Consider the following 57,671-nt stretch of genomic DNA (forward strand, 5'->3'; position numbering starts at 1 on the left):
TTGCATTGACATAGAGCGTGCTACTCGTTGATCTTTTGTCTACGTTACTTTTGCTTACATCGAATTTCGTAGTATTACTCGATGATGTAAATGTAATGATGAACGTTCCGCTGGTAGGCGTATTATTGTTCTTGTCCTTGATGATAACTGATGCGCTGTCTTGTGCGATACCATCGGCTGCAGCGCCATCGTCGATTTTTTTCATGGTGAGATTGTAAGTCACTTCACCATCAGGCCCGAAGTGATATGGCTTAGAATCGGAGCTGCCATTGGTAATGGGCTGGTTCATATCATTAGTGGTCTCAATGACAGTAATTGTTCCACTTTCGATCACGTCATCGTTAAATTCGGCGTAGGCAATGCCATTAGCCGTTTTCGTATCAAATGTATTTTTTCCATTCGAGAATATGGCGCTTCCCCCAGATATCGAGAAACGAATACCCCAATTATTCAATGCCAAGCCATTCTGAGTAACTGTTACCTTCGCCTTATTGCTTGTTTTTCCGTCAGCGGCGGAGTGGTCTATTTTGAGGTCCAGTTTAATTTGCGCTCCACTTTTAACATCTTCGATATTATCCATCTTTTCCACCATCGATTAAATTTGTTTCTAATGAAAATTTAAAGCGAAATCTGCTTCATCATTTCCGTCGTCGGTTGATATATTTACAAAAACATCTTCTTTTGTAGTATTATATATTCTGACGGTCGCCATTCCGTCTTTTCCTAGTGTTATATTGTGGGATGATGGATAAGCACCGTTGATAAGCGCGTGCCCGGTAACAGTAATTGTCAACGTCTTAACATCATCCGGGTTTACAGTTAGCGTAATGATAGAAGGGACCAGCCCGTCAGCCGGAATATTATCAGTATAATTATAAGTAATGATTCCATTCTTGCTTAAAAATGAGTGTGGAAAGTAGGTTGCATTTGTCGTTGCAGAAATGCTGGGATCGTCAATAATTCTCGCAGTGATACTAACAAGGGATACGGAGCTCCTAACACGAAATCGTGCTAGGCCATTTTCATTAAGGATAGCGGAATAAGGTGTGTTTTGTGTTTCCAAAAACTCTGCGCCAAAGGAAATGTCAGCTTGGAAGCTTGTGCCCGGTGGCCCGGTAACTGTTGCCTCAACCCATGAACTCCACTTTGGTTGCTTCAGGTCGTCTGTCGGTGCACCTTGTGTTGCATCGATGTAAAATGGCACGCGGATCTGCTCTAATACATGCACTTCGCTGGCATGAGAAATGCCTTGTAAATCTGACTTTGAATTATACACCCTGTAGATCGCGAACCCGGTGCCGTTTGCTTTGATGGGAGCGATGAAATCCAATGGTATAAGTGCCGAGACTGAACCCGCTTTCGCATCGCTCGCGGTGACTGGCATTTTTGTGCTGTAAAGCGTCTCTGCGACAGGAATTTTTGCAGCGTCGCAGCCAAACCAATCAACAACAACCGTCTGGCCCGCGCTTATTGAAGGGTATTGAACATTGATGATTGCGCCTTTCGTCGCTTCAAGATTTTCGTAATCAAGCGTCGTAAGACCATTCACCAAAACGGACTGTGGAAATGTTAGTGGCGGATATTCCGAATATTTAGAATATTTCGAATTTATGACGTAAAATTTTAATATGGAGGAGTATGAAATATTATCATATATGTCTTTAACCTTATACCAAGCAATATGAAACCCATTTGATATATTGTTTATTGATATTTTTAGGAGGTACTTGGGTTTAACATTGCTAGCAACTTGTGATGTATAGTGGTCTATATCGATATATGCCGTCATTAAATCGTCATACAAGACTACGTCCCATGCCGGGATATAGATATCAATGTAAGGGTCATCCTTAGGAATGGTATCAATGTCTATGACAAGCTTCCCCTCAATTAGCTTGGCTTGGGGAACCTCTGGCGCACGTAGAGGTCGGAAGTAGTCGTTATTTTCAACAGAGTTCCTTTGCATCCATCCACCCTCAAACCTTTTGTGGAAGATGGGAGAATGTAATGGGTGGAATTGGACCCTTGCCAAATATCAGCGCATCGCCATTAGTTGAATTTGGGAAGAAGACCCTCGCTACGTTTTGGCCGGGTACTTTACTCAAAAGCTCAAATCGTATTTCGCTTTTGGTGAGTGTGACGGTCTTGCGCTTGTCTCCCGAATTGGGATCTGCCCCCACTATGCTAGCTGCGCTTTCCGGATCTATACTCATGCAAATTGTTTGAATACTGTCATTTGGAGCATCATCGCTAACAAATATGGTGACGGCGCAAGGTGTGTAATCATCGGCCGGGGCGCCATATATGAGATTATAGCCATCGATGTATTGGACGTCGGAAATATGGATTCCGGACTCAAACGAAGGTGATTGGGTGGCTATGTCTTCTGGGTCAGACATGTCATATGCAGAAACTTCCACGGTCGTTAACTGCATGGTTTGGCTTGCTTGTTTCGGTGGTTTAAAGCGCACCTGAAAACGGCTCGAAGCTAACCCCGTTTTTTCGTCAAGTTTCAGTACGGTGTTATAGGGAGAAGGCTGGTAGAAACCGTTCTGATATATACTGGCATAGTATGACACATCGCAAATTATCGATGCTCCCGGCTTCCCATAGACGTTGACTTCGTTTTGATACACAAGGTCATCATCTTCGTTACCAGTAGCTAATGCTCCAGTTGTCGTAATTATTGAAATATTGCTGCTCATTTAAAAAATCCTCGAAATAAATACTTGGCAACATCAGCCGTGTTGCCAAATGGATCAGAGCGTATCACGAGAAATGTAAAACCGTTTTCTGATCAATATCCGCGTGAAACAGACGGTTGGAACTGCAATGCAATCAAGTCAAAATGCTCTTTAGCGCGGCCCCCAAGTATCGATGTTCACCTTAAGTCTATAAGATTTAAGTGTCACGGTAGGGGCTTCGGCTGCGATCACTGTATAAGTAAAGTAAGCATACGATTCTGTGCCGTTGCTTGCCCGGCCTACGCCATTAAATAAATCTGCATCAAAAAATACGTTGACATAAGGTGACTTGAGATCATCATCAGATAGAGTAATCGTCGGCAAAGTTTTAGATGAATTTGCTGATATCATTGTGCGAGCTACATAACCAGTAATAATTACAGATGCGGTGAGCTGATCACCTTTTTTCGCCGTCCACTTGGTACTGGTTGGATAGGACTCTAGCGGCAAGAGTATTGGCACTGGTCTGTTGCGTGATACCGTATTCTCATTTATGATAGATGATCCAAGCGGAGGATCAAGATCTGCTACCGTATTGTCTGGTGGCTGATTTTTATTACCTTTCGCTGTAAACTGCAGATGCTGACTACTACGAATGATTCCCGTAGAAACGTTGCAAACTGCATAATACATATCATTGACGAAACCATCGTCGACATTAATGAAACTTTTAGTTATATCGGTCTCGACGGTGGGAGAAGTAGTTGTCGGAGTGTTCATCACTTCGGCTCCATTCAGTATAACGTATACTGTGTCACCTTGTGGCGTCTCCCTAGGTATTGTTGAAATTACTGGGAACGGATTTGGATTCAAATCCAGATCAAGTTCATCATTCTTGCCGATGCCACCTATGATGGGAGTATGGTGGATAGAAGGAACGGCATCGGGATCAATTACGCAAATTTTGTCTACTTCACTTTGATGGCTATAGTCCAAGCTGGCAAATAATTGGGCGATGCCCATAGCTCTAGAAGCATTCATATAAATGCTTGCTACGCCATTTACGTCAGTGAACGTGCGTATAATGATTGTGCCGTCATCGAGTACAGAGATAGCCCCCGTGGGATCGAGATCGGCTTCCGTCAAGGGCGTGTCACCTTTCTTATTAGAAAGGAATGTATTGACTGATTTTAAGAAAAAGCCCTGGTCCGGGGAATTAGATGTCTGCCATTGTACGATGTAGTCTTTAACCGCTACACCGCCCACAGTTATAACTGCGCTAGCTTTGATTGTCTTTGAAGTATCACTAGGATCCCCTACAGTTTCCGTAGCAAATAATGCTGTGCCAGTAGATTCAGTGACTCCTTTAACTTCCGTTGTAATTGCCTTCGTGTACAGAATGAATGGATCGGTATTTCGCACTCCGTTCCAAGTTAGTGTTATTTTCAAGTCATCGCCGGATAAATCGTTAGCTGATTTGTTCACGTATAAGCTGAATGCAACTTCATACTTACCATCCTTTACAATTACAGGCTTAGTAAGCTTAACGTTTTCGGCGCCGATAAATGCCCTGCCTAAGCCAAGACTAAGGTTCGCAGTTGGGGAAGTCACATCAGCAGCAACACCAGTTGCTTTGAAAATTAAGTATTGACCCTTATATAGTTGAGTATCTAAACTTGGAACATAAGCCATTTTATTACCTTATGAATTAGTAATTGAACATGTTTTAATTTGCTTGAGATTTAACGTATTTACAATATTGATATATAAAGAAATTTGATCTATTAATACTGTTATTAATGACAGTTAGGCTCGTTCAATGAAAAATATATCAGCAACTTATTTTTTAGTTATAACAATTTTACTGTCTACTTTCGGACATGTGTTTGCCGCATCTGCTCCGTCCTTCGATGAAATTGTACCTATTTGTGTTGGTACTTCAGAATCGGGTGGGTGCTCTGACTACCTAAAAGGAGCGCAAGGCGGCAACAGCGGAACAACTGAGGGTAATTATCACAGTCCAAGTGATGGTACGGGAGGCCGGGGTGCTGATGCGAGTCCAACGGTGAAGGGTGGTGCTGGCGGTGTCGCACCAGTTAGCGACGTGCATGGTACGGGCGGGCAGGACGGGCAGGGTGGTGCAAACGGCGGAGATTACGGTGCGGGAGGCGGTGGCGGCAGTATGGGTCTTTATTCCGTGTCCGGAGACCCGAGTACTCTATCTAATAAAGCGGGTGGTAATGGAGGCAAGGGCGGCGATGGAACAGTTGCGGGTGGCGGAGGTGGGGCCGGTGGAAACGCTGTATTATACATTCCAAAGCTTGGTGCGCATAATAGTCTGACGCTCGACGGTAATTTTGTAGGTGGCCAAGGTGGTGCGGGAGGCTCCGGGGAGACGCCCGGTCAAGCTGGCGCATCCGGCTCTGGAATAATAGTCGGAGGTTCTGATATTCATTTGACTGCTACCGTAACAAACCAGCTTTATGATTTCAACGTGCAAGGGGGGAAAGCTGCATCAGGGGGTGGAAAAGGAGGTGATGGCATTGTTATGCTGGGCAATGTAACCCTGCTTTATCCGGCAGGAGTGCGCTTTGGCTTTGTTCAGGGTGGCCGTGCGGAAGGTACACTGAACGGTGGAAGAGCTGTTTACATGCATGGCGACAATAATAAGGTCATCGCAGAAAAGAAAGGAAACACGGACTATATGAGGCTCGGTTATTATTCAGATGATGGCACGCTGGCTGTTCTGATTGAAGGAAATGGTAATTATCTTGATGTGCAATCTATCATTCTGTCAAAACAAGATAAGCTTCATGTCAAGGGAAATAATAATACTATTAACCTGATGGATGATTACACGAATAGTCTATATGATTCCGGCGACTATTATAATTTCCTTGCCGATGGTAGCAACAACACAATTCAGCTTGGCGGAGATGATAATAGTTTCGATCTGAAATACACAGCACCAAATCTTATGAAGGGTTTTGCAACCTTTAATAAAGTTGGCAAGACTACGACCTGGACTGTGACGGGTAAACAGCAAAATGATATGGCATGGCAGGTTCAGGAAGGGATATTAAAACTTTCAGGCGATGCAGATGTCGCGATGTCAACATCCATGACTGTCGCATGTGCGACACCCGATAAACCCGATACATGTGCGACACTCGATATGAGTGGCGTTACTGCAAATGGATTGACATTGCAGCAGTTATTCGGCGCTGGAAATATTACTGCCGGAAGCAAAGAAATTACCATATCCAAAGGTGGTAATTTCTCCGGTGTAATTCAATCGGTGGCTGGTCTTACTCTTACCGGCGGGAAGCTGACGCTCAGTGGTGATAATGCATACACGGGTGACACTCATTTGAATGGTGGTGTGTTGTCTATTGCAAACGCGAGATATATCGGCATTGCCACCAATAAGCTCATTTTTGATGGCGGTATATTACAGGTCACCGGCACGACGTTCACGGACACTACAAAACAAATCGTCTGGAATGCTGGCGGGGGCGGCTTTGACATTGCGGATGCGAGCAACACGTTCACCGTTGGTCAGGCGCTTGATGCTGGGGGTTCATTAACAAAGCTTGGCGCTGGAACATTGGTTCTTTCTGGAACCAATCTTTACAAGGGCGGCACAAACCTTAACGGCGGCACACTTCAGGTTGCGTCTGATACCAATCTGGGTGATGCATCGGGTGCGCTGAACTTTAGTGGCGGTACGTTGCATGTTACCGATACATTGAGTGCAGACCGCTCGGTGACGTTGGCATCGGATGGCGGTACGGTTTTGGTCGATGCGAACAAGACGGCTACATTTGGCGGTGTGTTCCAAAATGTGGGTGACGCCAAAGGCAGCTTCACCAAATCGGGTGACGGCACGCTCGTCATGACAGCAACCAATACATATACCGGCAATACGACGGTTGCAGGCGGCACCCTGCAATTAGGCGATGGTACGAGTGGTCATGATGGCTCGATCCTTGGCAAGATCGCTCTGACTGGTGGGAACCTGGTGGTCGAGAATATCCCGGACAATATTCCTCCGACTACGCTTTCTGGTGTGATCAGCGGCACAGGCAGTGTCACGCAGAGCGGTAGCGGCACGCTCGTACTTTCTGGCAAGAACACTTATAGCGGCGGGACATATCTCAATGCTGGTGTGGTTTCAGTTAAACAGGAAGATAATCTGGGAACAGGCACCCTTACTTTTGACGGCGGGACATTACAGGTCACAGGCACGCATTTCAAAGACACCACAAAGACGATCAATTGGGGTGCGAACGGCGGCGCTTTCGACATTGACGATGCGGACAATACGTTCACACTGTCGAATGTCTTTACCGGTTCGGGCAGCCTGACCAAATATGGCGCTGGCATACTGGCTTTAAAGGGTGACAGCAGCAGCTACAAGGGTAATACCACTGTCAGTGAAGGAACGCTGCGCCTTGATGACGCCAAACTCGGTGATGGAACAAGCACTGTTCAGGTTGCATCCGGTGCAGCATTGGGTGGTTACGGCAGCATTGGTGGCAACACCGATATTGCAACAGGCGCGACTTTATTGGGCCAAAGCGGCCAAAAGCTTACATTCGATAAAGACTTAACGCTCAATGTGGGTAGTAAGGTCGATGTCACTCTGGGCGCGCCAAGCATCAATGGCCTGTTTGATGTGAAGGGCAATCTGACGGTTGCTGGCACATTGAATATCACCGATGCAGGTGGCTTCGGCCCCGGCCTCTATCGTATTTTCGACTATACCGGGACATTGACCAACAATGGACTGGCTATTGGCACTGTGCAGGGTGGTGACGCTTCGCAAGTATCGCTTCAGACATCCGTCGATCATCAGATCAATTTGGTCAATACCGCTGGCGTTACGCTGAACTTCTGGGATGGCGATGATCTTACCAAGCACGATAATAATCACATTGATGGTGGGAATGGCACCTGGAATACAACCAACGACAACTGGACGGATAAAGACGGGCAATTAAACGGCAAATGGGCAACCGGCCAGTTTGCAATTTTCACAGGCACGGCGGGTACGGTTATCGTGGATGATAGCGGCGGTGCCGTATCCGTGAGTGGCATGCAGTTCTTCGTTAATGGTTATACCATTGAAGGAGGCCAGATCACTCTTGGAGGGCAAGACAACCAGATCAATGTTGGTGACGGTACGATCAATAGCGCCAGCGATATCGCAACCATTGCCTCTGTGCTTTATGGCCAGAATGGCTTCACAAAAACGGATTATGGCACGCTCAATCTGACGGGTGCGAACACCTATACCGGCACAACCACTGTGACAGCGGGCACGTTGGAATTGAGCGGAAATGGCAGCATCGCCAATAGTGGCGAGATTGCCCTTACAAGCACCCAGTTTGACCATGGCCGTCTGCTAATCAACAAGGATAATGATTTTACGCTTGCAAATAAGGTGAGCGGTATTGGCGCAGTTACAAAAGAAGGCGCAGGCACAACAACATTCTCCGGCAATAATACGTTTAGCGGTGGGCTGACGGTCAAGGGAGGGACAGTGAAGGCTGGTATTGCCGAGCACGCGTTTGGTTCCGGCAATATCATGGTCAATGGCGGTGCGGCGCTTGACCTTGCCAACTTCAATGAAAGCGTTGGCAGCCTTTTAGGTACGAAATCGGGTGATGGGGCAATCAATCTTGGCTCTGGAACGCTAACGCTTGATCAGAACCTGCATGGTGACTTCTCAGGAGTAATCTCTGGCACAGGTGGGATCACCAAGAATAACGATGGAGATCTGGTTCTTTATGGTGCCAACAATTATTCGGGTCTGACAGCTGTTAATGAAGGTTCTCTCATTCAGGGCGCAGCTGGTGGCCTCTCTGCTGCTTCCACATATAATGTGGCCAGCGATGCTTCCCTTAAACTGGGTGGCTTCTCCACTTCTATAGCAGGCCTGACCAATGCCGGAAATGTCTTCTTCGGTAGCACAGGCGGCGGCACTGTTCTCAATGTCTCAGGCAATTACATCGGCAATGGTGGCACGCTGCATATGGAGGCGGTGTTTGGTGATGACAATTCGCTCACAGATCGAATGAATGTCAGTGGTAACACATCCGGCACTTCCAAAGTCGATATTACCAATCGCAATGGTTTTGGTGCGCCAACGAATAATGGCATTGAGATCATTACGGTTGGCGGCAATTCAGACGGTATTTTTGCACTTCAGGGTGATTACGTCACGAAGGATGGCCAGCAAGCCATCATGACAGATTCTGCCTATGCCTATACTTTACAACATGGCGGAACAAATACGCCCAATGACGGCAATTGGTATCTGGTCAGCAAGAAAGGCAATACCGATCCGGTTCCCCCGGTTAATCCGGATTGTCAGAAGACAAATACCTGCCCGACACCTCCAGATCCTACTCCGGGGCGTTTCAGTCCGGCAGCGCCTGTCTATGAGTCCTATACGTCAACACTGCAGGCTCTGAATGCTCTGCCAACATTGCAACAGCGCGTGGGTCAGCGTTATCTGGGTGGTGCTGATCAGGCCAGTTCAGATGAAAGCTCGGGTGAAAGCGACAGCAAGGCCATCTGGGGTCGCATCGAAGGCGCGCATAATCGTCTGGAAAACGCGTCTACAGCGGGAGATCTGCATCAGGACATCAATACCTTCATCATGCAAGCCGGTGTCGATGGTCAGTTTTATGAGAATGAGAACGGCAAACTGCTTGCTGGCATCACCGGGCAATATGGCAATGCACGCTCGAATATCGATAACCGCACTGGCGATGGATCGGGCAGCATTACCACACAGGGTTGGGGGCTTGGTGCGAACGCCACCTGGTATGGCACCTCCGGCTTCTATCTCGACACACAGGCACAAGCCAACTGGTATGACAGTGACCTTGGTGTCGATGCAACCAACCCAACGCTTGCCAATGGCAACAAAGGCTTTGGCTATGCACTCAGCCTTGAAGCAGGGCAGCGCTTTGATCTCGACCCGTATTGGTCGTTGACACCGCAAGCACAGCTTACATGGTCATCCGTTGATTTCGATACATTTACCGATACCTATGGTGCGCGTATCTCCAATCGAAACGGTGACAGTCTGAATGCCCGTATCGGCCTTGCTGCCAACTATGCCAATAGCTGGAAAGGCAAGGACGGCTTGATGGTCAATACCTCACTCTATGGCATTGCCAATCTCTATCAGGAACTCATGGGTGACGCCCGTATGAATTACGCAGGAACCCATATGGCAACCAACAGTGATGACACATGGGGTGGTATCGGTGCAGGTGGCACCTATGCATGGGCAAACAACAAATATGCTCTGTATGGCGAAGGCTCAATCAACACATCGCTCAACCATTTCTCTGACAGCTATGCAATCAAAGGCAACATCGGCTTCAAAGTGAACTGGTGAGGAACAACGCATAAACCAAACAAACAATGCTCCTGGATCAAATCCGGGAGCATTTCCGTATTTATTGCAGCCATTTCTCGATGCAGTGAGCTATCAGCAGATTGCAACAAATCATGCCATATGAACCCATCCGCCATTTTTATTGGATGATCGAACACAGGCATCGATGAACGATACACCTCTTACCCCGTCATCAACGGTTGGATAGATAACCGCACTATCAACCTTCGCATTGTCACGTCGCGCCTGAATTGCATTTGCAGCTTCTGTATAGATCGTTGCAAAAGCTTCAAGATAGCCTTCAGGATGACCACCCGGAATACGGGTTACACGCGTCGCAGCCTCTCCAGCACCTGCACCGCCACGCGTGATCAGGCGCTTTGGCTCACCAAATGGTGTAAACCACAGACGGTTAGGATCTTCCTGCGCCCATTCAATGCCGCCTTTTGTGCCATAGACCCGCAAGCGGAGGGTGTTTTCATTACCCGGCGCAACCTGACTGCACCAAAGCATACCCTTGGCGCCACCCGCAAATCGCAGCATGACATGCGCATTGTCATCAAGACGACGCCCCGGAACAAAGCTGTCGAGATCGGCTGCTAAGCTTTCAAGCGTCAAACCAGTCACAAAGGATGCAAGGTTGAAGGCATGCGTGCCAATATCACCCGTTGCCCCACCAAGCCCAGACTGTGCCGGATCTGTACGCCAGACTGCACCTTTAGCTCCGGTTTCTTCAACCGCTTCGGTCAGCCAGTCTTGCGCATATTCCACCTGCACCACACGCAGATCACCAAGCTCGCCATTGGCGATCATTTCGCGCGCCTGCCGCACCATGGGATAGCCGGTGTAATTGTGGGTTAGCACAAACAATGCGCCACTCTCATCAGCGACTTTCTTAAGCTTCTTTGCATCAGCCAAAGTCGAGGTCAGCGGCTTATCGCAGATCACATGAATGCCACGGCGCAAAAACTCTTTCGCAGCATCATAATGCACATGATTTGGCGTGACGATTGCCACGGCTTCAATGCCATTCTTAAGGCGGGCCTCGCGGATCGCCATGTCCTTATAGCTTGAATAGATGCGATCTTCCGCAAGTCCTAGTTCACGGCCTGATGCCTGCGCCTTTTCGGCTGAGGACGAGAGAGCGCCCGCAACAAGCTCAAAGCGGTTATCAAGACGCGACGCCATGCGATGCACACCGCCAATAAAAGCACCCGCACCGCCACCAACCATGCCAAGCCGGATGCGCGGATTGGCTGTTTCCTTGGTCTTTGCTTCAATGGTCATAGCTATTCCTCCGAGCGCACTCGATCTGACTTCATCAGATCGGCGCTCTTACTTAATATTTTTTCGCGTATCTTGGCCGAAAACCGCTACGCACTTTTCGGGATACGCTTTACAATCCCAGCATACGGCGATTGGCGGCATCGTCGGTCCCGCCTGCGGCAAAGTCATCGAATGCCTTTTCCGTCACACGAATAATGTGGTGTTTGACAAACTCAGCACCTTCACGCGCACCATCTTCAGGATGCTTGAGTGCGCATTCCCACTCGACAACCGCCCAGCCGTCAAAGTCATTCGCTGCCATTTTCGAGAATACAGCACCAAAATCGACCTGACCATCGCCGAGCGAGCGGAAGCGACCGGCGCGATTGACCCAGCCCTGATAGCCACCATAAACGCCCTGACGTCCGGTCGGATTAAACTCGGCATCCTTGACGTGGAACATCCTGATCCGGTCTTTGTAAATATCGATATTGTCGAGGTAATCCAGACATTGCAGCACATAATGCGATGGATCATAAAGCATGTTCGCGCGCGAATGGTTCTTCACACGCTCAAGGAACATCTCAAACGTCACACCATCATGCAGGTCTTCGCCGGGATGGATTTCATAGCAAATATCAACACCATGCTCATCCGCATGATCAAGGATCGGCAGCCAGCGACGCGCCAGTTCATCAAAAGCCGTCTCAACCAGACCAGCCGGACGCTGTGGCCACGGATAGACAAACGGCCAAGCCAAAGCACCTGAGAAGGTAGCATGTGCGCCGATGCCAAGATTACGCGAAGCGCGGATCGCCATCTTCACCTGCTCAACAGCCCATGCCTGCCGCGCTTTCGGATTGCCGCGCACTTCCGGCACAGCAAAACCATCAAAAGCCTCATCATAAGCCGGGTGAACTGCAACAAGCTGTCCCTGCAAATGCGTCGAAAGTTCGGTGACTTCAACGCCGTTCTCACGCGCAACACCGGCAAACTCATCGCAATAGTCTTTGGATTCAGAAGCCTTTTTGAGATCGATCAATTGGCCTGCCCATGTCGGCACCTGCACACCGGCATAGCCTTTTTCAGCCGCCCATTTGGTAATGCTGTCCCAACTATTAAATGGCGCTGCATCGCCCGCAAACTGCCCGAGAAAAATCCCAGGCCCTTTGATCGTCTTCATCAAAAATCCTCCAAAGATAACGCAAATTTTATGGCCATAATGCAAATACGCGCCCGGCAAAGCGGGCGCGTACTTCAATATTAGAAAGGAGAATCCGGGAAGTAGAACTGCTCGGCATTGTCCTTGGTGATCAGCGTTGCATCGAGAATATACTCGCCGCTGACTGGTACCTGATCATAGAAATGACCAGCAGCCAGTTCCATCGCAGTTGAAACCATTGCTGGTGGATAAAGCACATCGACCGGCATTAGCTTGTCGCCATCCATGACCTTCTTGATCATGTCTTTTGAACCAGCACCGCCGATAACATACTGAATGTCTTCACGATTTGCCTGCTTGATGGCTTCGAGCACACCAACAGCCATGTCGTCATCCTGACACCAGACAACATCAATCTTTGGATACTTGGTCAGGAAGTCCTGCATCACGCGGAAGGCATCATCGCGGTTCCAGTTGCCATACTGACGATCAAGAACCTTAACGTTGGAGCCTGCAATGCCCTTGTCAAAACCGTCCTGACGCTGCTGATCAATTGGAATTGGCATGCCGCGAATGACAACGACCTGCGCATCTGGCGTGGTCTTGGCAATATACTCACCAGCGACCTGACCGAGAGCCGGATTGTTACCCGCAATATAAAGATCGCGGATAGAATTATCGTTGTTGCTCGGCGCGCGATCAACAAGCGCAACAAATGTGCCCTTGTCCTTGATTTCCTTGATTGCATTTACAAGCGGATCAGGATCGGTCGGCAGAACCACCAGACCATCGAGACCTTGCACAGCGAGATCCTGCAATGCATTGGCCTGGCTGGCCGCATCTGGGGACGTCTTAACGATAACGTTGAGGCCCGGATGCTCCTGCATCAATAGCTTGGCAACGCGTTCTGCATGATAGACAACACCCGCTGTCCAGCCGTGATCAGCAGCAGGGATCGATACACCGATCGTCACCTTTTTGTCCTGTGCGCTTGCAACACCAGTGAAGGCTAACGCCCCAGCTGCTAGAGCAGCAAAAGCAACGCCTAAAAGTTTTCCTCGCATTATTTCCTCCCAAGTGTTCGGGGGCTTTATTCCTGTGTGACCGGACCGCCCCATCAATCCCGTCAAACCTGCTATTCCAAGCCGTTAGTCAGCCCTCATTATCTTCGTGAGAGCGAGCGCTGTACCAGCATGGCAATGATAATAATGGCACCCTGGATAGCGCCGATCAGATATTCGCTGATGAAGTTGGAAAGCAGCATGATGTTGCCGACGATTTCGAGAATGAACGCGCCGCAGATCGTACCCCAGACACGCCCCACGCCACCGCGCAACGCCGTGCCGCCAACCACAACCGCTGTAATTGCCTGCAACTCCCACAACATGCCGGTTGTTGCCGAAGTCGAGCCAAGCCGCGGCACATAAAGCAGAACTGCAACAGCCACGCAAAGCCCCTGCACGACATAGGCAATCGTGCGAACGCGCTTGACCGAGATGCCCGAATAACGCGCGACGTCTTCGCTGGAGCCAACCGCAATCACATGGCGTCCATAACGTGTTCGATAGAGCACGAAAGCCGCAATCGCTGCCGTGACCAAAATCGCAATTACTGGAATCGGCACACCAAACACGTCGCCAAAATAGACAGGACGATAAAGCGCCTGAATTTCAGGGTTGCGTAGGGTAATTGCACCGCCCTGCGATAGCCATGTGGTCAGACCACGATAAATCCCCATCGTTCCGAGTGTCGCAATGAAGGGCTCTATCCCGCCCATGGTCGTGATCAACCCGTTGGTCAAGCCGCAAAGCGCACCCACGACAACGGCAAGCAACACCGCCGCAATCAGCATCATTACCGGATCGGCAATGACACCGCTGTTCATAAACATAATCATGATGCTGCCGACAAAAGCAGCCATCGCACCAACGGACAGATCAAGCCCACCAGACGAGATCACATAGGTCGCGCCTAGCGCGATAATCGCAATAAACGCACTGCGTGTTGCGACATTGAGCAGATTATCGATACTGATGAAATTCGGATTGGCAATTGTTCCAAGAACAAGCAGCAAAAGCAGCGCAATAAAAGGGGCAATCGCCCTCAAATCCCAGTCTTTAGACGTCTTCGGCGCTTTGCTCTTGTCATTCACTACGTCAGTCATTGACACCCCTATTTATAATTATGCCGCTTCTGTGCTGACGCCCGTTGCAAGAACAACAATGTCGTGCTCCGTCATGCGATCAGCTGTCACCTCACCCGCAATACGGCCTTCCCGCATGACAACGATGCGGTCGCATATCCCGATAAGTTCTGGCATCTCTGACGACACAACGATGATTGATTTTCCTTCATCGGCAAGATTGGCGATAAACTGATAAATCTGTTCTTTCGTACCCACATCGATGCCGCGTGTCGGCTCGTCTATGATGACGATAGACGGGTTCAGCAGCATCATTTTTGCCAGCAGCAGCTTTTGCTGATTGCCACCTGAGAGTTGCCCTGCAAGAATATCTTTGCGGCCGGTGCGAATATCAAATTCCTTGATCGCATCATCGAGCGCAACGCGCTCTTTACTTCGGTCAATCTGCAAGCCGCGAACAAATTTGCTGATTGATGCAAGGGTCAGATTGATGCCAAGGTCTTTACCAAGCAACAGACCTTTGCCTTTGCGATCCTCACTGAGATAAGCGATCCCGGCAGACAAGCTTTCATGCGCATTATGGAAATTGACGGGCTTGCCATTATGGCGAACCTGTCCCTTACCGGGACGAAGGCCAACAACGCCCTCCATAAGCTCTGTACGCCCAGCCCCCACCAGGCCAGCAAAACCAAGGATTTCGCCTCGGCGCAATGCAAAGCTCGCTGTTTTAACATAGCCGGGCACTGTAAAGTCTTGCACTTCAAGCACCATCGCATCCGACCGTTCAGATGCACGATCCGGATAAAGCTTGGCCACATCGCGTCCTACCATCAACCGGGCCATATCATTGGGCTGAAGCTCAGAAGTCATATGTGCTGCAACAAGCGTTCCATCACGCAAAACCGTGATGCGATCCGAAATCTCTTTCACTTCCGGCAGACGATGCGAGATATAGAGAACCGCCACGCCCTTGGCGCGAATATCACAGATCACTTTCAACAGCGCTTCGGTTTCAACCGGCGTGAGCGACGCTGTGGGTTCGTCGAAAATGACAACGCGGTGCGGCACCAACAGAACGCGTGCAATCTGTACAAGCTGGCGCTGCGCTATTGAAAGGCTGCCTACAATCGCGTCAGGATTGATGTCGGCGCCAAGATCGCGAACTGCCTTACGCGCACCTTCGCGCATCGACTTATCATCGACCACGAGCCCATTTGAAAGCTCGCGACCAAGATAAATGTTCTGCGCGACCGTCAGATCGGGTGCCAGCAAAATTTCCTGATGTACAAGCACAATGCCCTGTGCTTCAGCCTCAACCGGCCCTGAGAACGCGATTGGCTTGCCATCAATGTGAATTTCTCCGCTTGTCGGGCGTTCATTGCCGGCAAGCAGTTTCATCAATGTCGATTTGCCGGCACCATTCTCACCGATAATCGCATGAACTTCGCCGCCATAGATGCTGAGATTGATGCCTTTGAGCACCTGAACGGGACCGAAAGACTTTGACAGCGAAATAGCTTGAAGAAGCGGAATACGCGTTTCTTTTGGCGATGCAGTCATGCGCAAACGCCAAAGACAACGTTGTCGTAAGATATTACACAACGAAATTCTGATACATGAATATCAGCGTAAATATTCAAAAGCACGTAAACTCCTCCCAAAGTTTCATGCAAGACATTACCCGCCGATTTGAGGTACGTAAAGCAGCAATTATAAAAAGTATGCTTCCATTTAGCCGCTTTATCACGGCCATCGTTGTCCGTCTGAGATTATCAAGGAAGCAGAGTGGTCGTATTCCCACTTTCCGTTAAGCATTCGCATAGTTGGCGACATGCTGGCCTAAAGAGAGAACATCAATACCCCTAAAACAATCCGTTTACGGACCAGGAAATTCGGTCGTGATTATGACAACATAATTTGACGCCGAAAGCCTTGTTTCGACGGCGCGTTTTGAAGGCTGCAAGCGGAGGATTGTCGGCACGCAATACGGTTGTACGGTTCGGGGTGTCAGCATCGACAGCGCGACAGACAAAGAGTATATCCGAGTTTACCTTGGGTCATACCACGATTAACCGGCTTGGCTGTTCGCCATTAGGTGTTGTTTAGCATTCGCGCCGTTAATGCTGCAACGGAGGTGATGGCACTCATTGGATATTGAGAGCGAGTTGAAGTCAGTGCGGTCGGCTTCTTAGAGTTATTTTAGCCCCAGCCATGTGCTGACAGCCCATAAACCCATGGCTTGTTCGCCTGTCTGTTCAAAAACAGTTTGCCCTTCGACATGGTTGTTACCGTGCTGTACACACCGAGACGGCATAGCTCTAAGTAGTCCGCAAATGCCCCAGTTTTCTCACGCGTATCGACACGAGCAAACTTGCCTTTGAGATTTTTCAAGTGAATTGCCGTCAATTGAATGGCGTCTTCGTCGTTGCTTGCGACGATAGGGCCAATAACTTTCCCGCGGCCAAATTCGCGGCAGAAGGAATAACCGACCATCTGCCCGTTTCTCTCCAACCCACAGATTTCAGCCGTGTCGGAGATGAGTTGAAGCAAATGCATGCGGTTTGTGCCGAAGGCTTTGCAGTCGAGCTCGGAGATTTTTTCGAGTTCCTCTGCTGAAAGGGCTACAAGTTCTCCATTTGGCGATGGTATGGCGGGAAGTTCAAGCCCGACTTCTCCCTGATGTTGATAGACTGTTGCCTCATCGGTAAAGCCAAGCGTCAGGTAAAGTTTATATGCTGCTTGCGTCGCATTGAGGCTGAGGCTGCGACCTTTGCATCGCTCCATCACCTGTTCCATCAGCCAGCGACCATTGCCTTGTGCTTGTGTGCGGGGGGAGGTGATGACCATGCCAATGGTTGCGAAATCGTCGCCGTAAGGAAACCACATAGCGCTACCAAATACCCGGCCGATTCCGTCAATAGCGACCAGCCCTTGTCCGGTTTTCAACATGAGGTCCCAGTCATTGGGGCGATGCGGCCAACGAACACCCATCGAAAGACCATGAAGCAGGCTCTTGTCCACATCTGCTATGTCATGTGCGATCAATTCAAAAGATTTCAGCCGTACTGACTTTTGCATATCAGCCATTCCGATCCCTACCCGCTGCCCAAGCCCGACTTGTGGACATTCAGCCCTCAAGACACAGTGTTTTTGATCCTGCCACGCAATGCAATGCTTTGGGCAGGCGTATTTTGCCGCATCATTTCATAAATACCTCCGCATAATTAACTGCTTGATCGCCGCTATTCGCAATCATTGTTTGAAGCAGCAGCATATTCGGCACGGAACACTGCCCTAACACCATATTCTGATAGAAATCCGAAGCTCTGACTTTGAATGTGGTATTATGAACGTCGAAGAAATCCTTGCAGCTTTGATCGGCTTTCCATCGGTTGTTGGTACTCCCAATGATGCGATTGTTGGCTGGATCAGTTCTTACGCAAAGTCTGCGGGTGCTGACGTATCGGTTTTGCCCGGACCTGAAGGTGACAGGGCAAATCTTTTTATCACTATCGGCCCCCGTGATGTGCCGGGCTATATTCTGTCTGGCCATACGGATGTGGTTCCCGCTGGAGAGTCTGAATGGACGACTGATCCGTTCAAGCTGCATAAAGACGGCAATAGACTTTATGGGCGCGGCACGACGGACATGAAGGGCTTTTTGGCTTGTGCGCTTGCTGCTCTGCCGATGCTGGCCTCTCGTTCGCTCAAACAACCTGTCCATCTGGCATTTTCTTATGACGAAGAAGCGGGCTGTCGTGGTGTGCCGCATTTGCTTGCAGCGCTTCCTGATCTTTGTGCCAAACCGCTGGGCGCTATTATCGGTGAGCCAAGCCGGATGCAGGCCGTGCGCGCGCACAAAGGCAAAGCTGCTGCTCGGCTGGAAGTCATTGGGCGTTCGGGCCATTCATCGCGTCCCGATCTTGGGTTGAATGCCGTTCACGCCATGGCTGGCGTGATTGCAAAAGCAACCGCATACGGTCAAACGCTGGAAGCCGGGCCGTTCGATACCAATTTTGAGCCGCCATATTCATCGTTGCAGTTTGGCGTCATCTCTGGTGGACAGGCGGTCAATATCATTCCTGCTCGTTGCACTGCCGATGTTGAGGTGCGTGCCATTTCCGGTATATCGCCAACCGAATTGCTGGAGCCAGTGAAAGCAGAATTGTTCGCTCTGCGGGATCGCGGCTATGAAGTGCTTTGGCATGAATTAAGCGCTTATCCTGCACTTTCTTTGCCAGATGATAGCGCACTTTCTCAGTTGATGGTCGAGCTGACGGGGCAGGATACACTTGCTGCGGTGAGCTACGGCACGGAAGCGGGATTGTTCCAGCAAGCAGGCATTGATGCAATCATCTGCGGTCCCGGCGATATCAGCCGCGCCCATCGCCCTAACGAATATATCGAAATAAACGAGCTGCATGCGTGCCAGAAGATGATCGAAAATCTCGCCGTGCATCTTACCTCTTAATCGGAAGCAATTATGGCGTTTCTTTTCAATTCTGATGCAGTGCGTGGTGCCGTTTTCCGTGAAGCATTCTCGAAAGCCCTTCCTGATATCGAGTTTTTTCAGGCTGGCGATGAGATTGATCCCGATAAAATTCGCTATCTGATTAGCTGGGTCGCACCAGACGATATTGCGCGTTATCGCAATCTGGAAATTCTATTTTCGATTGGTGCGGGTGTTGATCAGTTCAAGCCCGGCAGTGTGCCTGAGCATGTGAAGCTTGTGCGCATGGTTGAAGACGGCATCATTCGCATGATGCAGGAATATGTGGCGCTTGGCGTGCTGACATTGCATCGTGAAGCAATTGTCTATCGCCAACAACAACAGGCAGAAACATGGCGAGCCATTTCTACGCCGCAGGCATCAGAACGACGAATTGGTTTCTTAGGGCTGGGTATGCTGGCGCAAGCCGCAATCGAACGCCTCAAGCCATTTCAGTTTCCGCTTTCCGGTTGGAGCCGCAGCCAGAAAGACATTGAAGGCGTTACGTGTTTTTACGGCGAAGACCAGTTTGCGAGCTTCCTGCGCCAAACAGATATTCTGATTTGCTTGCTGCCGTTGACCGATGAAACACGCGGCATTCTGAATGCCGACCTGTTTGCCTTGCTGCCAAAGGGCGCACGCTTGTTGCATACGGGGCGCGGGCCACAGCTTGATCAAAATGCACTGATTGATGCGCTTGATAGTGGTCATCTTGCGGCGGCTATGCTTGATGTTACCGACCCGGAGCCGTTGCCATCCGGGCATCCGCTTTGGTCGCATCCGAAAGTGTTGATCACACCGCATATTGCATCGGTCACGCAACCACATACGGCTGCGCAATCCGTCATTGAAAATATTCAACGCCATTTGGCAGGAGAAGAACTGATCGGCCTGATCGATCGCAAACTTGGCTATTAAATGAAGGGAACTACCATGTCACTTTTGATAACTATCGATCCAAATCCAGATTTCGCGCCGAAAGAAGCGCTGCCGACTGAAGATCGCCTAATCTCTGGCACGCCATCGTTTAAAACGTGGGCGCAGGATGCGTCGAAGAACGACAAGGTTCTGACAGGCGTTTGGGAAGCAACTCCGGGCGAAACCCATTCTATCAAGGGCACAACATTAGAGTTTTGCCACATCCTGTCTGGCCTCGTCGAAATCGAAGAGAAGGACGGCGAAACCAAGACGTATCGTGCAGGCGACAGCTTTGTTATGAAGCCGGGCTTCGTCGGCGTATGGCGCACGATTGAAACCGTACGTAAGATTTATCTTTGCGTTTACGAATAAGCATTTCGTATCCAGAATAATCCGCCGCTTTAAACCCGTCTGACGCGATTCAAAACCGTCAGGCGGGTTATTCTCAATCAAAAATGCGGCGCGTGTGGCTCTAATCTTTCGTCATAGAAAGTTCGAGGTGCGCCATGACATTAAGCTTTGATCCTGAAACGCTTAAACTCCCCTTTTATCATTATATTGGTGGGCAGCGTGTCGATGCTGCGGGCGCAATGGAAATGCATCGGCCATCGGACGGTAAAGCCTATGGCGATTGTCCGATTGCGGATGAAGCTTTGGTTGATCGTGCCGTAAAAAATGCCAAGGCGACACTGAAATCGAGCGGCTGGGCTGACAGCCGTCCGCGCGAACGGCTCAATGCAATGCACCGCTGGGCCGACCTGATCGAACAGGAAGCGCTGACGCTGGCGCGCATGGAAGCCGTTTCATCGACACGTCCGATTGCTCATCTCATCGAAGGCGATATAGCTGTCACTGTTGAGCAAATCCGCTTCTTTGCAGAATTTGCCGACAAGGAAGGCAGCGAAGTTGTGCCAACCAGCACCAGTACGTTTGGCATGACGCTGAGCGAGCCTTACGGTGTGATTGGCGCAATTACGCCGTGGAATTTTCCGATCTCTATGGCTGGCTGGAAGCTTGGACCGGCGCTTGCTGCAGGCAATGCAGTTGTTCTCAAGCCATCCGAAATCACGCCTTTTACCACGCTTTATATCGCTGAACTCGCCGTGCAAGCTGGCATTCCCGCAGGCCTCATCAACATCGTTCTGGGTGACGGTCCAACCACCGGCAATGCCATTACCGGCCATCCCGATATTTCTAAGGTCAGCTTTACCGGATCGACAGCTGCTGGTGCCGCAATCATGGAAAATATTGCGCGCACCGGCATCAAGCCTATGACCCTTGAGCTTGGGGGTAAAAGTCCGCAGGTGGTGTTTGCCGATGCGGATCTCGAATTGGCGGCATCTGCTATCACGCGTGGAATTCTCAGCAATGCCGGGCAGGCCTGTGTCGCGGGTTCGCGCCTGATTGTTGCGGAAGAAATCGCCGATGCTTTGAGCGAAGCGATTGCGCGCCATATGGCGAATATCAAGCCGGGTGTGACATGGGACGAGAATACCCAATATTCTCCAATCATCTCCGAACGCCAGATTTGCCGCATTGATGAGATTGTGCAGAAGGCCGTCAGCCTTGGCGCACAAAGTGTTGTGGGCGGCAAGCGAATGGATCGTGAAGGCTATTTTTATGAGCCAACTTTGCTTCGCGGTGTTGATGAAAACTCCCCCGCTGTGACCGAAGAAATCTTTGGTCCTGTGCTGACACTTCAGACATTCAAAGATGAAGACGAGGCATTAGCACTTGCCGATCATCCGACCTATGGGCTGGCGGCAGGCCTTTTCACCCGAGATTTGTCTCGTGCGTTGCGTGTCACCAAGGCTTTGCAGGCAGGCACCATTTGGGTCAACCGTTATGGCCGTTCACGGGATCATATCTTACCGACTGGTGGCTATAAAAGCTCTGGCATTGGCAAAGACCTCGGGCGCGATGCCTATCTTGCGAACCGCAAAACTAAAAGCGTTTTGATAGATATCTAGATTTTTCAACGCGCATCCCGAAAACCGCTTCACACTTTTCGGGATGCGCTCTTAGGGGAACAAACAATGACAACTTATTCGATTGCACTCATTCCGGGCGACGGTATCGGTAAAAGCGTAACCGATGCGACGTGGCAGGTTTTGCAAGCTGCTGCAAAGTGTAATGGATTTGCGTTGGAAGGGACCAGCTTTCCATGGTCTTGTGAATATTACCATGAGACCGGCGCGATGATGCCAGCAGATGGTATCGAGAAGCTGCGTAAGTTCGATGCGATTTATCTTGGTGCCGTTGGCTGGCCTGCGGAAGTACCGGATTCTGTATCGCTGCACGGCTTGTTGCTGCCGATCCGCAAAGCTTTTGTGCAATACGCGAATATCCGCCCGCATCGCCTGTTGCCGGGTGTAACTGGCCCGCTCCGCTCTGAAGGCTTTGATATTCTTTGCATTCGCGAGAACACCGAGGGCGAATATTCGGGCGCTGGTGGACGCGTCCATTCAGGTACGAAAGATGAAGTTGCAGTCGAAACTGCGATCTTCACCCGCACCGGCGTCGAACGCATCATCCGTTTTGGCTTTGAGCAGGCACGCGCTCGCCGCAAGAAGCTGGCTTCGGTGACGAAATCCAATGCGCAGAAATATTCGATGGTTTTCTGGGACGAAGTGACAAAGGATGTTGCCAAAGAATATCCCGATGTTGAGGTCTCACATTACCATATCGATACTATGGCAGCGCGTATGGTTATGGCACCGGAAAGCCTAGACGTGATCGTGGCTTCAAACCTCTTTGGCGATATTCTGACTGATCTGGGTGCGGCCATTCAGGGCGGCCTTGGCTATGCGGCGTCTGCCAACATCAATCCCGATCGCACAGCGCCTTCCATGTTTGAGCCAGTTCATGGCTCTGCACCTGACATCGCGCATCTCGGCATTGCCAACCCAATTGCGGCTATCTGGTCTGGTGCGATGATGCTCGATCATCTTGGCGAGCATCAGGCTGCAAAAGATGTGATGGCAGCAATCGAAACAGCGACGGCTCAGGGTATCGGAACCGTTGCGGGTAAAGATAAGACGGATGCGATTACGCAGGCCGTGCTTTCAGCTTTGGCATAAGAGGTCGTCATGCATACGTTAAAAGATCAGGCGCTTTTCCGCCAACAGGGCCTCATTGGCGGGGTCTGGCAGGATGCTGAGTCTGGCGCCACGGTCGATGTTACCAATCCTGCAAGCCTCAGCACTTTAGGCACAATCCCGGATATGAGTGGCAAGGAAACGCGAGCAGCAATTGATGCTGCAGCGGAAGCTTTCAAGCCTTGGAAAAAGAAAACCCATGCCGAGCGCGCTGCGTTGCTTGAGCGCTGGTTTGCGCTGATGATTGAGCATGAGCAGGATCTTGCTCTTCTGCTGACACAGGAGCAGGGAAAACCACTCAATGAAGCATTGGGTGAAATCCGATACGGTGCGTCGTTCGTCAAATGGTTTGCAGAAGAAGCGCGTCGTATTGATGGCGGCAGCATTCCGTCGCCAACGGCAGACCGCCGTATTCTGGTGCTCAAAGAAGCAGTCGGTGTTTGCGCGATTATCACGCCGTGGAATTTCCCGAATGCGATGATTACCCGCAAGGTTGCACCTGCATTGGCGGCTGGCTGTACAGTTGTCATCAAACCTTCAGAGTTCACGCCATTTTCGGCGCTCGCACTTGGTGTGTTGGCTGAAAGGGCTGGGATACCCGCTGGTGTCATCAATATCGTTACCGGCATGCCAACGGAAATTGGCAATGAGTTGATGGCCAATGAAACCGTGCGCAAAATTTCGTTTACGGGTTCAACGCGCGTTGGCTCACTTTTGATGAAGGGCGCTGCTGACAGTATCAAGCGTTTGAGCTTGGAGCTTGGCGGCAATGCGCCGTTTATCGTGTTTGACGATGCTGATCTCGATCAGGCTGTGGAAGGTGCTATTGCCTCTAAATTCCGCAATGGTGGCCAGACCTGTGTTTGTTCAAATCGCATTTTGGTGCAGTCCGGAATTTACGATGCTTTCGCAGCTAAGCTTTCGGCTCGTGTTGCAAAAATGAAGGTCGGCGTTGGCACGGAAGAGGGCGTTGCGATTGGTCCGATGATCAATCATGCGGCGATTGAAAAGATTGAACGCCATGTGAGTGACGCTCTGGGCCGTGGTGCAAAACTTCTGGCACAAAGCGAAAGCATGCCGGAAGGTCGTCAATATGCACGTCCGATTGTGCTGGGTGATGCCACAACCGATATGCTGCTGGCTTCCGAAGAAACCTTCGGTCCTGTCGCGCCACTTTTCCGCTTTGAAACGGAAGAGGAAGCGATTGAAATTGCCAATGGAACACCATTTGGTCTGGCAGCTTATTTCTTTACCGAGAACCTAAAACGTTCATGGCGGGTCGCGGAAGCACTGGAGTTTGGCATGGTCGGCTTGAACACGGGTGCGATTTCGACGGAAGTTGCACCTTTTGGCGGCGTCAAACAGTCCGGGCTTGGCCGTGAAGGTTCAAAGCTCGGTATTGATGAATATCTGGAAATCAAAACGCTGCATGTCGGTGGATTATGAGAATGAAAAAGGGCGGTTAAACCGCCCTTTTTTGACTTCACTGAAACTTGTCGAGCATCTTGTAATAGAGGCCGACCATCGGCAAAAACCATGGCTTTCCGGAGTAGCCGGGAATAGTAGGCCATTCGAGGCCTGAAATTGGATTGTTGTCGCCGCGTCCGAGGATTGCGTCTGCCAGATAGATACCCATCTGCGTTGACATTTGTGCGCCATGACCGGAATAGCCCATCGCATACCAGACACCATCGGCAAAGCCTGCGCGCGGATAGCGGTCCTGAGTCATATCGACGAGACCACCCCAGCAATAATCGATTTTGACATTGGCAAGATGCGGGAAAATCTTGATGAGGCTCTCGCGTAAAATTGCGCCGCTTTTGCTATCGGAACGCTGGTCTGATGTCGTGGAAAAGCGAGCGCGACCGCCGAAAATCATGCGATTATCCGGTGCAAGTCGGAAATAATTGCCGATATTCATCGACGTAACGTAGGTGCGATTGCCGGGCATGATGGTGGCGATTTCGCTTTCAGTCAGCGGTTGGGTTGCGATGATGAAACTGCCGACCGGAATGATACGCTTGCGGAAATAGGAAAAGCTGTCGGTTGTGTAGGCGCCGGTTGCTAAAATTATAGTGTCAGCAGTCACTGTGCCGCGCGATGTAACGATCTGGTGCTGGTTGCCGAGCTTTTTGCGCTCCTGAACGGTTGTATTTTCATAAATGATCGCACCATGGCGCGCTGCTGCCGCAGCCAAGCCGGTCACATAGCGCCCCATATGCATCATGGCGCTTTTTTTGGAAAGCATGGCGCCATGAAAATCATTGGAGCCGACTTCACCTGAAAGCTGATCACGACGCAATAAGGCGGTATCAGGATCGACTTCCGCATGAATGGCTTCAAAATTGCGCGCAAGACCATCAAAATGGGCGGGCTTTGAAGCGAGTTTCAGTTTACCAGCGCGGCGGAAAGAGCAATCGATATTTTCTTCGGCAACAATGCGTTCGATTGTATCGACGGAATCATCAAAGGCTTTGTAGAGAGCCTTGGCGCGCTCTGCGCCAAGGTGTTGTTTTGCAGCAATAAAGCTGTGCGCGAGACCATTGTTAAGATGGCCGCCATTACGTCCTGAAGCACCGGAGCCGACCAGCCCCGTTTCAAAGACCGCGACGCGGCTGCCAGCTTTGGCAAGATGCAATGCAGCCGAAAGGCCGGTGAAACCACCGCCAATAATGGCAACATCATAATGCCCTTCCGGCGGGTTCTTTTCGCCGGCAGTAAAAGGCGGTGTGGTGTCGTGCCAGTAGGGTTTAAATTGCATCTTGCTAAGCCTTATTTACAGTCCAACGACACCGGCCAGACCGGAAATATCCTTTATTTCCGTATAGCCGTAATAAGGATTTGCTGGCTCGTGACCGCGATTGACCCAGACCTTGTTCTTGATACCAAGATCATGGGCTGACATCAGGTCATAGCGGAACGACGAAGAGACATGCAGAATGTCTTCCGGATTGGCGTTGAGCTGGTCGAGCATATATTCAAACGCCTTAAAGCGTGGCTTATAAGCCTGTGCCTGCTGCGCTGTATAAACGGCATGAAATGGCGCGCCGAGCTTTTCGACATTGTGGTGGATCTGCTCGTTCATGGCATTTGAAAGAATGACGAGCGGGATTTCCTTTGCAACCTTGGAAAGACCGGCTGGCACATCTGCATGCGGCCCCCAGGTTGGAACGCGTTCATAGACGGTGCGTGCATCTTCTGCTTTGAAGGTTACATTGTTCTTTTTGCAGGTGCGTTCAATCGCATTGTGAACGACTTCATTATATGGCTTCCAGTCGCCGAGGATTTCATCAATGCGATAAGCAGCAAAATTCTTGATGAATTGCTGCATCTGATCTTCATTGAGCTGTTCGCCGTAAAGATCGCGTGCGGCTTCCGCCATCTGAAAATTGGTCAGTGTGCCGTAGCAATCGAAGGTGATGTATTTTGGTCTGAACTGGGCCATGATTTGATCCTTCCAAGGCGTGCAGGCACTGCTGTGCCGTTGTCATACATCATAATGAGGCGCGAATAGACTAATCACTGCATTCCTATCCGTGCGAAGCAGATTGTTTCGTATCTCAGTAGAGCTTTGGCAGAGAGTTTCGTCGTTGCGCTCTTCGAGCAGGGACTGACTATAGGTTTGTGCGCTGGTTCGACATATCACGCGGCATAAGATGCGGCGGCGATATGAAAGGACAGTGAAAACCATCGGTATATGGATGCTGGTCGGGATGAACTGCTGCAAGGCTCATTCTAATCTGAGTCTACGAAGAACCATGCTCGGAAACAGTCATGACCGCATCGCCAATCACTCTTGAAACAATGACGCAGGATCATCTTGATGGTGCAGTTGCTTTGTCTCAACAGGCATGCTGGCCACATCGTCGCGAAGATTGGGCCTTTGTGCTCGCACTCAGCAATGGTGTTGTTGCAATTGAAGATGGAACCGTCGTTGGTACCGCAATGTCGACGCCGTTGGGCGATGATGTTGCAACCGTCAATATGGTTATTGTCGATGAAGCGATGCGTGGACGCGGGCTTGGTCGCAAGCTGATGCAGGCGGCACTTGATGCTGCAAGCGGGCGCACTTGTTTGCTGGTCGCAACGCAGGATGGTTTGCCGCTTTATGAAAAGCTTGGCTTCGTGGCCAATGGCGAAATCATTCAGCATCAGGGCTTGGCTGCGAACGTCGATGCACCGGCCAATATTTCCTGGGCGGACAGCGGTGACTTTTCGCGTCTGGTCGAGATGGATATTGCCGCAACGGGCCATAATCGCTCGAACATCATGCAATTGTTGAATGAAAGCGCGCAGTTCGCTGTCATTCGCAATGACGATGAAGTTGAGGCATTCGCTGGAATTCGCGCCTTTGGTCGTGGGCTTGTTATCGGCCCGGTCGTTGCGAAGAACGGCGACGATGCGCGTGCGCTGATCGATTTTCTACTCTCAAAACATACGGGAGAATTCGTCCGCGTGGATACGAACATAGCGACAGATCTCGCCAATTGGCTGACTGAACGCGGGCTGGTTCATGTTGGCGGCGGAATACCGATGCGCCGCGCCGTTGGGCTAGTCGAAGAACAAAGCGGTACTGAATACCGCACATATGCGCTTGTAAATCAGGCACTAGGTTGATTTGGAGAATATTATGCTGAGCAATTCACTGATCGAACTTGATCGCGCCCATCTGGTGCATCCGGTCTCATCATTCCGCAGTCACGAAGCCGCTGGCGTCCGTGTGCTTAAGTCAGGCAAGGGTGCTACTGTAACCGATGCATCGGGCCATAAGCTGCTTGATGGCTTTGCCGGTCTTTGGTGCGTGAATGTTGGCTATGGTCAGGATAGCATTGTTGAAGCCGCAACAAAGCAGCTGCAAGAGCTTCCCTACGCAACTGGCTATTTCGGTCTTGGTTCAGAGCCTGCCATTCGTCTGGCTGCTGAATTGGCAGATCGTGCGCCGGGTGATCTCAATCACGTTTATTTCACGCTTGGCGGTTCTGACGCGATTGATAGCACAATCCGCTTCATTCGCTATTATTACCATGCCAAGGGCACGCCGCAGAAAGACCAGTTCATTTCGGTCGAGTATGGCTATCATGGCTCCTCGACGGCTGGTTCCGGTCTGACTGCACTTCCGGCATTTCATGCGGGCTTTGGTGTGCCATATGACTGGCAGCATAAAATTCCATCGCATTACGCTTATCGCAATCCGGTTGGCACTGATCCGCAGGCAATCATCGACGCGTCAGTTGCAGCACTTCGCGCAAAGATCGAAGGGCTTGGCGCAGAGCGCGTCGCAGCATTTTATGTTGAGCCTATTCAGGGTTCGGGTGGTGTACTTGTTCCGCCGACGGGTTGGCTCAAGGCAATGCATGCGCTTTGCAAGGAGTATGATGTTCTGTTCATCGCCGATGAAGTGATCACTGGCTTTGGCCGTACTGGTCCGCTTTTCGCTTGTTCGGAAGATGATGTGGTGCCGGATTTCATTACGACCGCGAAAGGTCTGACATCGGGCTATGTGCCGATGGGTGCCGTGTTCATGTCAGAACATGTCTACAACACCATTGCTGATGGTGCTGGCAAATCGGCAGTCGGCCATGGTTATACCTATTCAGCACACCCGGTTAGTGCCGCAGTCGGCCTAGAATGTCTGCGGCTTTATGAGGGTGGGTTGCTCGAGAATGGCCGGAAGGCTGGTCAGCGCCTGATGGCTGGCTTGCATGCTTTGGCAGATCATCCGCTGGTTGGCGATGTTCGCGGTCGCGGCATGCTGGCAGCAATCGAGCTTGTTACGGATAAGGAAAAAAAGACGCCACTTCCTGCTGCTGCTGATCCGGCACGCCGTATTTTTGATCGGGCATGGGACAATGGCCTCGTCATCCGTGCTTTCGCAAATGGTGTCCTTGGATATGCGCCGCCGCTTTGCTGCACTGATGAAGATATCGACGCAATCATCGAACGCACGCGCATAACGCTTGATCAGACACTTGCTGATGAAGACGTGCGCGCAGCAATGAAGGGATGAGTTTGACGAGCAGCAGCTTAGTTGCGAGCAAGAATTTCGTAAGTTTATGAGATTCGCAATATTATGCTGCTGCTCTTCACCAATTCAGCGCAATTTACGCGCATCTCTGTAACACACTGTCAGAGCTGCCAAAGGTGAGGATAAAAGGCAAAGCCATCGGATTATACCCGCTAAATGCCGGGTCAATTCGATCCCAAAAGCCTCTCGAACTCACATTGCAACGAGGTGATGTTAACGACCGTATTTCTGAAACCGCAATGAACCCAAGGTGAAACCGGTGACTATAAACCGGCGCACCAGATGCAACTTTAACAAGGGGAACTGCCATGAGCGAGAAGATAACCAACTGGACTTCTTCCGACGACCGGATGATTGAAAATGCAATTCGTCGCGGGGCAACCCGGCGTGAATTGTTGCAGATGATGCTTATGGGTGGTGTAGCAGTTGCGGCGGGGTCGACAATCCTTGGTCGTGCAACCTCTGCATATGCTGCGACCCCGGTTAAAGGCGGCTTCATCAAGGCTGCTGGCTTCAGCGCTTCCACTGCCGATACGCTTGATCCTGCCAAGGCTTCCAATGCGACAGATTATGTTCGCTGCTGCGCGTTCTATAACCGGCTGACATTCCTGAATGGTCAGGGTGAAACTGAGATGGAACTGGCCGAAAGCGTTGATAGTTCGGATGCGAAGGTCTGGACAGTTAAGCTGCGCAAGGGTGTCACGTTCCATGATGGCAAGTCACTGACTGCCGATGACGTCGTTTTCTCGATTAATCGCCACCTCGACCCAGCCGTTGGCTCTAAGGTCAATGCGATTGCTAAGCAGATTACAGGTGTGAAGAAGGTTGATGACACAACCGTTGAGATCACGCTTCAAGATGCGAATGCCGATTTGCCAACAATTCTGGCGCTGCACCATTTCATGATCGTCGCAGACGGTACGACTGACTTCTCCAAGGGCAATGGAACAGGTCCATTTGTTTGTAAGGAATTCCAGCCGGGCGTGCGCTCAATGGCGGCGCGTAACGAGAACTATTGGAAGAACAACGGCCCACATCTCGACTCGTTTGAGTTCTTTGCAATTTCCGATGAAAGCGCGCGTATGAATGCTGTGCTTTCCGGCGATATTCATCTTGGTGCGAACCTCAATCCGCGTTCGCTGCGCGTGCTTGAAAATAACCCAGCTGCAAAGCTCTTCATCTCGAAGCTCGGCACCTATACCAATCTTAACGTTCGTCTTGATTTGACCCCGGGCGATAAGGCGGGCGTGGCTGAAGCGCTGAAATATCTGACCAATCGCGAAGTTATTCAGAAATCGGTCCTGCGTGGCCTTGCTGAAATTGCGAATGATCATCCGGTTCCAGCAACCAGCAAATATCACAATGCAGAGCTTAAGCAGCGCGAGTTTGATCCGGAACGCGCAAAGTCGCTGCTTGAAAAAGCCGGCATGCTTAATCAGGAGATCCGCATTACAGCTGCGGAAGCCGCATCGTCATCGCTTGATTATGCAATGGTTCTCCAGCAGGCAGCTTCGACAATCGGTCAGAAGATCACCATTGATCGTGTGCCGTCAGATGGCTACTGGTCAAACCATTGGCTGAAAGATCCGGTCCATTACGGCAACATTAATGCCCGTCCGACACCCGATATTCTGTTCTCGCTACTCTATAAGACCGATGCGCCTTGGAACGAAAGCCAGTACAAGTCGGAGAAGTTTGACTCCATGTTGCTTGAGGCCCGTGGATCGCTAGATGAAGCGAAGCGTAAGGCAATCTATGGCGATATGCAGGCCATGGTTTCCAATGAAGCTGGAACGGTCATTCCGGTGTTCATGTCCAATGTTGATGCGATTTCGCCGAAGTTGAATGGCCTTGAGCCAAACCCACTTGGTGGCATGATGGGCTACACATTTGCCGAACATGCATGGCTGGAAGCCTGACCTTTCGTCAGGTAACCTTGCTTTTCGGGTTCGGGCAAAACATCGCTTTTGCCCGAACTGATCGTTTCCCCCAACTATTGGGCTGCGCATGACCATGAAGTCGCCTCTGCTGAATCTCATTGCCAAACGCCTTGTCGTTGCTGTTGTTACGCTTCTGATAGTTGCGTTTACGATTTTCTTTGCGACAGCGATGCTTCCTGGTGATGTGGCTGAAATTCTTCTGGGGCAGGCGGCAACACCGGAGGCCGTTGCGGGTCTTCGTCATGCGATGAACCTAGATCAGCCCGCTTTCCTGCGCTTTCTATATTGGCTTGGAAACCTGCTTCGCGGTGATCTTGGCGTTTCCTACGTCAACAATGTCCCGATTTCCGATTTGATCGGCAACCGCCTCGTCAATTCGTTGAAGCTTGCTGGTGTAACGGCTGCAATTTCTGTGCCGATTGCGTTGTTTCTCGGCATTACTGCCGCAATTATGCGCGGCACGATTTATGATCGCGTTGTTTCAATCATCACGATTTCGGTTATTTCCGTGCCAGAATTCATGGTTGCGACTATCGCGGTAATCGTATTCGCGGTCTATCTTGGCTGGTTGCCAGCACTGTCGATGGCCAATGAGGTGACATCGTTCTGGGGGCTTCTCAAGGTTTTTGCGATGCCGGTCATCACGCTGAGCTTTGTGATTTCAGCGCAGATGATCCGTATGACGCGCGCGGCGGTGCTTGAGACGCTCAACACGCCTTATGTTGAAATGGCATTGCTCAAAGGTGCTTCACGCAGCCGAATGGTTGTCGTCCATGCGCTCCCCAATGCGCTCGGCCCAATCGTGAACGCAGTTGCTTTGTCGCTGTCTTATCTGCTGGGTGGCGTCATCATTGTCGAAACCATCTTCAATTATCCCGGCATAGCCAAGCTCATGCTTGATGCAGTTGCAACGCGCGATCTGCCTCTGATCCAGACATGCGCGATGATCTTCTGCTTTGGCTATCTCCTGCTCATCACGATAGCCGATTTGATTGCTATCGTTTCCAACCCGAGGCTGCGATAATCATGACTGCTTCCGTTTCAAATCAGCGAAAGGCAAAGTCCCCGCGTTTCGGCTATCGGGTTAATCTGGTTGGCGCTGTTTCCTTTCTGATTATCTTTGGCTGGGCCGTTGTTGCAATCTTTGCACCGTGGATCGCGCCTCATCCAATTGGCGAGATTGTCGATTTCGACTTCTTTGGCCCAATGAGTGCGCAGTTCCCGCTGGGTACAGATTATCTCGGCCGCGACATGCTATCGCGCATTATTTACGGCGCACGTTTCACCGTTGGTATTTCGCTTGCCGCCGTGTTTTTGGCCTGCTTATTTGGCGTGACCCTCGGCATGACAGCAGCTGTCATTGGCGGTTGGTTTGACTCAGCACTCAGCCGGTTTCTTGATGCGTTAACATCCATCCCAAGCAAAATTCTCGCATTGGTTATCGTTGCAGGCGTTGGTTCGTCTATCCCTATCTTGATCATCACCATGGCTATTATTTACACGCCCGGCAGCTATCGCTTTGCGCGCTCGTTAGCGATCAACATTAATACGATGGATTATGTGACGGTTGCCCGCGCACGCGGGGAGAAGATTGGCTATCTTATTCGCTCGGAAATTCTGCCCGGCATTATCGGACCTGTGTTGGCCGATTTTGGTCTGCGTTTTGTATTTATCGTGCTGCTGTTGTCGAGCATGTCGTTTCTTGGTTTGGGCGTTCAGCCACCATTTGCCGACTGGGGCGCTCTGGTTAAAGAAAACATTGGCGGTCTGTCTTTTGCAGCGCCTGCGGTTGTATTCCCATCGATTGCCATTGCGAGCCTCACCATCAGCGTCAACCTGCTGATCGATAATCTACCGCAGAAGATCCGCGACAGGAGCGAATGAATGAGCAATCTTGTTGAGATCAAAAATCTTCGGGTGGATGCCAAGACCGACTCTGGTCGTAATGTCGAGATCATCCGTGATGTCAGTTTTCAAATAGCAGAAGGCGAAATTGTAGCGCTGATTGGCGAAAGTGGTTCTGGCAAGACAACGATTGCATTGACATTGATGGGCTATACCCGCCCGGGCTGCCGTATTGTGGATGGTAGCATTGCTGTGGGTGGTCAGGATATTGTCACGCTATCGGAGCGTAAACGTTCAAAAAAACGTGGCACGGAAGTGTCTTATGTGCCGCAAAGTGCGGCGGCATCCTTTAATCCTGCGCATCGCATTATGGATCAGGTCATTGAGGTGACCAAAATCCACAAGCTGATGTCTAAGGAGGAAGCGCGCAAGAAAGCGATTGAGCTGTTCAAGGCACTGGCTCTGCCTAATCCTGAGACAATCGGTGATCGCTACCCGCATCAGGTTTCTGGCGGGCAGTTGCAGCGTCTTTCAGCGGCGATGGCTCTTATTGGTGACCCAAAGCTTGTCATCTTCGATGAGCCGACAACCGCGCTTGATGTAACGACGCAGATTGAAGTGCTTCGTGCTTTCAAATCCGTGATGAAAAAGAAGCATATCGCAGGCGTTTACGTCTCGCATGATCTGGCTGTCGTTGCGCAGATCGCGGATCGAATTGTCGTGCTTAAGGGCGGTGAAATTCAGGAAGTCGGCTCTACGCAAGAGATATTGCACAACTCGCAACATCCTTATACCAAAGAACTTCTGGCGGCCTTTGAACCTGTGCTTCATGCACGACCCGAAACTGCGATGACCGAGAAGCCGACCCCGCTGCTGGTGGTTGATAAGGTGCTGGCCGGTTATGGCATGGTCGGTAAATCCGGTGAACCGGCGATGATCGCCGTCGATACAGTCAGCCTTGAACTCTCACGCGGACAGAACCTCGGTATCATTGGTGAATCTGGCTGCGGTAAGTCCACGCTTGCACGGGTTATCGCGGGTATTCTGCCGGCCGCTCGCGGTAAGATATTGTTCGAAGGCAAGGAAATGCCGAGCGATCTGCGTCACCGCAGCCGCGATCAATTGCGTGAATTGCAGATTGTGTTCCAGTTCGCCGATACGGCCCTCAACCCGACCAAATCGATTGCCGAAATTCTGGCGCGCCCGCTTACATTTTATCATGGAATGGACAGAAAAAGCCGTGAAGCGAGGGTAGACCAACTGCTCGATATGGTGCGGATACCACGCAATATGCGCTATCGCAGACCGGGTGAGCTTTCGGGGGGGCAGAAACAACGCATCAATCTAGCGCGGGCTTTGGCCGCCGACCCTAAGATGATTATCTGCGATGAAATCACATCGGCGCTCGATACTGTCGTCGCTGCAGCCATCATCGATTTGCTTAAAGAACTGCAACGTGAGTTGTCGCTATCATATCTATTTATCAGCCACGATCTTTCCACGGTTCGTGCGATCTGTGATGAAGTCGTAGTTATGTATGCTGGCAAGAAGGTCGAGCAACTCAGTCCGGATATGATGGGCAGTACTGCCAGTCATCCATACTCGCGGCTTTTGTTCTCTTCTGTGCCGAAACTCGATACCGGCTGGCTCGATGGTTTGCAGCAAGATCCTGAACTGGTCCGCGAGTTCACCCGAAGCTAAGCTGGTCGCTCTATTCATGGAACATGACGTCGAGTGGGAGGTGCGCTTTTACAATAGGCGATTTCAGTACAACAAAGCTGAAATATTTATCGATGCCAACATCCATATCGATCAGACGTTCCATAATCGTTTGATACTCTGCAATTCCGGCGGTTACAAACTTCATCAAATAGTCATAGCCGCCCGAGACCAAGTGACATTCAATCACGGAATCGATTTTCTCCACAGTCGCCAAAAAACGCGCAAAATCAATCTGCCGATGGTTTTTGAGCGTAATTTCGGTGAAGACTGTTAGTGTCTGACCAAGTTTTGAAACATTGATTTGCGCCGAATATCCGGTGATGAAACCTTCAGATTGAAGTTTTTTCACCCGCATCAGACATGGGCTCGGTGATAGGTTCACGAGTTCGGCAAGCTCGACATTGGTTATCCGCCCGTTCTTTTGCATTTCGGATAAAATTCTGATGTCAATTTTGTCGAGCTTCATAGTCCAACCATTTATGCAGTATTCTGAATTGAGATTATTATCTTTTTCGGCGCGAGCTGCAATCATTCTGCATATGTTTATCGTATAGTTTCGTTACAATTATTATATTTTAGAGTTACCAAGTTTGCCCCCATCAACCCTGCCATATTCTAACGCCGTTTTTAGGCTGACAATGACCCAACCAAGTCGGAAAATCCTCCGGTCTGTTGCTGGCCAGCGCAGCTGTTTGATTATGGTTTCTTCAGTTTGATGGCATGAAATAAGGCATTATCACTGTCTCAAAATCCGTTATATTGGCGCTTAATAAGAGAATATACGAATAACTTGAATAAAACATAGTATATATAACATTTTCAATTTTTTTGGCTTGTTTTTTTGAAAAATTCCGAGAATATCCGATTGTGCTCAAAAGGGGGGAGGGGCTATTATTTTACGGGAAAGCCCAACGCAAATCACAAAAAAAGCTCTTCTTGGTCAAGAGACCTCGTTATTTGTTTCGAAAGAAATAAAAACGGTTCGGAGTAGTCAGCGGCATAGCTGGTCTAATATTTTTGCTGCACATACAATTGAAGAGCCGCACTCGACCCACCATCGACCTATCCCATTTTTTTGGTTGACTATGGCATTACGGGATACTGAAGTATTTCGTATAATTTCAGGACGGAGAGAACGTGCAATAGTTCCTGCATTTTCTATATGTATAGCCGACCCTCAGATGTCCGTAGATTGTATTATTGGCAACGAAACTGAAGCCGTACATATTTTTCTTAGACCTGAGTTGCTGCACGAAGTTGCAAATGAACTCTTTGATTTGGATGTAAACGGTCTTTCATTCTCTGATGTCTTCGGAAGAAAAAGTGCGAGTATCAGTTGGTTTGTCCGCTCGATAAAGCAACTTTTGACAGTGTCTCCCAATCTATCACGGCTTGAGATTGACTCTATGTCACGCGATTTATGCGCGGATATATTGTCAAAATTTGCGGTTAAATCAGAAGCACTGCGCAGTGAGCTTACAGACAAGCACCTGTTGAGAATTGATGACTATGCGATTGAGCATCTGGGACGAGATATCCAAATCGACGAACTCGCGTCGTTATGCGCTATGGGCCGTACGACATTTTATCAGCGGTTCAAGAGCACAATGGATATGACGCCACACCAACATATTATTCGCTTGAGGGTTAGTAAAGCGAAGCAGTTGCTTGCATCTTCATCGCTACCACTTATGGATATTGGCTTTGTTTGCGGTTTTGCCGATCAGGCTCACTTTGCCAATCTTTTCAAACGTTATGTTGGTATGACGCCTGCTGCATTTCGCCGGGCGGCAGCATAAGATATTATCTGGATAGATCTTTTATTCGAAGAATTAGGTTATTGAGAAAAGTAATCGTATTTTATAAATGCGTCCACGATATATTGTATTTTTCTAAAATTTATTGAACTTTTATACAATGCTTTTTATGAATATTTTCATAGGTTCCTTCTGTTAGATAAAGCAGGTAGCCGCCCAGTCACCTAATCTTAACGAGACATACGTCATTAATTCCTACCCGTATATAATGAGTGTGGGATATTTATACGTGGCGTTTCGTTTTGACATAGCGGTTTTCCGGTCAAGAGGGCGGTTTATGTCGTATTCAAGTAAGATTATAATTCAAAGACGTTTAAACTGGCATAAGTCAGTATTTTTAATCGGTGTTTCTGTATTTGCGCTTATTGCTACTACTTCGTTGGGTGTGGCTGATCAGATACGTATTTTAAGTGGCGAAGAGCGCGTCGTTGTCGATTCTGAATTTATAGCGCACACAACTGTTGACCGTCCGGATCAGGGTGCTTATGCGGTTTGGATATCAAACGGAAACCTGACAGTCACAGGTTCGGAGGTTGATATACGCAGTGAAGGGCGTGCCGCAGACGCTTTGCATATTGATTCGTCGAATGTATATTCTCCGAGTATTGTTACAATTGTCGGTGTTGATGGGAAAAAATCAATCATTGAGGCGGCAGGAGAAGGCGCGCGCGGGGCGTATTTATCTGGTGACGGCGCGACGCTTGATTTGCAAAATATCGAGATAAAAAGCATTGGTAAATCGGGTTATGGAATATTAACGATTGGTGAATCCCACTTGTTGCTCAAAGGAAGCAGCATTGAGGCTGACACAATGGGGATATCGGCTCAGGGAAAGGCCTCATCAACGCGCGCTACGGCGTTGATCGAGGATACAAAAATTGTTGTTCATTCTGGCCATGGCATCAGAGTGATGAGTGGATCACTTACAGCCAATAACTTTGAAATTATTGCGTATAATTACGGCGTTGATGCCAACGCTAAAAGTAATGTTTTTCTGAGCAATGGTCGTATTGAAACCCAGAGCGGCTATGGTCACGGTATTAACGCTGTGGCCGACATTAGCGATATTCGAACAGTTAAAATACAGGTAGATAATGTCGATATTATCACGCATGGTGATCGCGCGAGTGGCGTTGAAAACATCCACGTCCGCTCAGCTATAAGCCGCAGTAATATCTATACTTATGGTGATTATGGTTATGGCGTCGCGGCTAGTAATGGCGGCAGCGCAACTTGGCCTGGCTCATTTGTGACTGTTAATACGACAAAGATCACGACAGAAGGAATCAATGCCTACGGTCTTTTGGCAACAACAGGCTCCACGATTGATGGCAGGGGACTGATTATCAACACGCTTGGCGAAGGTGCAATTGGCGCACGTAGTCACCAGACGGGTCGAATTGTTATGTCAGAAGGTACGTCCATCACAACTAAGGGCGAAAATGCTCATGGTGTGGCCCTGACGTTTGGTTCCGCAGTGACTATGTCTGATACGACGATAACAACTTCAGGCAATGATGCTGCAGGCATATATACAGTCGGTTATAATACCCCTGATGACATGACCAGCTTGCCGAAACATACCAACACAATTGATGTTAAAAACTCAAAAATCACCTCTTCGAACGGTGCCGCAGTGTTGGTTAGTGGTGGTTTCGAAAATACGTTTAATTTTGAGAATACGCGCGTTACTGGATCCGGCGATAGCCATGTTTTATTTTCTAGCGAGGTTTATAACTATACAGGCGGTAGCGATGTGGTTCCGATGGAAGTCGGAACAGTGAGTGTAAATGCTGTTGGATCAGCACTGGAGGGTGACATTGTTGTTGCCAGCGGTAAGGTGGACTTTAACCTGCTTAAAGGCACTCTGCTAACAAGTGCTTCTCGTGTGAGTGAAACGGGCGTTGTACTCGACCGGTTATTGATCGATGAGACCAGCGCGTGGCAGTTGACAGGTTCATCGGCGCTCAACAACCTTGATAGTTCTGGTGTGGTCGCTTTCCTGGCTCCGCAGAGTGGTGGTTTCAAAACGCTCACGATTAACAATGATTTCACATCTGATGGTACCTTGCTTGTGCTTAATACTAAGCTTGGAGATGATAACTCTGAAACAGACAAGCTTGTTATAGAGGGTGACTCTACCGGCGAAAGCAGTCTTCGGGTGATCAATGCTGGCGGCACAGGCGCGCAAACCGTCAACGGTATCAAGATCATTGAGGTGGGCGGCGCAGCGGATGGGCAATTTAGTCTGATTGGTGATTATAAAACCAGATCAGGCCAACAAGTGGTGGTCGGCGGTGAATATGCCTATTCGCTGTTCCAGGGCGTCTCATCAGACCCGACGGATGGCAACTGGTATTTACGCTCGCAGTTTCAACCAACCGACCCTGTAGACCCTGTGGACCCTGTGGACCCTGTGGACCCTGTAGACCCGGTTGATCCTGTGGATCCAGTCAATCCTGATCCTGTGGATCCCGTTGAGCCAGAACCGCTCTATCAGGCTGGTGTTCCGGTTTATGAAGCCTATCCGCAGGCTCTGCTTGGCTTGAATGGTGTTGCAACCTTGCAGCAGCGTACCGGCAACCGTGTCTGGTCGGGCAATGGCAATCGTGTGGTTGCGCAGGGTGCTGATGCGGTTGGCTCGCCTTATGCAGTATCTGATGAAGCCGGTGCTGCAATCAATGGCAATGGCGTCTGGGGTCGCATTGAAGGTTCGCATAACCATATGGAGCCGCGCTTTTCGACCTCTGATACCAATTACAACCAGAATGTCTTCAAAATGCAGGCTGGTATTGATGGCATGCTGACGGAAACCGAAAACGGCAAGCTGATTGGCGGCTTCACGGTGCATTATGCCCATGGCAAGACGAAAACCAATTCAGCCCACGGCGATGGTGATATCAGCACAGACGGCTATGGTCTTGGCGGAACGCTCACCTGGTATGGCGAGAATGGCTTTTACCTTGATGGTCAGGGTCAGGTGACGTGGTATCGCAGTGATCTTCATTCGACGACTGCCAATACAGGCCTCACCGATAACAATCATGGCTTTGGCTATGCTTTATCACTTGAAGGCGGGCAGCGTTTTGCCATCAATGAAGCATGGTCACTGACACCACAGGCACAGTTGACGTATTCCAATGTTGATTTTGATGCATTCACGGATGCATTTGATGCAGATGTCAGCCTTGATCGTGGAGAAAGCTTGCAGGGTCGTCTTGGTCTGACGGTTGATCATGAGAACTCATGGCAGAATGCCAATGGCATGCTGGATCGGACACGGGTGTATGGGATTGCTAATCTCTATTACGAGTTTCTCAAAGGCACGCGTGTGAATGTTGCGGAAAGCAGCTTCACGAGCCGCAATGATCGGATATGGGGTGGACTGGGTCTTGGCGGTTCGTACAACTGGAACGACGATAAATATTCGATCTATGGCGAGGGCCTCGTCAACACCAGACTCAACAACTTTGGCGACAGCTATGCAATCAAAGGCAATGTTGGCTTCAAAGTGAAGTGGTAAGTAAGCGCGTTCTGCTGTAAAATTCCTTTACAGCAGAACATCGCTTAAATTTAGAGGCGTTGATAGATTAGCTTTTCCCCACTAGGGTAAAAGCAGGGAAAGGCCGCTATCGTTAAGGGCAACAAACAAAATAAAATAATAAATCTGGTCAGTGAGCATTCGAGTGTTTAAGCAAATCCATCTTGATTTAACTGGATACAACTATGACCGCTCAATCCGATCCCAATCTGCTCAACGATCTTTCATCTTTTGTACAGAGCCTCGCCAACGACATTGAACCGCATCTGATTGAGGTGCGCCGGGATATCCATGCTCATCCGGAAACCGGTTTTGATGTGGAGCGAACAGCCGGCGTGGTTGCGCGCGAACTGGCAAGCTTAGGCATTGAGCATCAGACAGGCGTGGGGCGGACCGGTGTTGTCGGTCTGATTAAGGGCGGTCGTCCGGGGCCGACTTTGATCATCCGCGCCGATATGGATGCTCTGCCAATCGAAGAGCAAACGGGACTTCCGTTTGCCAGTCTTCACCCGGGTAAAATGCATGCCTGTGGTCACGATCTGCATACCGCGACACTGATCGGCATTGGCAAGGTTTTGAAAGATATTGCTCCGCGTCTGAGCGGTAATGTGAAGCTGATGTTCCAGCCGGCAGAAGAAACACAGGAGAGCGGCGCGCGGGCCATGATTGCCGATGGCATTCTTGATGGCGTTGACTATGCGCTTGGCTTTCATAACCATCCTGATGAACCAACAGGCACATTTACGTTTGTGGAAGGTGTTGCGAACGGTTCATCTGACGAGTTTGATATTACTGTTCATGCGGCTTCCGGTCATGCCGCGCGTCCGCATCAGGCCGTGGACCCGATCGTCGCTACAGCACAGCTTATCACGCAGTTACAAACAATCGTATCGCGTGAGGTTGATCCAATGCTGGCGGCTGTTCTGACTATTGGCTCTATACATGGCGGTCATACGCATAACATCATCCCGGACTCCGTTGCGATTATGGGGACCGTGCGTTGTCAGGACCGCGAGGCGCGCGACATTATTGAAGCTGCCGTCCGTCGCATTTGTGGCGGGCTTGAAGCATCATTACGCGTGCGTTGCGAAATCAATTATGTGCGCGGTGTGCCATCAATGGTCTCCGATTCCTATTTGATCGAAACAACGGGCGCGGTTATCCGCGAGCATTATGGCGATGTGTTCTTCAAGCGCGGCGGAAGCTTGGGTTCTGAAGACTTTGCACTGGTTGGTGAACGAGTGCCGTCGTTCCAGCTAGGTATTGGTGCTGCGCAGGAAGGTCGTGAAGACAAGCTGCATAATTCCGATTATCAGCCGGATGAACGTTCCATTGCCAATGGCGTTGTAGCGCTCTCATTGGCAGCAGCGCGTATTTTATCTTAGAAAAAATTGGGCGGCTTTTCAGCCGCCTCTTTTAGTTATGCGCAAAGATACTGGTTTGATAATGCGTGAATATGGTTGGTGCCGATGCCACAGCAGCCACCAATGATACCAGCACCGTTTTTGACCCAACGCTGTGCCCATGCACCATAGGCATCGGGATTAAGATCAGCGCGAACTTCGGTAACAGTTGCGTTTGCCTCTTCATCGCCCTGTTGTGATGGAAATGCATTGGCATAAACGCCAATTGGAATATCCTTGTCCAGTTCATCAAAGACCTGCTTTGCCGCAAGAATGGCTGCATCCATAACTTCGGGCATTGCACAGTTGAAAAGCAGCGCTTCTGCTCCGAGCTCAGCCGCAAGTCGGGCACCCTCAGCCACTGTTTCACCGGAACGAAGCTGTGCTTCCGTCATGGCTTCCGGCGCAACATCATCGCGCAGAGTGTAGGAAATCCAGAGCGGCTTTCCGGTTGCACGGATGGCTTCATATGCAGCTTTGACCTCAATGAGGCTGCTCTGGGTTTCAGCAAGCCAGAGATCGACGGAAGGTGCAAGTCCATCCACCAATACATCAAGCAATTCACCTGCACGAGCTGGATTGAAAAGCTCAGGCTGGTAGGATCCGAAAACGGGTGGCAATGATCCGGCTACTTTGACTTTACGCGTCGCCGCATCGGCTGCTTCGCGTGCAATTGTTCCAGAGAGAGCTGCGAGTTTGTGGCCTTCCGCAGCAAAGCGTTCTTCGCCTATGTGAAAGGGGACAACCGCATAGCTGTTGGTGGTAATAACATCAACGCCGGCAGCGATATAACCGTCATGCACTTCGCGGACAAAGTGCGGAGCTTCGATAAGCGCGAGAGCCGACCATTCCGGCTGACGGAACGGTGCGCCAACACGTTCTAATTCCCGACCCATGCCACCATCGAGAATGACTGTTTTGCTGCTCATGCTTTTATGTCCTTATTGTATCTGCAGTAGTAGGGTCTGTGCGCTGCGCAATGATGTCATCCAACCAGCCTGGCTGCATTTGCGGTACCGATGCAAGAAGCTTTGCGGTATAATCGTCATAGGGTGGGTTGAGTACATCTGCCTTTAGGCCATAACGCACAACTGATCCCCGGTGCATGACGGCGATTTTGTCGGCTATGGCGCGAACAATTGCGAGATCATGTGTGATGAAGAGATATGAGGTTTCTGTCTCGCTTTGCACGCGACGCAAGAGTTCCAGAATTCCCTCAGCCACTAAGGGATCGAGAGCCGATGTTGGTTCATCGCATAGAAGCAGTTTGGGACGCGCAGCAAGCGCACGCGCGATGCAGACGCGCTGTTTCTGACCGCCTGAGAGTTCTGCCGGATACCGTTCGAGAAGGCTCTTTGGCAGTTCTGTGAGGTCCACTAACTCAGCGACAGATTTGCGCCGTGCATCGCGTGGCATTCCAAAATAGAACTGCAACGGCCTGCTGATGATGTCCGCTATGGTCCGACGTGGGTTCAGCGCCAGATCGGGCAACTGGCTAATCATCTGGATATTGCGCAAAGTCTCTTTTGAGCGATTGTCCAGGCTTGCTGGCAGCACTGCGCCATCAAAGCGAATTTCCCCGGCAGTGGGCTCAAGAAGTCCGCTGACAACGCGGGCGAGCGTTGATTTGCCGGAACCAGATTCCCCCACGATAGCCAGTGTCTGGCCTTTTGCGAGATCAAGGGTAATTTCGGTCAGTACAGGTGTCGCCGGGTTATAAGCAGCCGAGATATTTTTGATAGAAAGCAGAGAAGCCGAGCTTTCTGCGCGGCCTTCGATTTCCTTTTGACGAACAGCCACAAGCTGGCGCGTATAGTCTTCGCGCGGTGCATCAAAAATTTCGCGCACCGACCCTTGTTCCACCATTTGTCCGTGGCGCAAGACCATAATGTCATCGGCAATCTGCGCCACCACTGCCAGATCGTGCGAAATATAAAGCGCCGCTGTTCCTGTCGTTGCTATTGCTTTCTTGATGGCGATCAGCACCTCAATCTGGGTTGTCACATCAAGCGCGGTTGTCGGCTCATCAAATACCACAAGATCGGGACTGGTACAAAGCGCCATTGCGGTCATGGCACGCTGAAGCTGACCGCCCGAGACCTGATGCGGATAGCGCTCGCCAAAACGGTGCGGATCTGGCAGGCCGAGGAGCGTGAACAGTTCAACAGCTCGGGCTTTCGCTTCGCTGCGTTTCATCAGTCCATGCCAGATGGCGGCTTCTGTCACTTGATCAATCAGCTTGTGTGCCGGGTTGAACGCAGCCGCAGCCGATTGCGCAACATAGGCGATCCTGCTGCCGCGCAGTTTCTGCGTGCTCTTGCGAGATAGTGAAAGTACGTCCTGCCCATCCAGCGTGATTGTCCCGCCGGTGATCTCAAGCCCGCCGCGTGCGAAACCAAGGGCTGCAAGACCTATAGTAGATTTGCCGGCGCCGGATTCCCCGATCAGGCCAAGAACGCGGCCTTTTTGCAAGGTCAGATCAATGCCATCGACGACAAGACAATCGTCGGAGCTTATCTGAAGACCAGTGATTTTCAGCAATGGTTGTGTGTTGGGATTATCCATTGTTTTGCGTGCCTCGCTTGAGGCTGGTCGTGCGCTGTAAAGTCCAGTCCACGACAAAGTTCACGCTGATCGCAAGCAAAGCAATAGCACCACCCGGAATAAGCGCAGCAAACACGCCGAACATCAGCCCGTCCTTGTTTTCCTTAACCAGACTTCCCCAATCGGCAATCGGCGGCTGCACACCGAGTCCCAGAAAAGAAAGGGTCGAAAGGAACAGGATGGAAAACACAAAACGCAACCCAAATTCTGCAAGTAGTGGGGACAGAGCGTTTGGCAGGACTTCATGAAAGATAATCCAGCTTTTGCTCTCGCCACGCAGCCGTGCGATTTCGATATAATCCAGCACCACAATATCTGAGGCAATCGCGCGGCCGACGCGGAAAACGCGGGTTGCCTCCAGAACTGCGATAACTGCAATGAGAATGAAAATACTTTTTGGCAGAACAGCGAGCACGACGAGTGCAAAAATTAGCGTTGGTATGGCCATCAGCAGGTCGTTGCCACGAGACAGAACCTGATCCGGCCAGCCACGGGTCAGGGCTGCAAGAAAACCAAGTGGCACACCGATCATAAATGCGAGAATTGTGGCTGCTGCGGCAATCGAAAGCGTTAACCGCGTGCCCCATATGACGCGTGACAGGAGATCACGGCCAATATTATCGGTTCCAAGCAGCGCTTCGGGGGAGGGGCCTTGCCACACGCTGCCGACGACTTCCGAAATGGGGTGTGGCGCAAGCCATTCTGCAAAAACTGCAACGAACAAAAAGAAGGCGATTCCGCCAAAGCCGATAACTGCCAAGAGCTGCGAGCTTTTGTTGCGCTTTTTCATCCCGAATGCCTTAGCCGTGGATTGGTCAGAATGACGATCACATCAGCAATGATGTTAAGGCCAATGTAAACGGCTGCAAATATAAGCCCGCAAGCTTGCACGACCGGCACATCGCGTTTGGAGACATGGTCGACCATATATTGACCCATGCCCGGATAAACGAAGATCACTTCAACAACGACCACACCCACAACCAGATAGGCGAGGTTGAGTGCTATGACATTAATAACGGGTGAGAGTGCATTGGGTAGTGCATGTTTGAGCAGAATGCGCCAACGTGGCAGGCCTTTCAGCTGAGCAGTCTCAATATAGGGCGATGACATCACCGCAAGAAGTGATGCGCGTGTCATGCGCACCATATGTCCGGTAACAGCGATCACCAGCGTCATACAGGGCAGGGCAATCGCTGTCAGGCGCTGCCAGCCGCTCATGGAAGGATTCACAATGGCGCTTGATGGCAAAAGACCAAGCGAAATCGCAAAATAGGCGATCAGAATATAGGCCACGAAAAACTCTGGCAGCGATATTGTGCCAAGCGTTGCGACCGCGATGCCACGATCAATCGCAGTTCCTGCATAAAGAACGGAAATGATGCCCAGCAACAGGGCAATCGGTATTGCAAACAGCGCGGCCATTGCCGCGAGATAGAGCGTATTAGACAGGCGCGGCGCTATGCTTTTTGCAATGTCCTGCCGATTGGAATAGCTGCGCCCGAGATCACCCTGAACTGCATTGCCGAGCCACTCCGTATAACGCTGCACAGCCGATCGCTCTAAGCCTAGCTCTTTGCGGATGTTTTCGACGGCCTGTGGCGTTGCCTGTTGCCCCAGCATTGCAGTGGCTACATCACCGGGCAAAATTTGTGTTCCGGCAAAAATGACAACTGAAATAGCCCACAGCAATACGACACCAAGCAACAAGCGCTTGAAGATCAGTCCTGAAAGCGAGCTGCCGCGCAAAAAACCGACGGAATATGTACGGTCGGAAGTCGCGGCTTTCTTGCTATCGCTGGCGGATTGGTCTGGTGACACATCTGTCATTGGCGGTCCGGACATAGGCGGTCAAAACGGGGAGGTGCCGCCGGTGTTACCCGTTCGGCGCATCAATGCCAAGACCCTTGTGATAGGCATTCCCCAAAAGCGGGGCCGCCTTTGGGGATGCAATGGTAATCAGAGTTAACTATCCGTTATTGTCTCTGCTATTCTTCAAGCCAGACCTTTTCAGCCAGACGATAACCGCTCATATCGCCACCACCCGGTACGGAAACATAACCCTTTACCTTGCCACTGGCGGCAGCAAGATTATCGGTAAAGACCGGGATCAGTTCTCCGCCATCTTCCACGATCAGCACTTGCATGTCGTGATAAATCTGCTTGCGCTTTGCTTCATCCAGCTCAACGCGGGATGTGGCAAGCAACTTGTCAAATGTTTCATTGCTCCAGCCGGTTTCATTCCATGGAGCGCCAGTCTGGAGCAGCATCGAAAGCATCGCATCAGCAGTTGGGCGAACTGACCAGTTGGACGCGACGAACGGCTTTTTCAGCCAGACTTCATCCCAGTAACCATCGGATGGCACGCGCTCAACATCAATCGTGATGCCTGCTTTTGCCGCCGATGCCTGATAAAGCTGTGCTGCATCTGCCGATCCGGTAAAACCGTTATCCGAAACACTGAGCGGAATTGAGCCGGAGAAGCCTGACTTTTTCAGATGAAATACGGCCTTTTCAGGATCGTAGGCGCGCTGTGGAACATCCTTGGAATAAAGTGGGTTCCATGACGGGATCGGGTGATCGTTGCCAACAGCGCCGGTACCAACCAGCAAACTTTTCTGTAACTCTTCGCGGTCGATTGCATATTTGAGCGCCAGACGCAGATCGTTGTTTTTCAACAATTCAGAATCTGTGCGCATCGGGAAGCAATACATTGAGTTTTCTGGCGTACGCAGAATCTGGATGTCAGGGCGCGCACTCAGATGGCTGACCAAACGCGGCTCGACGGCGTTGACGATATGCGCCTGACCGCTCATCAATGCCGCCATGCGCGCAGTAGTATCATCCATAGCGATGGTTTCAACGGAATCCACATTGGCGCGATCTGGATGCCAGTAGTTCGGATTGCGGCGGGTTAATGCGCGCACGCCGGGCTGGAAATCTTCAAGAATGAATGCGCCAGTGCCAATACCTTTGTCGAAGTCTTCGCCGTCAGGTCCGATGCCCAGATGATAATCGACGAAAGCTGCCGGAAAATCGACATTCCCCGCATTGAGCGTAACAGTCACCTCATGCGTGTCAGATGCCACAACATCCGTGACGGCGAGAAGCACGCCTTTGCCGCCGGATTTGGTATCATCACCACGATGATGATTGAGTGAGTAGACTACATCCTTCGCAGTCAGCTCTTTACCATTGTGGAAGGTCACGTCCTTGCGCAGGCGGAATACCCATTTGCTTGCATCGGCATTGGCTGGTTCCCAGCTTTCAACCAGAGCGCTCGTGAGCTTACCATCAGGGCCGAGCTCCAGCAGTGTGTTAAATAGCTGAAAGCCGACGGTGTACATATATGCCATCGTGTAGGATGCGGGATCCAGATGGTCCGAGCTGGAAGCGGAGTGCATGGCAATAACCAGATGCCCGCCCTTTTGTGGCTTCGTATCCTGAGCGCGTGCCTGTGTTGGCAGCAGCAATCCTGATGCTGTCATCCCTAAACCAGCGGCGACGGCAGCTCCGGCTGACATGCTAAGAAATTGCCGCCGTGAAGGCTGCAGCGAAATGATCGGGCTTTTCTGGTGGGGCATTTTTGCACTTTGACGCTTAAAAGGAGAACATGACTTTCAAGACTTGTTAATCTCATTGGAGGAAATGCTCAACAAGCAATAAATAAAATATTTTTCATCCAATATTAGAATAATATTCCGCTTAAGGTTTGTTGGAACTCATGTTTCCGGGCCGAAAAATCATGTTAATAATTTTTTATAGCCATTTTGAACGGTCAGTCATTCAAAAAAGAGTAGGAGGTATTTGAGCAGATGAAACGGCGTTTTCGATCGAACTTTCTTAAAATGTACTGAAGACTATTCAACGCCTTTTTTATGAATAATTCGGCGCAGGATTGTTTGAAACAACTGCGACTTGGTGTTCAAGCCCAATTTGATGAAAGCCCGTTTTCGATGGGTCTTTACGGTCTCTTCTGAGATGTTGAGCTTACCAGCAATTTGCCGCGCGTCACTTCCATTCAAATCAAGTAGAAGCACTTCCTGTTCGCGGTTTGAAAGCGCGCCGTGAGACAATCCCTGAAGTGCACTTTGCAATAAATTGTCGTCACTGACATGGCTCAACTGATGGTGTTGCCAGAACCGGCTGTAAAGTGCGCTGAATGTCTGGTTGAGCCCTTTAAGCGTTGAGAGTTCATGCGTCTGAAACGCATTATAACCAGAGCGGTATAGAGCGATCTGCACTGTTTGCAGCGGCGATAATTTTACAGCAATCGCAAGTTCTGAACAGCGCTTGGGAAACCCATGCGTGCGATAGCCGATTTCCTCAGCGTCATCGATCTCAATACCGGTGAATTCAGCGAGCGGTTTTCTGAAAGATTGGCTGCGTGCCAATTGCCCCATCGTGTATGCGCCGCTTTCAATACCAATCCGATGGTGCTGGTAGAACGGGTTGAGACGATAGGTTGTCTTGCGATAGCTATCGAGGAATCGGCTATCCACGAGATGCCCGATGTCGTCGTCGAGAATGTAAACTAACGCATCACCCGAATAGACGTACATCGCTGATGCATCGGCCTGAACCAAGCGGTTGAGTGCCCTCATTGCAATGCGTGGATATTCTGGATTGTCGATCGCGGAGATCATTTCAGCGACTACAGAATCTTGGGTTTTGTTCGTGCCACTGTGCTGCATTTTCATCATTGTATTATGCTCACTGCCCGCCGATGTTCTGTCCCCCCTAGGGGTGATACCGGCGCGAATTTCGTCAGTGTACCCGTTTGCCAGCAGTACTCAAGACTGTTGTCGGAAACGGGAGGTTCCAAACATGATGAAGCGTGCAATTCTATTCGCCAGTGTCATTTCGATGTTCGCGGGTGCAGCACATGCAAGCGACCTGAACGTGGCTTCGGTCACGGCCAATGTGCCATTTGAGTTTGAAGATGGCTCTGGCAATCTTGTTGGTTTTGAGGTTGATCTGGTTAATCTCATTGGTGAGCGCACCGGTAAGAAGATCAATTACACCCAGATGCCATTCAACAGCATTTTCGCGACGGTACAATCTGGTCGCGCTGATATTGCGATTGGTACGGTCACGATTACAGATAAACGTCTAGAGTCTGTTGCTTTTACCCAGCCTCATTACGATGCGGACGCCTGCCTCACAACGAGTTCAAACGGCGATGTAAAAAGCCTGAAAGACTTGAATGGCAAGGTGCTGGCGGTTGTCACTGGAACAACCGGCGAGATGTGGGCGACGGAAAACAAAGACAAATACGGCATTACCGAAATCAATCGCTATGATGGTGTGAGCGAGCCTATGCTCGATATCGCGACCGGACGCGTGGCCGCCTTTGTCCATGATTGCCCAATCGATGCATATTACATCAAAGACAAGCCGCAATATGCGATTGTCGACACGATCCCAACGAACGAACAGTTCGCGATTATGTTGGCAAAAGACAGCCCACTGCTTCCAGAACTCGACGCTGTGATCAGTAAGCTCAAGGAAGACGGTGAAATCGCCCGTATCCATGAAAAATGGTTCGGCACCGCACCCGCCAAAGATTCGAGCACCGTTGAAGTGCGTTCAATCCCCGGTAAGTGATCGCCTTTTGATCAGTAAATTGCCGGAGAAATCTCCGGCAATTTTGCCCGACGGATAACTCGTCTTCCACTATTGGGATAGTTGGTCTCGCCTATGGATTTTTACTCAACGTTTCTGAACTTTGAGGTTCTCAAGAACGCAGCCCCGCTGATGTTGCAGGGTTTCGGATTAACGGCACTGCTGGGTGTAACCAGCTTGATTGTCTCGGTCATTCTGGGGCTCGTTCTGGTGCTGATCCGGATGTATGCACCGAAACCCATTCGAATTTTTGCGATTGCTTACATCGATGTTTTTCGTGCAATTCCGTTGTTGGTCTTGCTCGTCCTTGTTTATTACGCATTGCCTTTTGTCGGGCTACGGTTGTCTGCATTCTGGGCGGCGACAACAGCTATTTCGCTGGTTGCCTCGGCTTATATGGCCGAAACGTTCCGCGCTGGTATCGAAGCAGTTCCTCGTGGCCAGTTTGAAGCGGCGCATGCTCTTGGGTTCTCGTGGCCACGGTTGATGGTGGATATTATTTTACCTCAGGCTATGCGTCTCGTCATTCCGCCGGCAACCGGGGTTGCTGTTGGCTTGATAAAAGACACCGCACTAGCATCTGTTGTTGCGCTGCCCGATCTGCTGAAGCAGGCAACGCAGGCACAGGCTTACTATGCCAATCCCTCACCGCTTGTTGGTGCTGCCATTCTCTATCTGTTGATGCTGATCCCGATGGTTCGCGTTGTCAGTATGCTTGAGCAGCGGCAAAAAAAGCGCCGATAGCGGTTGCGTGGGAGGAAGAACATTATGAGTAACGAAAATCCGAACAAGCAGAGTTCTGAGACGCTGATCGAAATCTCGGCTTTGGAAAAATACTACGGAAAATTCCATGCATTGAAGAATGTGAACCTCTCGGTACGCCGCGGGGAGGTTGTTGGAATTATTGGTTCATCCGGCTCGGGTAAATCAACACTCATCCGGTGCATCAATCTTCTTGAGACGTTTTCATCTGGCTCGATTGTGGTTGATGGTGTTCCAGTTCGTGAAGGCAAAGAACTCGAGAAAGTTCGCGCTGAAGTTGGAATGGTCTTTCAGCAGTTCAACCTGTTTCCGCATATGACGGCTTTGCGCAATGTCGCTATTGCGCCTGTGCGGGTGCGTGGTCGCAGTTGGGCTGAGGCTGAAGAAAAAGCGCACCAGCTTCTGCAACGTGTTGGCCTGAGCGAGCATGTTAACAAATATCCGGATCAGCTTTCTGGCGGGCAGCAGCAACGCGTCGCAATCGCACGCGCATTGGCTATGGAACCGGAAGTGTTGCTGTTTGATGAACCGACATCGGCGCTCGACCCCGAAATGGTTGGAGAAGTTCTTGATGTGATCCAGAGTCTTGCGCGCACAGGCGTGACAATGCTGGTTGTGACACATGAGATGTCATTTGCGCGCCGTATATCAGACCGCATCATCTTCATGGAGAAAGGCGAGATCATCGAACAGAACGCACCCGATGCTTTCTTTGATAATCCGCAGACCGAGCGTGCCCGGTTCTTCCTGAACTCAATCGTCCATGCCTGAGTGTTTTCTGTCCTGATACAAGAAAGGACGACTAATGTTGCAAAAACAAATGTTCCCAACGCAAGCGCGTGACGCAGTTCGCTCGCTTTCCAGTTCGCAAATCAGAGAAGTGGCCAATAGTGCCATGGGACGGGAAGATGTTCTTCCATTCTGGTTTGGCGAGACCGACCAGCCGACTGCGGGGTTTATACGAGATGCGGCAATGAAGTCGCTTTCAGCAGGCGAGACTTTTTACGCTCAAAATCTCGGTCGCCCTTATTTGCGCAAGGCTATTGCTGCATATATGACTGACCTGCACGGGCGCGAAATTGAGACCGACCGCATCAGCGTTGTCGGCTCAGGCGTTACAGGTCTCGGAGTCGTATCGCAATTGATGCTGTCGCCGGGTGATCGGGTGGTGGCCATTACACCGCTTTGGCCAAATATTACGGAAATTCCACGCATTGCGGGCGCTTATATTGAGCGCGTTTCGTTGACTGTCAATGGCGGAAAATGGTCACTTGATCTTGATCGTCTGTTGGATGCACTTACGCCAGACACAAAAATGCTGATCGTGAACTCGCCCAACAATCCGACGGGATGGACGATTACGGACGAACAAATCGAGGCAATCACGGCGCATTGCAGAAGGCTCGGAATTTGGGTCGTCGCCGATGAGGTTTACGAGCGTTTGATCTACGATCCAGCTGTTCGCTCCGCTCCAAGTTTTCTGCGGCATATGAATGCTGATGAACGGCTGATCTCGGTGAATAGTTTTTCCAAAGCCTGGTCGATGACTGGTTGGCGCGCTGGCTGGATAACAGCGCCGGTCACCATGGCTGACGATCTGGCGAAGTTGATCGAATATAATTTCTCGTGTGTATTTGAGCCGATCCAGCGTGCGGCCACCGTTGCACTTGAGCAGGGTGAAGCTGAGATTGCAAATCTTCGCTCTCGATTGGCGCGAACACGTAATCTCCTTGTGTCCGGTTTGCTGGATATCCCCGGCGTTGATGTCCCGGAAGCTGGCGGAGCCATGTATGTGTTTTTCCGCATTGCAGGACAATCTGACTCTGTTGAAATTGCGAAGCGACTTGTTTCGGAAGCCGGACTCGGTCTCGCACCGGGGTCTGCATTTGGGCCAGAAGGCAATGGATGGTTGCGCTGGTGCCATGCGGTTTCTGATGAAGCGCGCCTGATGGATGGTGTCACCCGACTTGCAAAATTTGTCCAGCGTTAAGCGTTAAAGGCAGTCGTTTTGCACGCTTTCCATCTCTTAGACTGACTTAGCTCTGAAAGAAATCTATGTCTGCTCAGGACTTTTTAGACAGTGGAACATTTGTCGGGCGTGTGTGGCGTGAAGATGTTCAGGGGCCATCGATTGTAGTGATACGCAATGGTCAGGTGCTCGATATAACGAGCACTGTTGTACCAACAATGCGTGATCTTTTGGAAATGGGAGATCCGGCAGCCTATGCCGCTCAATCCATGGGCGAGCCAATTGCCGATATTTCAAACCTTCTGAATAGCGGGTCTGACGGACGAGTCCATCTGCTTGCGCCCATTGATCTTCAGGCTGTTAAGGCGTGTGGGGTTACATTCGCTCGCTCCATGGTGGAGCGTGTGATCGAGGAACGTGCCGCGGGCAATCCGGAATTAGCCTCGCGCATTCGTGGCCGTATCGCTGCTGTTATTGGGGAAAGCTTGCGTGACCTTAAAGCAGGTTCCGCGGCGGCAGAAGAGGTCAAGGCAGCTCTTATTGATGAGGGTGTCTGGTCGCAATATCTCGAAGTCGGTATCGGGCCAGATGCCGAGGTGTTCTCGAAAGCGCAGGTTTTATCCTCCGTTGGGCATTGTGCTGATGTAGGTCTTCATCCAGCGTCCAAGTGGAACAACCCGGAACCGGAAGTCGTGCTTGCGGTCAATAGTCAGGGGCGGATCGTAGGAGCAACACTGGGAAATGACGTGAACCTTCGTGATATAGAAGGTCGGTCGGCACTCTTATTGGGTAAGGCGAAGGACAACAATGCCTCATGTGCAGTTGGCCCGTTGCTGCGTTTGTTTGATGAGACCTATGATCTTGATGATGTTCGCTCGGCCGAATTGATGCTGAGCGTTGAGGGCGATGACGGCTTTATGCTTCGTGGGCATAGCTCAATGAAAGAGATCAGCTGCGACCCGCTTGATCTCGTTGAACAGACTATCGGCGCGCATCATCAATATCCTGATGGTTTGGTTTTGTTCATGGGCACACTGTTTGCTCCAACGGAAGATCGGGGTGAGCAAGGGCAGGGGTTCACTCATCATGTTGGGGATGTTGTAGCAATTTCCAACAGTAAACTTGGCACCTTGCGCAATAGGGTAAAACTCTCAACGCAATGCGCGCCATGGGTTTTTGGCGCATCACACTTGATGCGAAATCTGGCGGGGCGGGGGCTGCTCTGACGAGCAACTGAAATCGCATTCGGCTTGGTTGTTGGGGAGATGTGGCCAAGCAGACCAGTACATCTTTTGACACGTTCGATCTAAGGGAGAGAGAAATGAAATTTGTAAGGTTTGGAGAAGCTGGTTCTGAAAAGCCGGGCATTGTTGATCAGAATGGCTCTATTCGCGATCTTTCGTCTGTTCTAAGCGATATTTCAGGCAAAGAGCTTCCGACGATCGGAACGAAGCTTGCGGGGGTAAACATCCAGAACCTGCCTCTGGTCCCAGAAGGTACGCGACTGGGCTCTTGCGTTACTGGCGTTGGCAATTTTATCGCTGTTGGTCTCAATTACGCAGATCACGCGGCGGAAAGTGGAATGGCTGTGCCGGAAGAGCCGGTTTTGTTTAACAAGGCGCCATCCTGCATTGTTGGCCCAAATGATACTGTGCTTATCCCGCGTGGATCACAGAAGACAGATTGGGAAGTTGAACTTGCAATCGTGATTGGCAAAGCCGCATCCTATGTAACCGAGGATGAAGCTGTCGATTACATTGCTGGTTATTGTGTCTGCAACGATGTCTCGGAGCGATCATATCAGCTTAAGCGCGGCGGCAACTGGATGAAGGGCAAGGGTTGCCCGACATTCGGTCCCTTGGGTCCGTGGCTGGTGACGCCGGACGAGATTGCTGATGTTGATGCGCTCGCGATGACGCTCGATGTCAATGGTGAGCGTGTTCAAAATGGCTCGACCAGCACCATGGTTTTCAAGGTGCCTTTCATTGTTTCCTATATTTCCCAATTCATGAAGCTCGAGCCGGGTGATGTCATCACGACCGGAACACCTCCCGGCGTTGGAATGGGCATGAAGCCTCCGCGTTACCTGAAGGCCGGTGATACGATGCGCGTTGAGATTGAGGGATTGGGCGTCCAAAACCAAGTCACCGCTGCGGCCTGAATGGGTGATTGAGGTTTAGGGGATAGCAATGAACCGGATTGATATGAACGGGAAGCGCGTCATCATAACAGGTGGCGCGCAAGGGATTGGCTATGCGATCGCGGATCGACTGGTGCAGTCTGGGGCTGCTGTCGCGATTTGGGATTTGAATGCGGGGGAGGCCGAAAACGCTGCCCGCAAGCTTTCCCCTGAATGCATCGCCTTTGGTGTTGATGTGGCAGACGCAGAGAGCGTTGCGCATGCGACAGCTCAGACTCGTGATGCTTTTTCAACCATTGATGGACTGGTCAACAGTGCCGGTATTACGGGGCCAGTTAAGGCGCTGGTCGATTATGACTTGAACGAGTGGAACAAAGTGGTTGCAGTTAATCTGACGGGCACATTCAATTGTTGCCGTGCGGTCGTTCCTCTGATGACAGAGAATAATTATGGGCGCATCGTCAATATTGCGTCGGTTGCAGGTAAAGAAGGAAACCCCAATCTGGCAGCCTATAGTGCCGCAAAAGCGGGTGTGATTGGCTTGACAAAATCGCTTGGAAAAGAGCTGGCAAAAACGGGCATTGCGGTGAATTGCATCACGCCGACGACTGCCAAGACGCCAATACTCGACGGATTAACGCCGGAATTCATAGACTATATGCGGGTGCGTATTCCACGGGACCGCTTTGTTGAACTCAACGAAGTTGCGTCCATGGTTGTGTGGATGTTGTCGGAAGAAAACTCATACACCACTGCTGCTACATTCGATCTCAGTGGTGGCAGGACAACGTATTGAGGCATTTCGTTCTCGGTTAGTGAAATAATTTTGTTGGCGCGATCGGTCAATTTGTCTGCTGAGATATAAACTTGACTTTTGCAGTCATGTAATGTGTGTTAGTCGGTGCAAAAACTCGAGGCACCATCGTGGAAATAATCGAAGCAGCCGGATTGAAGATCCTTATCGACAGCATGCCCGTTAAGAGTGGGCAAGCATGGCGCTCAGTTATGGATCCGGGCATCTGGATGGGGGCGATTGCAGCGGGTCATGTTGAAGTCGAACAGGATCAGTTAGGGCGCAGAGTTTGGCAAAAGGGGCAAACCGCTGTTTTCAACAGTGATAAGTTCGTTGAGACAAACCATTGCTCTCTCGTGAGTGGTACACTGAGCGCTGTTTTCATTCAAATAGACCCTGATCAGGCGGAAAGTGGCCTTGGATCGGAAGCTGTTTCTGCAATTGTTTCCGCGGCTAAAAATACGCAAGAGTGCGGAACAGCAGCGCTGGACGGCATCTCCTGGCAAATGTTGAGCTGTCCTTTGCGCGGTGCGTCGCGCAAATTGTATATGACGGGCAAGGCGCTGGAATTCATATCGCATTTGGTATCGAATGATAGCGTTACAGACGGGTGTGAGCATGCACGATGGACTGCACGGGATATAGAATGTTTTCATGCCGCGCGTTCTATCCTGATGTCGGATCTGGCAAATCCGCCCACAGTTACGGAATTAGCGAGAATGGTGGGCACAAATGCCCGCAAACTTGGAGCCGGATTTGTTGATCTGTTTGGCACACCAGTTTATTCGTTTGTGAAATCCCGGCGTCTCGAAGAAGCACGCAGTCTGTTGGAATCCGGCGAGACTTCGATATCGCGCGTTGCCCATAATATGGGTTATCATCCTGCTCATTTTGCCACGGAATTTCGCAAGCGGTTTGGCATTTCGCCGACGCAGGTGACGGGACGCAAGGGTTTTGCGTAACCAATTCAGCAATTGATGCGCGATCCCCAAAGACTTTGACGCGATCCCTAAACTACAAGGTCTTGTCCTCAACGATCAGCTATCGCAAACAGAGCTTCTAAAACTTGGGGACTAAACTCATGATTAAGAAGCGCGTAAATTTCCTGCTTTCCAACTGCCTGCTGGCAACGCTTGGATTTACTCTTTTGGTTGATGGTGCAGCAGCGCAGGAAAATGCCGCGCAGCAGGTCAAAGAAGATACGATTGTCCTTGATCCCATTACGGTAACAGCACGGCGCCGCGAAGAGAAAATACAGGATGCGCCTGTATCTGTTTCGGTTGTCCAGCAAGATCAACTGGTTCCGGGTGATGTCACTACATTGGAAGATGCGGCATTCAGAGCGCCAAACGTGAATTATAATGGTCAGGGTGGTCCGCTCTCAATTCGGGGTGTCGGTTCGCTGGGAATTTCCGGTGGCGTGGACCGTTCGCCAGCCGTTGGATTGTTCCTCGACGATGTTTTTGTCGCGCGCCCGCTTGGTTTCCCGGTTCTCCTTGATGATCTGGAGCGCGTCGAAATTGTTCGCGGCTCTCAATCCGTCCTTTATGGAAAGAACACCATTGGTGGTGCTGTTAACCTGCTGTCACGCCTGCCCGGTGATAAGCCCGGCGCAGAAATGTCGGTGACCTACGGCAGTGAAAGTGAAAAGCGGATAAAAGCTGCCTTTGAAACTCCGATAGAGGGAACAGGTCTGGCTGTTCGCGGCGCAGCGGCATGGTCTGGCCGGGATGGTTACATCACCAATCTTTATAACGGTGAGGACGTTGGCGATCTCAATTACTTCACCGGTCGTTTTACCGTCGCCGGGAGTTTGAATGAGAGTACCCGATTAAAAGTTGTTGCTGATTTCTCACGCGATAAAAGTGATGGTGGTCTATGGTACGCGCCTGTTGATCTCGCATTTGACGGTAAAGTTGAGCATGATTTCGATCCTGAAACGAGCACAAAGTCCGGCGGTATATCGGCTCGCATTGACCACGACTTAGGTGATTATGAACTGACATCGATTTCCGCAGTACGCGGGCATGATTTTTCGCAGTTCCTCGACGGCGATTTTACGACCACTCCATATCTTATTCAGGGTCAGGTCGAGAGACAGCGTCAGTTCAGTCAGGAGGTCCGTTTGTCCTCCAATGATGACGGGCCGCTGCGCTGGACGGGCGGACTCTTCTACATGCATGAAAAGTTCGACGGCACGCAATATTTCGATCTTGCTTCCTTGCCGCGCGATCTGTTGAGCCGCGACGTCTTTGAACAGAAGACAGATACGTACTCAGCCTTTGGTGAAGTGTCGTACTACGTCATG

The 57,671-nt window shown here is 50.5% G+C and carries 44 protein-coding genes (1 of these 44 running past the window's edge); 25 read left to right on the forward strand and 19 right to left on the reverse strand.

The genetic code is table 11. The annotated features are described in order from the left end of the window. From WH356_RS22145 to WH356_RS22160, 4 genes are all read right to left on the reverse strand, one after another. A partial coding sequence (locus WH356_RS22145; protein WP_339514747.1) for a hypothetical protein occupies positions 1-580 on the reverse strand: 580 nt, incomplete at its 3' end. Between the two features lie 27 nt (positions 581-607). After that, positions 608-1,966 (reverse strand): hypothetical protein, encoded by a 1,359-nt coding sequence (locus WH356_RS22150; protein WP_339514749.1) that lies wholly within the window; start codon positions 1,964-1,966, stop codon positions 608-610. 10 nt (positions 1,967-1,976) lie between these two features. Continuing rightward, positions 1,977-2,705 (reverse strand): hypothetical protein, encoded by a 729-nt coding sequence (locus WH356_RS22155; RefSeq protein ID WP_339514751.1) that lies wholly within the window; start codon positions 2,703-2,705, stop codon positions 1,977-1,979. Between the two features lie 150 nt (positions 2,706-2,855). Then, positions 2,856-4,376, reverse strand: a complete 1,521-nt coding sequence (locus WH356_RS22160) for a hypothetical protein (protein WP_339514753.1) — start codon at positions 4,374-4,376, stop codon at positions 2,856-2,858. 373 nt (positions 4,377-4,749) lie between these two features. Between WH356_RS22160 and WH356_RS22165 the strand changes: the two genes are divergently transcribed. Beyond that, the gene (locus WH356_RS22165) at positions 4,750-10,101 is read left to right on the forward strand and encodes an autotransporter outer membrane beta-barrel domain-containing protein (RefSeq protein ID WP_339514755.1); all 5,352 of its coding nucleotides are present in this window, start codon (positions 4,750-4,752) and stop codon (positions 10,099-10,101) included. 111 nt (positions 10,102-10,212) lie between these two features. Here the strand turns inward: WH356_RS22165 and WH356_RS22170 are convergent, their stop codons facing one another. The 6 genes from WH356_RS22170 to WH356_RS22195 form a co-directional block, all read right to left on the reverse strand. Next, the gene (locus WH356_RS22170) at positions 10,213-11,388 is read right to left on the reverse strand and encodes a Gfo/Idh/MocA family protein (protein WP_339514757.1); all 1,176 of its coding nucleotides are present in this window, start codon (positions 11,386-11,388) and stop codon (positions 10,213-10,215) included. A 109-nt stretch (positions 11,389-11,497) separates the two neighbouring features. Continuing rightward, positions 11,498-12,550, reverse strand: a complete 1,053-nt coding sequence (locus WH356_RS22175; RefSeq protein WP_339514759.1) for a sugar phosphate isomerase/epimerase family protein — start codon at positions 12,548-12,550, stop codon at positions 11,498-11,500. 80 nt (positions 12,551-12,630) lie between these two features. Further along, the gene (locus WH356_RS22180; RefSeq protein WP_339514761.1) at positions 12,631-13,593 is read right to left on the reverse strand and encodes a substrate-binding domain-containing protein; all 963 of its coding nucleotides are present in this window, start codon (positions 13,591-13,593) and stop codon (positions 12,631-12,633) included. Positions 13,594-13,691: 98 nt separating this feature from the next. Further along, on the reverse strand, positions 13,692-14,693 hold the full coding sequence (locus WH356_RS22185; RefSeq protein WP_339514763.1) for an ABC transporter permease: 1,002 nt from the start codon (positions 14,691-14,693) through the stop codon (positions 13,692-13,694). Positions 14,694-14,711: 18 nt separating this feature from the next. Next, positions 14,712-16,232 (reverse strand): sugar ABC transporter ATP-binding protein, encoded by a 1,521-nt coding sequence (locus WH356_RS22190; RefSeq protein ID WP_339514765.1) that lies wholly within the window; start codon positions 16,230-16,232, stop codon positions 14,712-14,714. 639 nt (positions 16,233-16,871) lie between these two features. Then, entirely contained in the window at positions 16,872-17,750 is an 879-nt protein-coding gene (locus WH356_RS22195; RefSeq protein WP_339514853.1) for a GNAT family N-acetyltransferase, read from the reverse strand. A gap of 268 nt (positions 17,751-18,018) precedes the next feature. Here WH356_RS22195 and argE point away from each other — a divergent pair, with 268 nt between their 5' ends. From argE to WH356_RS22225, 6 genes are all read left to right on the forward strand, one after another. Continuing rightward, positions 18,019-19,143 carry an acetylornithine deacetylase gene (argE, locus tag WH356_RS22200; protein WP_339514767.1) on the forward strand — a complete coding sequence of 375 codons (1,125 nt, stop codon included), beginning with the start codon at positions 18,019-18,021 and terminating at the stop codon, positions 19,141-19,143. Between the two features lie 12 nt (positions 19,144-19,155). Then, positions 19,156-20,079 (forward strand): 2-hydroxyacid dehydrogenase, encoded by a 924-nt coding sequence (locus WH356_RS22205; RefSeq protein WP_339514769.1) that lies wholly within the window; start codon positions 19,156-19,158, stop codon positions 20,077-20,079. A gap of 15 nt (positions 20,080-20,094) precedes the next feature. Beyond that, on the forward strand, positions 20,095-20,451 hold the full coding sequence (locus tag WH356_RS22210; RefSeq protein WP_310013756.1) for a cupin domain-containing protein: 357 nt from the start codon (positions 20,095-20,097) through the stop codon (positions 20,449-20,451). A gap of 134 nt (positions 20,452-20,585) precedes the next feature. Next, positions 20,586-22,049 carry an aldehyde dehydrogenase family protein gene (locus tag WH356_RS22215; protein ID WP_339514773.1) on the forward strand — a complete coding sequence of 488 codons (1,464 nt, stop codon included), beginning with the start codon at positions 20,586-20,588 and terminating at the stop codon, positions 22,047-22,049. A gap of 66 nt (positions 22,050-22,115) precedes the next feature. After that, positions 22,116-23,159, forward strand: coding sequence for a tartrate dehydrogenase (locus WH356_RS22220; protein ID WP_339514775.1), 1,044 nt, complete (start codon positions 22,116-22,118; stop codon positions 23,157-23,159). 9 nt (positions 23,160-23,168) lie between these two features. Then, complete coding sequence (locus WH356_RS22225; protein WP_339514777.1) at positions 23,169-24,623, forward strand: NAD-dependent succinate-semialdehyde dehydrogenase; 1,455 nt, start codon at positions 23,169-23,171, stop codon at positions 24,621-24,623. A gap of 37 nt (positions 24,624-24,660) precedes the next feature. On the opposite strand, the gene WH356_RS22230 is transcribed toward WH356_RS22225, so the two are convergent. Further along, positions 24,661-25,938 carry an NAD(P)/FAD-dependent oxidoreductase gene (locus WH356_RS22230; RefSeq protein WP_339514779.1) on the reverse strand — a complete coding sequence of 426 codons (1,278 nt, stop codon included), beginning with the start codon at positions 25,936-25,938 and terminating at the stop codon, positions 24,661-24,663. Positions 25,939-25,953: 15 nt separating this feature from the next. Next, complete coding sequence (locus tag WH356_RS22235; protein WP_339514781.1) at positions 25,954-26,622, reverse strand: haloacid dehalogenase type II; 669 nt, start codon at positions 26,620-26,622, stop codon at positions 25,954-25,956. 329 nt (positions 26,623-26,951) lie between these two features. On the opposite strand from WH356_RS22235, the gene WH356_RS22240 reads away from it, so the two are divergent. The 6 genes from WH356_RS22240 to WH356_RS22265 all read left to right on the forward strand — a co-directional run bounded on the left by WH356_RS22240 (position 26,952) and on the right by WH356_RS22265 (position 34,688). Beyond that, positions 26,952-27,794 carry a GNAT family N-acetyltransferase gene (locus WH356_RS22240; RefSeq protein ID WP_339514783.1) on the forward strand — a complete coding sequence of 281 codons (843 nt, stop codon included), beginning with the start codon at positions 26,952-26,954 and terminating at the stop codon, positions 27,792-27,794. A gap of 13 nt (positions 27,795-27,807) precedes the next feature. Continuing rightward, positions 27,808-29,184 (forward strand): aspartate aminotransferase family protein, encoded by a 1,377-nt coding sequence (locus WH356_RS22245; protein ID WP_339514785.1) that lies wholly within the window; start codon positions 27,808-27,810, stop codon positions 29,182-29,184. A gap of 326 nt (positions 29,185-29,510) precedes the next feature. Further along, complete coding sequence (locus tag WH356_RS22250) at positions 29,511-31,121, forward strand: ABC transporter substrate-binding protein (protein ID WP_339514787.1); 1,611 nt, start codon at positions 29,511-29,513, stop codon at positions 31,119-31,121. A 94-nt stretch (positions 31,122-31,215) separates the two neighbouring features. Beyond that, positions 31,216-32,166 (forward strand): ABC transporter permease, encoded by a 951-nt coding sequence (locus WH356_RS22255; RefSeq protein WP_339514855.1) that lies wholly within the window; start codon positions 31,216-31,218, stop codon positions 32,164-32,166. Then, positions 32,163-33,026, forward strand: coding sequence for an ABC transporter permease (locus WH356_RS22260; RefSeq protein WP_421565699.1), 864 nt, complete (start codon positions 32,163-32,165; stop codon positions 33,024-33,026). The genes WH356_RS22255 and WH356_RS22260 overlap by 4 nt, the downstream gene beginning before the upstream one ends. Continuing rightward, positions 33,027-34,688, forward strand: coding sequence for an ABC transporter ATP-binding protein (locus tag WH356_RS22265; RefSeq protein WP_339514791.1), 1,662 nt, complete (start codon positions 33,027-33,029; stop codon positions 34,686-34,688). A gap of 10 nt (positions 34,689-34,698) precedes the next feature. Here WH356_RS22265 and WH356_RS22270 read toward each other — a convergent pair whose 3' ends face one another. Beyond that, entirely contained in the window at positions 34,699-35,175 is a 477-nt protein-coding gene (locus tag WH356_RS22270; RefSeq protein WP_339514793.1) for an Lrp/AsnC family transcriptional regulator, read from the reverse strand. Positions 35,176-35,890: 715 nt separating this feature from the next. On the opposite strand from WH356_RS22270, the gene WH356_RS22275 reads away from it, so the two are divergent. From WH356_RS22275 to WH356_RS22285, 3 genes are all read left to right on the forward strand, one after another. Next, complete coding sequence (locus WH356_RS22275) at positions 35,891-36,508, forward strand: AraC family transcriptional regulator (RefSeq protein ID WP_339514795.1); 618 nt, start codon at positions 35,891-35,893, stop codon at positions 36,506-36,508. A 295-nt stretch (positions 36,509-36,803) separates the two neighbouring features. Beyond that, positions 36,804-40,049, forward strand: a complete 3,246-nt coding sequence (locus WH356_RS22280) for an autotransporter family protein (RefSeq protein WP_339514797.1) — start codon at positions 36,804-36,806, stop codon at positions 40,047-40,049. Between the two features lie 203 nt (positions 40,050-40,252). Next, complete coding sequence (locus WH356_RS22285) at positions 40,253-41,452, forward strand: M20 metallopeptidase family protein (protein ID WP_339514799.1); 1,200 nt, start codon at positions 40,253-40,255, stop codon at positions 41,450-41,452. 35 nt (positions 41,453-41,487) lie between these two features. Here the strand turns inward: WH356_RS22285 and WH356_RS22290 are convergent, their stop codons facing one another. The 6 genes from WH356_RS22290 to WH356_RS22315 form a co-directional block, all read right to left on the reverse strand. After that, positions 41,488-42,399: a homocysteine S-methyltransferase family protein gene (locus WH356_RS22290; RefSeq protein ID WP_339514801.1), complete on the reverse strand. Its 912-nt coding sequence runs from the start codon at positions 42,397-42,399 to the stop codon at positions 41,488-41,490. Between the two features lie 4 nt (positions 42,400-42,403). Beyond that, positions 42,404-44,035, reverse strand: coding sequence for an ABC transporter ATP-binding protein (locus tag WH356_RS22295; protein WP_339514803.1), 1,632 nt, complete (start codon positions 44,033-44,035; stop codon positions 42,404-42,406). Then, the gene (locus tag WH356_RS22300) at positions 44,028-44,864 is read right to left on the reverse strand and encodes an ABC transporter permease (protein WP_339514805.1); all 837 of its coding nucleotides are present in this window, start codon (positions 44,862-44,864) and stop codon (positions 44,028-44,030) included. Before WH356_RS22300 ends, WH356_RS22295 begins: the two co-directional genes overlap by 8 nt. Further along, positions 44,861-45,904, reverse strand: a complete 1,044-nt coding sequence (locus WH356_RS22305; protein WP_339514807.1) for an ABC transporter permease — start codon at positions 45,902-45,904, stop codon at positions 44,861-44,863. The genes WH356_RS22300 and WH356_RS22305 overlap by 4 nt, the downstream gene beginning before the upstream one ends. A 158-nt stretch (positions 45,905-46,062) precedes the next feature. After that, on the reverse strand, positions 46,063-47,658 hold the full coding sequence (locus WH356_RS22310; protein WP_339514808.1) for an ABC transporter substrate-binding protein: 1,596 nt from the start codon (positions 47,656-47,658) through the stop codon (positions 46,063-46,065). 276 nt (positions 47,659-47,934) lie between these two features. Next, positions 47,935-48,777: a helix-turn-helix transcriptional regulator gene (locus WH356_RS22315; protein ID WP_339514810.1), complete on the reverse strand. Its 843-nt coding sequence runs from the start codon at positions 48,775-48,777 to the stop codon at positions 47,935-47,937. Positions 48,778-48,901: 124 nt separating this feature from the next. On the opposite strand from WH356_RS22315, the gene WH356_RS22320 reads away from it, so the two are divergent. The 9 genes from WH356_RS22320 to WH356_RS22360 all read left to right on the forward strand — a co-directional run. Beyond that, entirely contained in the window at positions 48,902-49,681 is a 780-nt protein-coding gene (locus WH356_RS22320) for an ABC transporter substrate-binding protein (RefSeq protein ID WP_339514812.1), read from the forward strand. A 93-nt stretch (positions 49,682-49,774) separates the two neighbouring features. After that, complete coding sequence (locus WH356_RS22325; RefSeq protein ID WP_339514813.1) at positions 49,775-50,443, forward strand: amino acid ABC transporter permease; 669 nt, start codon at positions 49,775-49,777, stop codon at positions 50,441-50,443. A gap of 24 nt (positions 50,444-50,467) precedes the next feature. Continuing rightward, a complete protein-coding gene (locus WH356_RS22330; protein ID WP_339514814.1) occupies positions 50,468-51,232 on the forward strand; it encodes an amino acid ABC transporter ATP-binding protein in 765 nt (254 codons plus the stop codon). Between the two features lie 34 nt (positions 51,233-51,266). Further along, on the forward strand, positions 51,267-52,451 hold the full coding sequence (locus WH356_RS22335; RefSeq protein ID WP_339514816.1) for a pyridoxal phosphate-dependent aminotransferase: 1,185 nt from the start codon (positions 51,267-51,269) through the stop codon (positions 52,449-52,451). Positions 52,452-52,516: 65 nt separating this feature from the next. Continuing rightward, complete coding sequence (locus tag WH356_RS22340; protein ID WP_339514818.1) at positions 52,517-53,656, forward strand: fumarylacetoacetate hydrolase family protein; 1,140 nt, start codon at positions 52,517-52,519, stop codon at positions 53,654-53,656. 95 nt (positions 53,657-53,751) lie between these two features. Continuing rightward, complete coding sequence (locus tag WH356_RS22345; RefSeq protein WP_339514820.1) at positions 53,752-54,591, forward strand: fumarylacetoacetate hydrolase family protein; 840 nt, start codon at positions 53,752-53,754, stop codon at positions 54,589-54,591. Between the two features lie 28 nt (positions 54,592-54,619). Beyond that, entirely contained in the window at positions 54,620-55,366 is a 747-nt protein-coding gene (locus tag WH356_RS22350; RefSeq protein WP_339514823.1) for an SDR family NAD(P)-dependent oxidoreductase, read from the forward strand. 128 nt (positions 55,367-55,494) lie between these two features. Further along, a complete protein-coding gene (locus tag WH356_RS22355; RefSeq protein ID WP_339514825.1) occupies positions 55,495-56,325 on the forward strand; it encodes a helix-turn-helix transcriptional regulator in 831 nt (276 codons plus the stop codon). A gap of 119 nt (positions 56,326-56,444) precedes the next feature. Further along, positions 56,445-57,671, forward strand: partial view of a TonB-dependent receptor gene (locus WH356_RS22360; protein ID WP_339514826.1) — the 5' portion only. The gene runs 888 nt beyond the window's last position; 1,227 of the gene's 2,115 nt are visible here — the first part of the coding sequence; its start codon is at positions 56,445-56,447; the stop codon falls past the right edge of the window.

This window comes from Ochrobactrum sp. MYb379 (assembly GCF_037479515.1).
Taxonomy (GTDB): Bacteria; Pseudomonadota; Alphaproteobacteria; order Rhizobiales; family Rhizobiaceae; genus Brucella.

Bases quoted from the DNA above. Each gene is read 5' to 3' on its own strand.
- WH356_RS22315 (WP_339514810.1), bottom strand. From the start codon at position 48,777: ATGATGAAAATGCAGCACAGTGGCACGAACAAAACCCAAGATTCTGTA.
- WH356_RS22320 (WP_339514812.1), top strand. From the start codon at position 48,902: ATGATGAAGCGTGCAATTCTATTCGCCAGTGTCATTTCGATGTTCGCG.
- WH356_RS22190 (WP_339514765.1), bottom strand. From the start codon at position 16,232: ATGACTGCATCGCCAAAAGAAACGCGTATTCCGCTTCTTCAAGCTATT.
- WH356_RS22175 (WP_339514759.1), bottom strand. From the start codon at position 12,550: ATGAAGACGATCAAAGGGCCTGGGATTTTTCTCGGGCAGTTTGCGGGC.
- WH356_RS22250 (WP_339514787.1), top strand. From the start codon at position 29,511: ATGAGCGAGAAGATAACCAACTGGACTTCTTCCGACGACCGGATGATT.
- WH356_RS22155 (WP_339514751.1), bottom strand. From the start codon at position 2,705: ATGAGCAGCAATATTTCAATAATTACGACAACTGGAGCATTAGCTACT.
- WH356_RS22265 (WP_339514791.1), top strand. From the start codon at position 33,027: ATGAGCAATCTTGTTGAGATCAAAAATCTTCGGGTGGATGCCAAGACC.
- WH356_RS22350 (WP_339514823.1), top strand. From the start codon at position 54,620: ATGAACCGGATTGATATGAACGGGAAGCGCGTCATCATAACAGGTGGC.
- WH356_RS22225 (WP_339514777.1), top strand. From the start codon at position 23,169: ATGCATACGTTAAAAGATCAGGCGCTTTTCCGCCAACAGGGCCTCATT.
- WH356_RS22330 (WP_339514814.1), top strand. From the start codon at position 50,468: ATGAGTAACGAAAATCCGAACAAGCAGAGTTCTGAGACGCTGATCGAA.
- WH356_RS22235 (WP_339514781.1), bottom strand. From the start codon at position 26,622: ATGGCCCAGTTCAGACCAAAATACATCACCTTCGATTGCTACGGCACA.
- WH356_RS22210 (WP_310013756.1), top strand. From the start codon at position 20,095: ATGTCACTTTTGATAACTATCGATCCAAATCCAGATTTCGCGCCGAAA.
- WH356_RS22205 (WP_339514769.1), top strand. From the start codon at position 19,156: ATGGCGTTTCTTTTCAATTCTGATGCAGTGCGTGGTGCCGTTTTCCGT.
- WH356_RS22300 (WP_339514805.1), bottom strand. From the start codon at position 44,864: ATGAAAAAGCGCAACAAAAGCTCGCAGCTCTTGGCAGTTATCGGCTTT.
- WH356_RS22185 (WP_339514763.1), bottom strand. From the start codon at position 14,693: ATGACTGACGTAGTGAATGACAAGAGCAAAGCGCCGAAGACGTCTAAA.
- WH356_RS22240 (WP_339514783.1), top strand. From the start codon at position 26,952: ATGACCGCATCGCCAATCACTCTTGAAACAATGACGCAGGATCATCTT.
- WH356_RS22285 (WP_339514799.1), top strand. From the start codon at position 40,253: ATGACCGCTCAATCCGATCCCAATCTGCTCAACGATCTTTCATCTTTT.
- WH356_RS22160 (WP_339514753.1), bottom strand. From the start codon at position 4,376: ATGGCTTATGTTCCAAGTTTAGATACTCAACTATATAAGGGTCAATAC.
- argE (WP_339514767.1), top strand. From the start codon at position 18,019: ATGAACGTCGAAGAAATCCTTGCAGCTTTGATCGGCTTTCCATCGGTT.
- WH356_RS22180 (WP_339514761.1), bottom strand. From the start codon at position 13,593: ATGCGAGGAAAACTTTTAGGCGTTGCTTTTGCTGCTCTAGCAGCTGGG.
- WH356_RS22230 (WP_339514779.1), bottom strand. From the start codon at position 25,938: ATGCAATTTAAACCCTACTGGCACGACACCACACCGCCTTTTACTGCC.
- WH356_RS22195 (WP_339514853.1), bottom strand. From the start codon at position 17,750: ATGCAAAAGTCAGTACGGCTGAAATCTTTTGAATTGATCGCACATGAC.
- WH356_RS22275 (WP_339514795.1), top strand. From the start codon at position 35,891: ATGTCCGTAGATTGTATTATTGGCAACGAAACTGAAGCCGTACATATT.
- WH356_RS22255 (WP_339514855.1), top strand. From the start codon at position 31,216: ATGAAGTCGCCTCTGCTGAATCTCATTGCCAAACGCCTTGTCGTTGCT.
- WH356_RS22280 (WP_339514797.1), top strand. From the start codon at position 36,804: ATGTCGTATTCAAGTAAGATTATAATTCAAAGACGTTTAAACTGGCAT.
- WH356_RS22290 (WP_339514801.1), bottom strand. From the start codon at position 42,399: ATGAGCAGCAAAACAGTCATTCTCGATGGTGGCATGGGTCGGGAATTA.
- WH356_RS22270 (WP_339514793.1), bottom strand. From the start codon at position 35,175: ATGAAGCTCGACAAAATTGACATCAGAATTTTATCCGAAATGCAAAAG.
- WH356_RS22345 (WP_339514820.1), top strand. From the start codon at position 53,752: ATGAAATTTGTAAGGTTTGGAGAAGCTGGTTCTGAAAAGCCGGGCATT.
- WH356_RS22325 (WP_339514813.1), top strand. From the start codon at position 49,775: ATGGATTTTTACTCAACGTTTCTGAACTTTGAGGTTCTCAAGAACGCA.
- WH356_RS22215 (WP_339514773.1), top strand. From the start codon at position 20,586: ATGACATTAAGCTTTGATCCTGAAACGCTTAAACTCCCCTTTTATCAT.
- WH356_RS22310 (WP_339514808.1), bottom strand. From the start codon at position 47,658: ATGCCCCACCAGAAAAGCCCGATCATTTCGCTGCAGCCTTCACGGCGG.
- WH356_RS22305 (WP_339514807.1), bottom strand. From the start codon at position 45,904: ATGACAGATGTGTCACCAGACCAATCCGCCAGCGATAGCAAGAAAGCC.
- WH356_RS22170 (WP_339514757.1), bottom strand. From the start codon at position 11,388: ATGACCATTGAAGCAAAGACCAAGGAAACAGCCAATCCGCGCATCCGG.
- WH356_RS22335 (WP_339514816.1), top strand. From the start codon at position 51,267: ATGTTGCAAAAACAAATGTTCCCAACGCAAGCGCGTGACGCAGTTCGC.
- WH356_RS22245 (WP_339514785.1), top strand. From the start codon at position 27,808: ATGCTGAGCAATTCACTGATCGAACTTGATCGCGCCCATCTGGTGCAT.
- WH356_RS22295 (WP_339514803.1), bottom strand. From the start codon at position 44,035: ATGGATAATCCCAACACACAACCATTGCTGAAAATCACTGGTCTTCAG.
- WH356_RS22150 (WP_339514749.1), bottom strand. From the start codon at position 1,966: ATGCAAAGGAACTCTGTTGAAAATAACGACTACTTCCGACCTCTACGT.
- WH356_RS22340 (WP_339514818.1), top strand. From the start codon at position 52,517: ATGTCTGCTCAGGACTTTTTAGACAGTGGAACATTTGTCGGGCGTGTG.
- WH356_RS22220 (WP_339514775.1), top strand. From the start codon at position 22,116: ATGACAACTTATTCGATTGCACTCATTCCGGGCGACGGTATCGGTAAA.